We start from the raw sequence: 57671 nt of genomic DNA, 5'->3' as shown, positions 1-57671 counted from the left end.
AGGACGTCCGGCGGTCGCCGGAAGGGAAAACAGAGCACCTGCCAGACCGCCTGTAACGCCGCCCAGAGGAACGCCGACAGAGAGTCCGTGTCGTCGACGGCCACGTCGTAGACCCGAACCGAGACGCCGTCACCGAGGCGTTGCCGTTGCTCGCGGATGTACTGTGCGATTCCACCGGTCGGCTTTCCCGCCGGTCCGACCAGCATGATATCTGTTGCCCGCATTGAGTGTTACACCGGCGGGACCGTGGATAGTAATGGAGTAGTTACGCCGCAATCGCCCGCGTCGAGGCGGTTCCGCGAACCGGCGGAGCGTCGCAGTCAGTTAGGTGAGAGTGCGAGTCGCGTCGTTACCACCGCGGTAACGCCGTGTCTCACCCCGTCGCTTCGAGCGGAAGCCCCTCTTGGTCGACGTAGTACAGTCGGTAGTCGCCGTTCGTCTGGACGCGGGAGATGCGCGGCGTGACCTGCTGGTCTATCCGGTCGAAGTCCTCGTTTTGATAGCGGATTCCGTGGTATCCCACCGTCTCGCGTTCGCGGTCGCGTTCGGAGACGACGAGGTAGTATCCGGGATGGTCGGTCCGGTTGTTCCCGCGGTATCTCGTTACGTTCTCAATGCTGTTGAACTCCTCCTGGGACATTCCCCACATCAAGCGGTCCGGAATTCCCGCGCTGAGCGCGTCCGAGAACCGTTCCGGACCGGAACGAACCTTCGCGAACGGGACTTCCTCGGCGCGGTGTTGGAACGTGGCGTTGTAGCCGACGAACTGCGACTCCGGCGTCTCCGAGGAGGGAAGATAGATGTACGGCGACGGATAGAACGCCACGAGCGACCCCGTGAGTACCAAGATGGCGAGAACGGTGCTCGCGACGCGGGCCCCTCCGCTCAGATGCGGCCCGTACTCCGCCGCTAGCTTGTACAGCGCGATGGCTCCGAGGACGCCGACCAACACCATCGCGAATCCCAGGTGGCGGAAGAAGTACGACGAGACGTTTCCGATGAACTGCGCGGCGAAGAACGGCCCGAGGGTGAGCGCGGAAAAGCCGATATAGGTCACCGCAATCCCGGAGTCGTCGGTTCGGTCGCGAACGCCTCCGAACACCTCTCCGAGGATGAGGCCGCTGGCCAGGATGATGTAGAGCATCGAGATGCCGAACAGTTTGGCGAACAGTTCCCAGATGCTGATTCCCAGCGACCCCGCCGACTCGCTTCGGTCTTGCGCGATGTCTCCGGCGCCCTGTCCGGTCTCTGCGAACCCGATGACGGACTCCGTCAGGTTCTGGGCGAAGATGAACGTGTGCTGGTGCTGTACCGCCCACGTGACGAATATCACCCCGAGGACGACCACCTGCCCCGCGAGCAGTCGATACTCGAAGGCGGTCGACGCGTCGTTGCGACGGCGCAGGACGTACCCGACGCCGAATATCGTGAACAACAGAATGAGCACGTCGATGGCCACCTGCGGGTGGTAGAACACGGTGGCCCCGAGAGCGACGGGCGAGAGGAGACTCACGGCCGAGAGCCAGTCAGGAAGCGCGTCGTCCTCGGCGGCGCGGGTGACGTGCTTGAACGTGAGATAGAGGACGAACGGGAAGTAAAGCGTCGTCAGCGTGTAACTGTGGAAGTGAGCGTGGGTACTGATGTTGTTCACAGAGAGCATGAGCATCCCGGTGAACACCGCGAGTCCGACCGCGCGTTCGTCACGCACGACGGCCCACACCGCAAGCGGGATGAACACGAGGGTGACCGTCGACATGGTGAGCATCGCGTACATCAGCCCGTGGCGAATCGATACCCCCATCGTCTGCGAGAGGAAGGCGGCGAGCGAGTGCCCGCCCGGGTAGATCAGGTCTCCGAATCCGAAGTCGGTCTGGACGAGCGCTTTCGTCCATCCGAGGTGGGTCATCGCGTCGCCGGACCCGTGGAAGTACATCCCCTGTAGGAACGGGAGACCGAGGAACGATATCATGGTGAGCCCGGCGAGTCCGACGCCGAGAGCGCGCGTGACTCGCTCGCCGGAAACCGCGGTTCCGAGACCGATTCCGACGGCGACGAGAGCGCCGAGCCAGTACAGAAGCGGCGTCGAGGTGTATATCGATGCGTCGTAGCCGGGCGAGGGGTTCACTCTCGCCCAGAGAACAGCGCCCGCTAACGCGAGATAACCGACGACGAGTGCGAGATGCAGAGCGTCGGTAGTTCCAGTCTGCGACTGCGACCGAGTCGTCCGGGTTGCACTCATCGGTCAGGGGGCGAACAGCGACCGTGTCTGTCCACCCCGGTGGTGCGTTCCCCTGTCGATACGAATTTCACACGTAGCACGAGGAGAACCGCTACTATCGTTATGTTTGATGTAACGCTATCGTACCGCGACCACTCGACGGAGAATACGCCTCCTACGTCGCCGTCGATTGGGATAAACTACCGATTGAGACGCTTTCTCGACCGAATTCGTCCGGTCGAAACAGCGGTTCTCCGACGGTTCCGGTGACTCTCCAACCGATGTGTCCGCCTCTGTCCGCCGTCGCCCGAATTCGACCCCCGATTCTCCACCGACCGCTCCGACCGTCGAACAGAATACCGATAACGGTTCGAATCGTACGGTCGGGGTATGAACTCGTGTACCGGAGTGAGCCGACTCACTCTCTCGCGACGTGACCGCGCGACAACCGAACCGCAGTCGGTCGAGCCATGACCGACGAGACGCCGATGGAAGGCGACGAGTACAGCCACCCCGACGGGACCACTGAAATCGTCTACCTGACAGAAGACGGCCGGGTGCTGACGCTCCGCGAGTACCCGTCGGCGAACGCGTTCAACGAGACGGTCGATGCCGCCGCTTACCGCGGCATCAACGACGACGTGGCGGCGCTTCCGAGCCGAGACGCGTTTCTCGACGCGGAGTTCCCGGAGGACGCAGACGAACCGAGCGAGAACTCTCGAACCGACGAACCCGAAAACTGACCGCGCCCGAGTCGGGACCTCTCGTTCGGGTCGAGGACCCGTCGCGGAGTGTCGAACGTCGAGGAGAACGCACCGACGACGCTCGTTCGTCGAAAAACGTGCTGCGGGTGCGAGTCGCCCGCCCGATTATTCGCCGACCGCGGTCACGTTGAACCAGATGTTGACGGTGCGATACGCCGTCTCCTCGCTGGGGTCGGCTGGCGCGTCGCCGCGGTAGACGTAGTAGACGAGTTGTAGGTCCTCACCCTGCATCGTCGGGGTTATCCGGTGGCCGTACTGCCACGACTGGCCGGCCGCGAGCGTCTGCGACTCCCGCTTTAACTCGTCGCGCTCGACCACGTTGTCGCCCTCTACGCGTTGCAGTTCGGCGACGGCAGTGTACTTCGTCTGCTCTTGCTCGTAGTTCTCCACGAGCAGAACCAACTCGGAGGACGTTCCGTTGGTGAACTGATCGGGGTAGTTTCCGGCGGTGAGCGACCCGTCGTCCTGTTCGGTGAGAAGCGACACCTGCGTGAACTGCGACCCGTCGGCGGGCGCGACGAGACCGAACGTCACCGCGCCGACGGCGAGAACTACCGCACACAGCAGCGCGACGTTCACCGCTCGGTTACCGTTCGACCCGTCGAACGCGGTTCGAGCCTCGATGGCGGCCGTTCGGAGAGGAAGGGCGTAGCGCGTTTTGTCCGGCGTCCGCGCGCGCCGAACCGCGCCGAGAAGCGTCGCCACGGTGGCCGTTCCGGTCGCGATACCGACGATAGCCGTCTGTTGGTAGTCGAAGAGAGCGACGTCGAGCAGTAAGGCGAAGATGGGGACGAACGCGACGCTGAGTCCGAACCCGAACGCGAGTCGTTCGAGGAACGGAAGACCCGCCCGCGTCGGTCCGTCGCCGTCGTTACCGCCGACGTACCAGCTTCTGTTGCGGTTCATCGGCGACGGATCCGAGACCGACCGAGTCGACGCCGAAGCCGGGAAAAGCAGCGTCGAGACGGCGTATCCCGGGAGGAACAACACGAGGAACGCGCCGGCGACTACCTGTATCGGACCCCCGATGCCCGACGTAACCACGAACGCGACTGCGGCGACGGCGGCGAGCGTCAGTATCGTGTCCGCCGCGAGTTCTTTTCGACTCACGGTTCTCTCTCCTGTCGAACGGCTTCGAGCGACGGTGCTCGTCGAGTGGTCGAGTGGCGAGTCACTACCTGCCCTCTGTCTCGTAGTCTCTTTGTTACGTTCAGAATAAACTACCTCTCGACCGGCTCCGGCGTCGCGTCCACGTCTCCGCCGTCGGGCGTCCCTCGGCCGTTCGGCAGTCGATTCCGCCGTCGTCCGGCGTCTCCGCTCGTCCGGCAGTCTCCGACTGCGACCGAAACGAGATGCCGTGCCTGCCGACGCGGGGTTCGCCTCGGCCGTCTGACTCTTCGGGGACGACCCCTTCGCACGCGCGGAACGTTCCCTATAACAAAACCCGCGTCCCCGAATATCCATCCGATGGACGCGACATCCGAGTACGCTCCCAAAGTGAGCGTCGTCATCCCGACGTACGGACGACCTGACTACCTCCCCGACGCCGCAGAGAGCGTCGCGGCGCAGACGTACTCGAACGTCGAACTCGTCGTCGTCGACGACCACTCGCCCGAACCGGCCGAACCGGCCCTCGAAGACGCGTCGTTGGACGGCCTCTCGTGGCGATGTCTCCGCCACGAGGAGAACCAAGGGGCCAACGCCGCCCGGCGGACCGGAATCGACGCCACCGACGGCGAAATCGTGGCGTTCCTCGACGACGACGACTACTGGACTGAGACGGTGCTCGAACGGGTCGTCGAGGCGTTCCGGACGGGCGGGCCGGACGTCGGCGTCGTCTCCACCGGGGTTCGCGTCGTCGACGCCGAGGGTGAACAGATCGGACAGACCATCCCCGAGTTCGGCGGCGACGTGACCGAGGCACTGCTCCGCGGTCACCTACAGGCGGCGACGTTCTCTCGATTCGCGGTCCGCCGCGACGTGTTCGAGGCGGCGGGATATCCCGACGAACGACTGCCCAGTCTGCAGGACCGCGAGTGGCATATCCGCCTCTCGCAACACACCCGATACGCCTCCGTGCCGGAGGCGTTGGTCGTCAGGCGAGTCACCGACCACGACCAGATTACGGACGATTTCGAGAAACTGCGAGACGAGTCGGTCCCCCTCATCGTCGGGAAGCACGGGTCGCTCGCGGCGTCGTACGGCGACGACTGTCACCGAGAGTTCCTCGCTCACTTCGACCGGACGCTCGGGTTCTCGGCGCTCAGAAACGGTTACTACCGCGATTCGGTGCGACTCCTCGTCCGCTCGATTCGCCGGGACCCGACGCAGGTGTCCACGTACGGCTACCTCGCGTTGGCTCTCGGCGGCCCGTTCACGTACGGGTCCGCGCGCCGCGCCAAACGCTGGCTCTCTGGTCGCGTCTCGGCCTGAGCGTCTCCTGTCGGGCCGTGCTGTCGTCCTTTTCTCGCCCTTTTCGCTTCGAGAAGTCAGGATTTCACCCCGGGAGCGCCGCGTTCAGTCGTAGTTCGACTGAAGCCACTGCTCGACCGTCGTCAGTCCGGACACCGCGCCGATGTGGTCTTGCTCTTGGGTCTCGAAGTGCTCTTCCGTGATTCTGCGGACGGTGTCTTCGTCGAAGAACTCGCGGTCCGCCGCGTCGTCCATCAGTCCGACGAGACGCTCTCGCAGGTCGTCGTCGGAGATAGACCAGACGCTCTGCATCCGGCGGCCGCCGTAGGCCGTCGTGCCGCGGAGGCGCTGAATCGACGTGCTCACGACGAACCCGGTCGCGTGCTGCCACAGGGGCCGTTCCGGCGGCATCTTCGTCCGTTCGTACGGGATGTCTTCCATCCCGTGTCCGATTTCGCGCGTGAGGTCGAGTTTCCCTTGGGCCGTCCCGTACGGAATCTTCCCTTTCGTTCCGGGAACCCACTTCACCCGGTCTTCGAGGGGCATCTTCGTCACCGAACGGAGGAACTCCCCGTGGGCGAACGGGACGCGCGTCCCGGCGCGACTGCGGACGAGTTTGTTGCTCGCGAAGTCGCCGCGGGGGAAGTAGTTGCGGTAGTACGCGTCCATCACCGTCTCGGCGTAGCCGTCCTGTCCGCTCTTTCCGACCTCCTCGCGGTACGTCTTCTCTAAGTCGACGTCGCCGGAGAGAATCTCCGAGACGGTCTCTTTGTCGGTCTGGTGTTTCGCCTGATAGAGGGCGTCCTCGCGGGAGTCGCTCAGTTCGATGGAGGCGCGTCCGATGCCGTCGCCCATCATCCCGCCCTGTCCGCAGGCCTCAATGAGCAGGTCGGACGGGTCCGAGACGGAGAACACCGAGGTCAGGTTGAGGAACGTGTTCCACCCGAGCATTCCGTCCACGATGGTCACCGCGTCCTCGAAGTTCTCGACGAACGAGTCGGGCGTGAGGTCGACCTCCTCGTTGCTCAGTCCGAGCGTCCCCGCCACTTCCCGCGCGAGTTCGAGGTTGCCGCCGCCCGCGGGGTTGGCGTCGTAGGTGTACGTCGTCATGTCCGGGACGTGTTGGCCCAGTTCTGCCGCCATCGTCCGACTGTCGAGGCCGCCGGAGAGCCACAGACCGACCGAACTCCCCTCCATCGTCGCCGCCGAGTCGCGCATCGCGCTCCGGTACGCGGCGGCGAGGTTTCGGCTGAACGACGCCTTCGGCCGGGTGTCGAACTCGAAGTTCCAGTAGCGCTGCACCTGCGGGTCGCCGCCCTCGTACTCCAGCGTGCTCCCGCTATCGAGGAACGTCGCCTCCTCTACCAGCGTCTTGTCGCCCCAGACGTGGCCGATGACGAGCAGGTCGCCGACGGCGCGTTCGTCCACGGTCGGGTCAGAGAGCGTCTCTGCGACTTCGTTGAGGTTCGACCCGAAGACGAAGTCGTCGCCGTCCTCGGCGTAGTATATCGACCGCGTCCCGAGTTTGTCCGTCGCGACGACGAGTCGGTCGCCGTCGGTGCAGGCGAGAGCGAACGGGCCGTCCACCTCCGGAAGCGTGTCGGAGGGGTTTTCGAAGGCGCGTTCGAACAGGTCCCCGGCGTCCCAGTCGAGCGTCGAGAGGTTCGAAACCGCCCCGTAGACGATTCCTGTCAGTCCGTCTTCGTCGTACGTCTCCCACCCGCCGGGGTCTTTCTGACTCAGGTGTTCGACGCCGAGGCTGTAGTCGCCGCGAGAGAGCGTCACGGTCTCGCTCTCCGCCTTCGTCGGGGTCTCCCCGAGGAGGCGGCGGAGCGTCGATTCAGAGTAGTTTCCGCCGATGAGTCCGGTCATAGTTGAGAACCGCGCGTACCGCGTGCGCGTTGTCGTTTCGTCTCCGCACGTGATATTCGTTATAGTGAAACTAAGGGTCGTACGGGACTGCTGCGGGGAGTATAGCGTTCGACCGACCGCCCTCGACCTGTCGCGTCGGCGTCCAGGCCTCCGAATCCGGGCGCTGTCGCCGTCCGCACCCATTATCACTCTAATAACAATGTCCACGGAGCGGGTTTTCTCGCGTGACACACAGCATGTACTCTCTCTCGCAACTGAAACGGGGGCTGGATTCGCCCCATCTCCTCGTCCGCGAAGCCAACCGCGTCGTTCACACCCGCGGTAACCGACGCCACAACGACGGTATCGACGTCTTCGCCGAGGACTGGGACAACCTCCTCATCCTCGATGCGTGCCGGTACGACATGTTCCGCGACCAACACGACCTACCGGGCCGACTGGAGTCTCGCGTCTCGAAGGGAGCCCACACCAGCGAGTTCCTCGAGGCGAACGTCGCCGGCCGCGACCTGCGCGATACGGTGTACGTCACCGCGAGTCCGATGTACTACAGAAAGCGCGAGGAACTGGACGCGCAGTTTCACGACGTCGTCAACGTCTGGAAGGAAGGCGGGTGGCACGACGAGTACCGCACGGTGATGCCCGAGACTGTCGTCGAGTACGCCGAGGAGGCGGCCGAACGCTACCCCGACAAGCGCCTCTTGGTCCACTTTCTGCAACCGCACTACCCGTTCGTCGGCGAGACTGGCCGGACGCACTTCGACTTAGACGACCTGGCGTTCGAGTGGGATGCCGCCTTCGAGGACAAGTTCGGATTCTCCGACGAGATTCTCTGGCGCGCGTTCCGCGAGAACCTCGACGTGGCGCTTCCGCACGTCGAACGACTCATGCACGCGCTTTCGGGCAAGACCGTCGTCTCGGCGGACCACGGGCAGATGATAGGCGACCGTTCGTGGCCGATTCCGAGTCGCGAGTACGGCCACCCGCCGGGAATCTACACGACGGAACTGACGAAGGTGCCGTGGCTCGTCTTCGAGAACGGGCCGCGCAAGACGATTCACCACGGTGCGGCGGGCGACGAGGTGGAGACGCCGGATCCGGAATCCGTGGCGTCGCCGGACGATGCCTCCGCGGACGACGGCGAGAGCGAAGAGGACGCGGACGAACTCGTCGAAGACCGGTTAGAGAGTCTCGGCTATCTGTAGCGCGGCGCGGCCAAAAAAGATCTCGAAAATTCGGTTCGGGCGGACTACCCGTCGTTGTCCTCGAACGAGAGCGACGCCTTCCCGTTGACGTTCATCGATTCGATGTCGCCCGAGAAGCGGTAGCGGTCGATACCCTCGTCGACGACGCCGACGACGGTGTTTTCGGTGATGTCGTCTTCCAGGTCGTCCCACGAGGTGACCGCGACGCTGTTTTCGGCGTCTCGCTTCAGGTCGCCGGTCACGGTTATCTCGTAGCCCGAGACTCGCTTCGCCTCGGACCCGTCCACCGTGATGACGTTCGGGAGTCCCGTCTCCGTCCCGTCGTCCGCGGTGGAGTCGTCGGACGTGCCGTCGTCCGTACTTCCGTCGTTCGACGTCTTGGTGACGAGTTCGGAGGAGTCGACGAGTTCACCGTCCAGGTAGAGTTCCGCACTCCCTTGGTTGAACGAGAACGCGGTCACTTCGCCGGTGAACTGCACGCCGTCGTCGTCGTTCGTCACCCATCCCTCGAGGACGTTCCCGTCGAGAGAGTCGTACGACGAGAGGGAAGTGCCGATTTCGGGGTCGTCGGAGATGTCGCCCGAGACTTCGAGGTGGTAGTTCGTCGGGGTGCCGTCGGGGGCTATCCGGAGCGTGTGGCTGGTGGTGCTCGTGCCATCGTCGGTGGTGCCATCGTCCGTACTCCCGTCGCCGGTGCTTCCGTCCGACGTACTGCCGTCCGACGTTCCGTCATCGGTGGTGCCGTCGTCAGTGCTTCCGTCCGACGTACTGCCGTCCGACGTCCCGTCATCGGTGCTCCCGTCGGAGGTGTTCTCGTCCGCCGTCTCGGAAACGAGTGCCGCGGGGTCGACGGATTCGCCGTCGAGGTAGAGTGCCGCGCCGCCCTCGGTGAACGAGAACGCGGTGACCTCACCGGAGAACTGCACGGCGTCGATGTCGGACGACACCCATCCGTCGAGGACGCCGCCGTCCATCGAGTCGTACTTCGTCAGCGACGTACCGAGTCCCGGGTGGTCCACGATGTCGCCCGAGACTTCGAGGTGGTAGTTCGTCGACGTTCCGTCGGGCACTATCTGGAGCGTGTGGTCGCACTCGCTGTCTGCGACGAGCGTCGAGGGGTCGACGACGTCCGTCCCGTTGACGGTGACGTCGGCTTCCCCTTCGAGGAACGTGACGGGGCCGAGGGCGTCCGAAAACGAGTACTCGTCCGCGCTTCCTTCGGTCGTGACCCACCCGGAGACGGTTCCCGAGTCGATTTCGTCCCACGATTCGACGTCGCCGTTCTCTTCGACGCTTCCGGCGGCCGAGAACTCGTAGTTCGTCTTCGTCCCCGTCCCCGTGACGGTCAGGTTGTTCGGGAGCGACGACCCGGACGTGTAGTCCGACTGATTAGTCGTCCCGTCGCCGACGGAGAACTCGTCGTCCGGGACCGGGCAGGTGTCGGAGTTCGTGATGCCCGAGGTGGAGACGCTCGACCCGTCGAAGATGGTCGCCTGACCGTTGACGTTGATGTTCGTGTTCTCGATCGCGCTGTTGTCCGAGTTCCGGAGATAGACGCCGTCGCGACTCCCCGTCATCTGGAGACAGCTGTTTCGGACGAGCGACCCGTCGCGGTTGTCGATGCGAATCGCCGGTGCCGAACCCGAGGACGACCCGGTGACGCTCACGCCGTCGAGCGTGACGCCCCACGGTCGCTCGCCGGTGTTTCCGAGGCGCGGGTCTCGGGGGTCGTCTATACGGATCGCCGCGATTCCGTCGGCGTCCATCTGGAACCGGCTGTTGCGGATAGCCATCTCGCCCGCAGACCCGTCCACCCAAATCGCCGCCGTCGTCCTCGACGGGGCGGATTTGTAGATGAAGTCGCAGTCCTCGATGAAGCCGCCGTTGTCGCCTCTGCGGCCCGTCTCCCACGTGATGCAGTGGGGGTTGATGTGCTCGCCGCCGTTGTCCTCGTTCGCGTTATCCGTGTCGAGGAAGAACCGGCAGCCCGTGACGTGGCAACCGTCGCCGCCGATGCGGAGCGACGTCTGGTTGTTGTTGACGAAAAGCGAGTCTTCGACTTTCACGTCGCCGCGTGCGGCGCGAGCGTAGATTGCGTTCGTCCCGGTGTTCTCGATGTGGGAGTTCCGAACGACCAACTCGCCGACGTGGTTCCGGCCGAGCCAGATGCAGCCTTCGTTGGCGTCACCGCCGAGGTGGCCGTGCGAAGTGATGTCGGTCGGGCCCTTTCGGACGAGTCCGTCGACGACCACTCGACCGCTCGAACTGGTGGCCTCCGGACTCAGGTTGTCCACCGCACCGTTGCCCTGCGTCGGATTGAAGCCGACGTAGTGGACGTCCTGCAGGCGGACGTAGCCTTCCGCACGCAGGATCATCCCGAGACTGCCCCTCTTGTCGAAGCCGTAGTCGATAGCGAAGTTCTCGACGAGGACGCCGCGCCCGTCGTTTGCCTTCAGGAGGAACTTCGAGGCACCCCTGTCGGAGACGAACCGAACGTCGGTCGGGTCGTCGCCCAGACCGCGAATTCCCCAGTTGTCCACCCCTCTCTCGGCGACGGTATCCTTCCAGTAGTACTCGCCCGGCGGGAACTCGACGAGCACGTTCCCCTCGTCGATGGTTCGGCTTATCTCGGAGTCGATCGGTTCGTTGCCGTTCGGGTCGAGACCCAGGTCGTCGACGGCGTTCACCACGCGGTCGAACGAGATACCGTATCGCTCGGTCGCGGCGGCGGCCGACCCCGCCATCGCACCCGTCCCGGTCAGCCCGACTGCGGCCGCGGCAACCCCCATCCGTAGCGCGTCTCGGCGTTTAAGAAGCGATTTATTTCCGTCTAACTGCTGATTTCGGTCTTCCCCGTTCCCCTTCTCGGCGTGAGCCGTGTCTTCTGCCATTCCGGCTGACCAACATCCCCTCTATAATATATGCTTTTCGTAAATTAGTCGCTAAAACTGTATATATGGTGCCCAGTAAAACAAAAGATACACGAATATCACTTTTTCCTGAATGTACCGTAATCCAACTATAGTTCCATGTGGGCGTCTGAAAACCCCGAAAATGCTCGATAGAGGGCTTTTAATAGCATATTAACTCTCGGGACGTCGGATTATCACTCCGTGAAAATATCCGAGCGAAATCAGTTCGCGCCGACAGATTCCATCGATTTCGTGCAGACGCTCTCGCGCGTGATGTTCTTCGTGACCAACTTGTCTGTCTTGCCGGTCAACCAGTTTCCGGAGCCGGTGACGTTGATGTCCTGGAACGAACTCCCGGGCGAACCGACGAGTTTGACGATTCCCTCGTCGTCGGGGACCGCGAGACAACAGTTCGCGAGCACCGAGTTCGGCCGACCGACTATCTCGATGAGCGGTTTCGGCCCCGTCTGAATGTCTCCCTCGACGACGATGTTTTTCATCGTGACGTTCCACGGCTTCGCCGCCGTGTTGCCGAGACGCGGGTCCTTCGGGCTGTCCGCGCGAATCGCTCTGGCGTTCGGGATGTTGAGGGAGAATCGGCAGTCTCGAACCTCGAACGCGCCCGCGGACCCGTCGGCCCATATCGCAGAGAGGACGCGCTCTCTCGGCGCCGCGTCGTAGTTGAACGTGCACCCCTCGATGGTTCCGCCGGTCAAGCCGAGGTTGCCCGTCTCCCAGACGATGCAGTTCGGGTTTATCAGCGACCCCTTGTTGTTCTTCGGAGTCTTGTTGGTGTTGACCTCGAACGTGCAGTTCTTGACGAGCGCCCCCTTTCCACCGATACGGAGGGAGGCCTGGTTGTTGTTGACGAATCGACAGTTACGGACCTCGACGGCGCCGGGCGTGCGAGAACAGTAGATGGCGTTCGTCCCGGTGTTCTTCAACAAGCTGTTTCTGATGACGAGTTTCCCGACGTGTTTCCCGCCCAGCCAGATGCTCCCCTCGTTTGCGGTTCCGTCGAGGTGGCCGTGCGAGACGATATCGGTCGGCCCCGTCCGCACGAACGTGTCTACGATTGCCGTCCCGTCTTTCGTCAGTATCTGCGGGCTGAGGTTGTCTACGGCCCCGTTTTGGTCGGTGGGGTTGAACCCGATATGTTCGACGTTCTGAACGCGGAGGTTGTCGTCCAAGCGGAGGACGTTCCCGATGGACCCCGCGCCGCTACCGTGGTCGAACGTGACGTTCTCCATCAGGAAGCCGTTGCCCCCGTTCTCGACGACGATGAACTTACGAGCCTTCTTCGAGGGCGTCGAGAAGATTACTTTCCGTCTGTTCTTCCCGGTTCCGCGGATTCCGAGCGTGTTGGCCTTCTTGACTTTGTGCTGGTTCTCGAAACGGTAGCGTCCGGGCGGGAACTCCAACAGGGTCGAACTCCGCTTGAGGAAGCCGAGGAACGCGTCGTCGATCGGTTCCTTTCCGTTCGGGTCCATCCCGAGATCGTCGACGGCGTCGAGGACGGTGTCGAAGTTGAATCCGTACGGCCCCGTTTCGGTCGGGGACTGCCCCTCCGGGCTTTCCTCCGGCCCGGTCGGGGTTTCGGTGGGCGGTGAATCGGTAGGTGTATCCTGGCCGCCACAGCCTGCCAACACCCCGGCAGTCGCTGTCGCACCGAAGAGTTTGAGATACTGGCGGCGATTCATTCTGATTGATACCTTACCCACTTGCAGGTATGGTTATTTTCTCTGTAAATCACCATCTCGGATATGGACCTCATCGAACCGTTTCCCCGTCGGGGGTAGTAATCAATATATCACCCCATATACATCAAGCCACCGCGTCGTCCGGTCTCACAGCCAGTAACGGTCGACATAAATCCGCCGTGACGAGCGACCTGCCGTTCAGATTCCATCCGTATCGGACACTCCGACTGCGTTCGACTCGTCTACTGAACCCCGTTCGGTACCGCTACCGGACTCCGACCCCGTCGTCGCGGAGAGATACTCCGAGAGGGCGTACGCCATCCACCCCTGACACCCGCGCATCAGCGTGTACTGCTTCGTGTACAGCCGGCGTTTCTGGTAGTAAAACTGGCCCTGTCCGCCGTAGAGGTTCGCCAGCGTCCAGTCGATGATGCGGCGCGCGAACGCGGTGTGTCCCGACTTCGAGAAGACGACGATGCCCTGTGCCGCGGCGTGGATATCTCTCGGGTACCGAGCGGAGTCGCTCCTGTTCGGCGCGCCGTCGGGTTCGAAAAGCACCTCGCGGTAGAACCGAAGCGCCTCGTCTACCGTGTCGGCGTAGCGTTCCTCGCCGGTGACCTCGTGATACCGCAGATACGACTCGACGATGAGGCCGTTGTGGTAGCTACTCGCCGAACGGTCGGAGGCCGACGCCGGGACGCGGTCGTTCCACCCGCCGGAATCGGTCTGTCGTTCGGCGATGTAGTCCAGAAGTGCCGCGGCGCGTTCTCGGTACGCCTCCTCGCCGAACCGGTCGTAGAGGTCCAAGAGGAGGTGCGCGCCGACCGCACCGCCGCCGAGCGAGTAGTACTCGCCGTCGTACCCCGGCCGGTAGACGATTCGCGCTCCGTCGTCTTTCTGTTTGAACCGCAGGTCCTCGAGAAGGAACTCCGCGGCCGACCGGGCCGCCTCGGCGTACCGGTCGTCTCGGCTGGCGAACCGACAGAGGGCCTTCACGGCGTAGGCGGTGGAAACGACGTTGGGCGTGTCGGCGCCGTCGAACTCGCCTCGCTGTTGGACCGGACGACGACGGCCCCCGCAGAAGCCGCTGTACCCCTCGTCTCGGTTTTCCAGGAGCCAATCCGCGAGGTAGTCCGCCTCGTCCGCGTACAGACCGTCGCTGGTGGACCGGTGGGTGGTCCGGTTCGCCATCGCGAACAGCGCGGTTCCCTCGAAGCTTTGGGTCTCTTCGACGAGGAACAGCGGTCGGAGGTTCACGGGCGCGCGTTCGATGCCTTCTCGGACGGCGACGTCGGCCCACTCGCTCTCGATGGGGAGCGCCCGCAGAAGCCCACTTCTCGTCCCGTCGAAGCGGTCCGGACCGGTGTAGTCGCGGGCTCTCGCGTACGCGAGTGTATCCTCGAGTAATCCGACGACGAACTCCCGGTCGTCGGCGCTGCGCCGCGCGTCCATAGAGAGTCTGTGCCCCCGTTCGCGCCGACGCTGTCGACGCTCTCGGAGCGATTCGGTGAGCGATTGCACGATATCTGATGACGTGTTCATGTATGAGGGTGTCCTCGCCGAGCGACTCGCTCGACGTCGTCTTCGCATGCAGAGACTGAGTATCGGGACTTTGTTATACAGCGTATGACCGGCGACTCGGCGTCTCGGAAGCCCCGCCGTCGCTCTCTTTGCGCCCGCCGTCGCCCGCCGCCCGACCGGAGGCCTCCGTGCGGTTATGGGCGCTGTAATCGACGCTCTCCGGTTCGACCCGCCCTCTTTCGGTTCTGACCCGGACGCCTCGGTGCCGTCCCGTCTCGGCGCGCCGCCGCGAATTTGTTTCGACTTAATAGAATAATAACAAAATCTGATAGTGGTGTCGGAGCGAACGATGGACGAGGATACGCCGCCGTCGCGCCGGTCTCTGCCCACCTCTCGTCGGGCCGTTCTCGGGACGAGTGCCGTCGCGTTCGCGGGACTTCCCGGATGTCTCGGGGGGCGCGACGAGACGGACCCCACTCCCGTCGTGGACCGGCCCACCGAAGAGGAGACGGACGACCCGCCGACAGACCGGTGTGAGACGCCCGAGATGCGCGACTCCGACGACCCTCTCGTCGTCGAGTTCGACAGTCGCGAGGCGCTTGGCTGTCGAGGGACGCGCCTCGACGGCTTCGAGGACCTCTCGCGGTGGGAGACGTACGACGGGTCTACCGGTGCCGACCTCTCGACGGTGTCTCGCGGGACGCAGTCCGCGCGTCTCGTCGCGTCGGAAGACCAGTCGCTCGCGTGGATCTATCGCCGGTTCGAGGACGGTCTCGACCTGAGCGACCGGGACCTCTCGCTCGCGGTTCACCCCGGCGCGGACGACACTCGATCGGTGGAGATTCGCCTGCAACTGCTCGCGCCGGACCGAGACAACCGCGTCGAGATGTGGCACGGCATCGACGACGTCGGCGGGTGGGTTCGACTCGACTTCGGCCCCACGGAGTTCGTGGGCGACCCCGACCTCACCGACGTCCGAGAGATTCGAATCAAGTCGCTCCCGCAAGAGGGGCGGACGCTCTCGTGTAACGTCGACGAACTGCGGACGACGCCGAAAGTATCCGACCCCGTCGCCGTCGTCACCTTCGACGGCATCCACGAGACGCAGTACCGAAACGCGTTCCAGATCATGGATCGGTACGGGTTCTCGGGGTCCGTCGGGGTGACTCCCGAACTCGTCGGCGGAACCGACAGCCTCAGCGTCGGCAGACTCTCCGAGATGCGAGACGCCGGGTGGGACGTCGTGAGCAACCCCGCCCGGAACCGCCCGCTTTCGGAGTACACGCGCGAGGAACAGGAGGCGGCGATTCGGACCGCAAAGCAGTGGCTCGTGGACAAGGGGTTCGAGGAGGGCGCGCGGTTCGTCCACTGGCCGGAGGGACGACTGGACGAGACGACGCTCGACGTCGGTGCGAAGTATCACTATCTCGGCTTTCTCGGCGGGGGGTCGCCGACCGGACGTATCACCGGCCCCCAGACGGTCACTCGCGTCGACGGCGACGACGTAGAGCGGACGTTCCGAACGCTCGAACTGGCCGAGCGAAGCGGTCAGTCCGTCGTCATCGAGTACCACACCGTCGGATACGCCTACGACAACAGAGCCTCCATCGAGCAGTTCAACCGGACGATGCGGCGACTCGACAGACTCGGATTCCAGGTCGTGACTCCGTCCGAACTCTGGGAGATGCAGTCGCCGGAGGTGTGACGCCGACTCGCGGCGGCGAACCGCCGCGTCCGTTCACGTCGCGCCGTTCGTTCTGTTTATCCTACTTATAACAAACTGACAGTCTGTCAAAGAAGTAACTGATGGACGACAACAGGTCCCCTGCGTCACGGCTCCTCTCGCGTCGTTCGGTCCTCGGAAGCGCCGCATTCGCGTTGGCTGGTCTCGCCGGTTGTACCGGAGCGAGCAGCGAACCGACGCCGGAGCCGATCGTGGACCAACCGGCAAGACAGGAGACGAACGAGACGGCAACCGACCGGTGTGAGACGCCCGAGATTCGCGACTCCGACGACCCCCTCGTCGTCGAGTTCGACAGTCGCGAGGCGCTTGGCTGTCGAGGGACGCGCCTCGATGGCTTCGAGGACCTCTCGCGGTGGGAGACGTACGACGGGTCCATCGGTGCCGACCTCTCGACGGTGAACAAGGGGGTGCAGTCCGCGCGTCTCGTCGCGACGAAAGACCAACCGCGTGCGTGGATCTGCCGTCGGTTCGAGGACGGTCTCGACCTGAGCGACCGGGACCTCTCGCTCGCGGTTCACCCCGGCGAGGACGACACTCGAGCCACGCAGTTCCGCGTGCAGTTGCTCGCGCCGGACCGAGACAACCGCGTCGAGATGTGGCATCCGGTCGGCGGCGTCCGCGGATGGGTGCGACTCGACTTCGGCCCCACGGAGTTCGTGGGCGACCCCGACCTCACCGACGTCCGAGAGGTGCGCATCCAGACGTGGGTCGGCGGCGGGACGGCCGTCTCCTGCAACGTCGACGAACTGCGGACGACGCCGAAACTGTCTGAACCCACCGTGGTCCTCACCTTCGACGACATCCACACGACGCAGTACGAGAACGCCTTCCCGATTATGCAGAAGTACGGCTTCCCGGGGGTCGCGGGGGTGATTCCGTGGCTCACCGACGAACCCGTCCGACTCGGCGCGGACCGACTCGCCGAGATGCGAGACGCCGGGTGGGACGTCGTCAGCCACCCGCAGGGCGAGAAGGCCCTGCCGGCGTACTCGGTGGAGAAACAAGAGGAGATGCTGCGAACGTCGAAGCAGTGGCTCGTCGACAACGGCTTCGAGGACGGCGCGCGGTTCATCCTCTGGCCGTTAGGCCGGGCCGACGAAGCCACCCTCGATCTGGGCGCGAAGTACCACTACATGGGCTTTCTCGGCGGGAGATGCCCGAGCGGACGCATCACCGGTCCTCAGACGATCAGCCGAGTCAACGGCGACGACGTGGAGACGACGCTCCAGATGCTGGAGATGGCGAAGCGTTCTCGCCAGTCCGTGGCCATCATGTACCACACCATCGGCGCGGGTGGGAACCGGATAACGACGGCGGAGTTCGAGCGGACGATGCGACGAATCGACGAACTCGGGTTCCGCGTGGCGACCGCGTCCGACCTCTGGGAGGAGCAGTCGCCCCGCGCCTGATTCGACCCACGTCGCGGACGCGCGGGTTCGTTCAGCCTCCGTTAGAACCCGAATAACCGACTCGCGCCGCTCCGCGAACGCGCTCTCGGTGGACTACGGGGTAGTTTGTGCAGCTTAACAAATATCCTCGACGTGCGAGAGTGGGACGACGAACTAATCCATGACCGAGATGACCCCCCGCGAGACGTGCGAGACCGCCCTCTCTTGGGCGAAGGACCGCAAGTACGCCGGGTACGACCCCTACGACGGACTGAACAGCCCGATTCTCTCTCCGTTCGCGACGAACTGGCTCACCCGACTCGTCGCCATGCACGGCGTGAACAAATCTCCCGTCAACATCCGTCCCCTCCTCGGCATCGACGCCGAACGAAATCCGAAGGGTATGGGGCTGTTCGCCTCGGCGCATCTCAGACTGTACTCGGTCACCGGGGACGAGTCGCACCTCCGCGAAGCGGAGAGACTCCTGAAGTGGCTGATGGAGAACACGTCGCCGACGACGGACCAGTCTGCGTGGGGGTACAACTTCGACTGGCAGAACGCCCGCCGCTTTTTCCTCCCCGCGTACCACCCCTCCATCGTCGTGACGGTGTTCTGCGGCCGCGCGTTCCTCGAACACCACGAACTGACCGGAGAGGAGTGGTCGCTCGACGTCGCCCGCGACGCCGCGGAGTTCATCCGCTCGGAGATAAACGTCGAATCCGTCGAGGGGTTCGACGCGTACACATACACTCCCTACGACTCCTTCGTCGTCATCAACGCGAACGCGTTGGCCGCCGCGTTCTTCCTTCGACTCTCCACGTTCACCGACGACGCCGACCTGCGCGAACGGGCACTCGACCTCTTCGAGTTCGTCCTCTTCGCCCAAGACGAGAGCGGAGCGTGGTACTACTCGATGCCCGCCTCGGACTCGCATCTCAGTCACGACAACTTCCACACCGGCTTCGTCTTAGAGAGCCTGCAGGAACTCGTCGAGTCCGACTACGCCACAGAGGACGCGCGCGAGGCGTACGACAGGGGAATGGAGTTTTACTGTCGGCACCTCTTCGAGGCCGACGGCGCGCCGAAGTTCGAACACGACCAATCGCACCCGTACGACGCCCACGCCGCCGCGCAAGCGCTCATCACGCTGACGAAGTCTGACGACCCGGCGGCCGACGGCGTCGCGACGCGCCTGTACGAGTGGACGATGGAACATCTCTACGACCCGTCGGGCTACTTCTACCGCCGCGTCGGCCGAGTGCTCACCGACAAGACGCCGTACATCCGCTGGAGTCAAGGCTGGATGTGCGTCGCGCTCTCGACGCTCGTCGTCGAAGACTCCGAGTTGGCGGTCGAACGCGACGCCCGCCCGCCGACGGAACTGGCCGACGACGCGCGCTGACGGCGTCGCTCGACGCCTAGGTTTTTGTGCGACGGCGAGGCGATTGTCCGTATCCGATGTCCCGCCGTCGCCGTTCGACCGCCCCGAACCCGCTGTTTTCGCCCGCTACCCTCGGGGTCGACCTCCCGGCGGCGGTCGAATCCCGGTGCGACGGCGACGAACTCCGACGGACTGCGGACCGCGTCTCAGAAGCGGTCGAGCGACCGACTCGGAGGGGTGCGGTCGAGGAGATTCGCCGTCTCCTCGGGTACGAGGAGGTCGCCGACGCGTCCGACTGCGACCGACCCGTCACGTTCGAGAGCGTCGCTCCCGACGAACTCGCGCCGCACGGACGCGACGAACCGACGCGACGCCTCGTCTCGCGTCTCGTCTCCGACGACGGCCCCGACTGGGGCGTCTCGACGGACGGCCGATACTGGCGACTCTACGGGGGGACGCCCGACGAAGAGCGGTATCACGAGGTGGACGTCTCCGCCCGCGCGGACGCCGCCCCGGACGCCCTCGAACCGTTCGTGGCCCTGTTCTCCCGCGGGGCGTTCGCGCGGGCGGACGGCGAGACGGACGAGAGCGACGCGAGTTTCGCCGCCGCCCTCCTCTCTGCGGACGAGGAGCGTCGAAGCGCGGTCCGCGAACGACTCGGCGACCGAACCGCGACTGCCGTCTTCACCGCGTCGGACTCCGACCCCGTCGCGCCCGCGGCGGCGTTCGTCGCTCGCCTCGCGTTCGACCTGTTCGTCGCCGACCGGACGGGACGGTCCGCGCTCGTCGAAACGGGAGAACTCGCCGCCGCCCGGCGGGCACTCCGAAACGCCGTCGCGGAGACGGAGGAAACGCCGCCGGGAGAGGTACTCGCCCGTCCGCACGTCGAGACGTTCCGTCGGTGGATGCGGGCCGCCGCGCGGGCGGACCCGACTGACGCGTTCGACCTGCCGGAACGCCTCTCGGTACTCTCGGCGTCCCGCGACGAACTCGTCCGGATAGCGGACGCCACGGACCCCGTCCGGGTGGCCGAACTCCTCGCGGTGGTTCCGGCTGGCGGTTCGGTCGTCGGCGTCGACTACCGGTCGGTCGACGCGCGTCACCTCGGCGCGGTTTACGAACGCCTCCTCGCGCGCGGTGCGTTCACCGACGACTCGTCTGCTGGCGGTTCGTCCCCCTCGGCCGCCGGTCGGCGAAAGGACGAGGGGTCGTTCTACACGCCGGACTCCGTCGTCTCGTACGTCGTCGGTCGAACGGTCCGCCCACTCGCGGCCGAGGCGCGCGGCGAACTCGACTCTTCCGCGAACGCCGCGAAACTCGAAGAACGCGTCCGCGAGGCGCGGATTCTCGACCCGGCGATGGGGACCGGACACTTCCTCGTCGCCGCGACCGACCGTCTCGCCGACGCGGTTCGAGAAACGGCGAGAGAACGGGGCGAACCGGTCGAATCGGGCGCGCAGGTTCGCGCCCGAATCGCCTCCGACTGCGTCTACGGCGTGGACCGAGACTCGCGGGCGACCGATATCGCGAAACTGACGCTCTGGGCGGAGACGCTCGGCGAAGGTGACGGTCGGTCGGTTCGTCCCCCTCTCTCGGGCCGACTGGTCACCGGTGATTCGCTCCTCGATTCGGCGTCGGACCTGTTTCCGTCGGTCTTCGAGACGTCCGGCGACCCCGTCGGATTCGACGCCGTCGTCGGAAACCCGCCGTGGAAGGGAACCGCCGGTCGGTCGGACGTCAGCGCTCGACTCTCCGACGACGTTCGGTCGTCGCTCCGCGAGTCGTTCGAGTCCGCGGGCGGTTCTCAACCGAATCTCGCCGAGGCGTTTCTCGAACGCGGGCGCGAACTCGCCCCGGAGGGGCGTCTCGGATTCGTCGTCCCCGACGCCATTCTCGTCCGCCTCGGCGCCGAACCCCTCCGCCGATATCTCCTCCGCGAGGGCGGGGTCACTCATCTCCTCCGCGTCGGGTCCGTGTTCCCGGACGCGAACGAGGGCGCGGCAATCGTCGTCGGCGCGCCCGAGGGCCGGGACCCGATTCTGTCGTGGTACGGCGACGCCGAGGCGTTCGCCGAGGCGGCGGCGACGGGGGAGTTCGACTACGGATGCCTCCCGCGGTCGGTGATCGAATCCGAGCGCTACGCTCGGTTTCAACTCCTCCGCGACGACGAGGCGGACGCCCTCTTCCGCCGACTCGAACGACTCGACGCCGTTTCCACGCGCGCGTCGGTGGCGCGCGGCGAGGAGTTCGGCAAGCGCGACGACCGAATCGCCGACGCGCCGGACGAGGGTCGCGTCCCCATCGTCTCGGGGGCGGCCGTCCGTCCGTACGGAATCCGCCCCGACGCCGTCCGGTACGTCGACGCCGAGGCGGTGACGAAAGACGTCTACGACCCGCCGAAACTGGTCGCGCGACAGACCGGCGGATTTCTCGTCGCCGCCGTGGACGAGACTGGGACGACGAACCTCAAATCGGTGTACGACGTGCACGTCGACCACGACGACCCCGAGACCGCGTTGCGACACCTCCTCGGCGTGGTCAACTCGACCGTGTACAACTACTACCACTACGTCCGGCGGAACGCCTACCCCGCGCAGTTCCCCCAACAGAACCAGCGAAACTACGAGACGCTTCCCGTCTGGTCGGGCGAGACGGACGCGGAACTGGTCGGGTTGGTCGAATCGCGCGTCGAACTCGCCCGGACGCGACTCGCACTCGATACGGACGCCCGTTCGTACGCCGCGTTCGAGGACGCGGACGTCCCTCTCGACGCCTTCGACCCGACGCCCGCCGCAGACCCGCTTCTGTCGGCCCACCGGGGGACGACGCCCGGACTCCGAATCGACTCGATTCACGTCCGGACGGAGGGGTCGGACGCCGTCGTCTCCGTCTCGTACGAACGCGACGGCGAGACGACGACGCCGCGCGACGCACTCCGATTCGCGGACGTCTCCGATGACGTCCGGACGGTTCTCCGGGCGTGGCTTTCCGCCGTCTCCGACGCGTCGGTGACGGACCGTCGGGCGACCGGACTGCGCCGCGTCGGACGGAGTCCTCGAACGACGCCCGCGGCGCGACTCCGTTCGCTCTGCGTTCCCGACCCGTCGAAACACGCCGAAGCGATGGCTCGGTATCTCGCCGCCCGCGACCGCCACTCGTCTCTGACCGACCGCGCCCGTCGACTCGACGACCGGATCGACCGTCGGGTGGCGGACATCGTCGGCCTGTCCGACGACCAACTGGACGCCGTCCGGTCGGCGATGGAGAGCGTCGGCGGATGGTCGTCGCTCCGTCCGTGACGCCGTCGGTTCCTGTCGTCGGTGCGTCTCGGGGTCCGCCTTCGATCAGTTTCGCCCGGTTCGTTTGGTGGGATGTGGCGAAGCCGTTTCAAATATTTCTCATTGGATATTTGGCCACCACGGAAGAGTAGAGCCGCAGAATCAAAAATCCTATTCGCTCTTACCAAGAGCTGTAGTACAGAATTCTAAAAATCCCAGAAATTCTAAAATTTTTGAGATTTTCACGTGGTTCTCGACTCGATCCGATTGAGCGTTCATACTGGCAGAATGGCGAATTCACGCGGATTCTGTGTCGCGAACGAGGGAGGGGAGTTATTACGAATACTTTTATTTATCCGCTCGCCACAGTACCTAGCGAATATACGTTATATACGGTATATACAGCCCTGCAGTTTATGCACGAGAGCGGACAACTTACGGACCGATGCCTACGAGCGATGCGGATGACTCCCCAGTACGTCCCACGTCCCTCGACAACATCCTCGTCCCACACGACACGAGAAAGGAATCAGTCGCGGCCGCGGGCCACGCTTTCAGAATCGCGCAGATGGCGGGTTCGACGGTGCACGGTCTGTACGCCGTCGAATCGTCGAGCGTACTCAACGGCCCTCCGTCCGACAGCAGCGAGTACACGCACGAGGAGATTGACTCCTTGGTCCGAGAAGAACTCGAACGGCAGGGCGACGCCGCACTCACGCAGATGGCCGACCGTGCGGAATCGCGCGGCGTTCCGTTCGTCCGCGAGATACGGACGGAATCGGTCGCAGAGGCCATTTTAGACTACGCCGACGAACACGATATCGACATGATCGTGATGGGCAAAGGACGACAGAAGATAGACGGCCCGTCGAACATCGGCGGGAACCTCCTTCACGTTCTCCAGTGGACGGACATACCCGTCCTCACGGTCTGTAATCCCGTTCAGCTGTAGCGGTCCTTTTCGGGAGGGCGACAGACCCACCGCCTTGGCCCACCCCCCGCGGCACCCCCCTCGAACCGCCCGTGGACGACTACTCTGTCGTACCACCAGTCGCTTCGCGCCGAAGTCGGGTACCGTCGGCGCGGATGCGTTCGCGTTGCTCCCGCCGTCGTCCGGTCATCGCTCCTCTCCTGACGAGGGGCCGTCTCCCGCCTCGGTGGTGCCGATATCGACGGCGTAGTACTCCGCCCCGTCGGGAACCTCGGTGATGAGCGTGACCGTCTCCTGTTCGCTCGAACCGAGGCGCACCGACTCGCCTCTGACCCGCGCTACCTCTTGCTCGTCGCGGTAGAACGGTATCTCGACGGTGACCCGCCGTTCTTCGCCCTCGTTTTCGAGCACCACCCAGAACTCGACTTCGTCTCCGCCCGTCTCTCCTTCGATTCGGTCCGTCCCGGCGTCCGCGTATCTCGTCTCCGCGTCGATGACGGAAACGCTGTCTGCCGCTCCGGTCTGCGAGTTTCCGACGGCGCGAATCCGACTGCGGGCGGCGCGTATCTCCTCCGTCGCGGCCCCGTCGGTCCGCGTCTCCAACGTTTCGAGGTGGTCGTCGATGGTGTCGAGCGTATCCTCCTCGTCCGCCCGCGTTCGGTCGCTGAACTCCGGTAACTGCGCTTGGACGGCGTCGAGTTCCTCGTCGATATCGCCGTCCGTCTCCTCGCGCGCTCGTTTGAGGTTGTCTCCGATGTCGATAAGCCGGGACACGTTCGCCATCATTACTCCGGGTGTTCGGTGACGCAGGTATCTCTTGTGGCTCTCTGTCACACGTCTCGCGGGGGCGGGTCAACACTCCCTGTTTCGCCGCCCTCCGATTCTCTTCGTCGCGTTTCGGTGCCGTCTCGTCTTCGTATTCGAACGCGAAATCTTACCGGTAGGAGGTTTGAAACGCGCGATAATTCGCGATTCGGCCCCCGCGCATAAGGGAGTTCGACGCGAAGATGCACGTGAACGCCTCATGTCTAGAGAAAACGATATCGACCGACAGAGTCGAATGACACGAGACCACGACACGATTCGCGGGTGGATCGACGAGAACGACCGCGACGCCATCCCGGTCCGCTACTCGGGCGTCGAAGGCGAGTCGAACCAACTCCGAATCGTTCCCGAACAGGACGTCGAAGACACCCACGAGAAACTGACGTGGGAGGACTTCGGTCGCGAACTCGAAGAGTCGGATCGCGTCGTCATCTATCACGGCGACGGCGACTTCGACGTCATCGACCGCGACGAGGCGGAGACGCACGCTACAGTCGAGAGCGAAGGCTTCGAGGAGGCTCTCCTCGAAGGTGAGACGGTGACGAGCGAAGTCACCGAGACGAAAGTCGTCGAGCGAACGATAGTCGAGGAGGCGACGATAGAGAACGAAGTCGTCGACCGACACGTCATCGACGAGAACGTCGTCGAGGCGGAACTCATCGACCGCGACGTCGTCGAGTTCGGACTCATCGTAGACGACCCCGAGACGATAGACTCCGACGACTTCGACGTGAACCGCTACGACGCGAGTGTCCCGCGGAACGAGGACGTCGCCGTCGAAGCCACCCTCGACGAGGAGTGGTTGCTCACGAAGGAACGAACCGAAGAACTGGTCGTCGAGAGCCGAATCGTCGATACGGACGCCGCAGAGACCGACACCGTCGCGTCCGACCAGTTCGAGGCCAACGTCGACACCGAACACGTCCAGCGCTCGGTGCTCGAGAGCGGTCTCTTCGGTTCCGACGTGGGAGCAAACGAGATAATCGAACACGGAGACATCCGCAGCGAGTTCCAAGAGGGCGCAGTCGTCCGAACCCAACTGCCGGTCAAGACGATGGTCGAAGAGGAAATCACCGTCCAGAAACTCCTCACCGGCACGTTCACCGAGGGCGAGACGCTCGAATCGACGAGCGTCCGAGAGACGGAACTCTCGAGTGAAGTCGTCTCCGACTACGAGTTCGAGTCCGACCTCCTCGTCGCCCAAGAGGCCCACGAGGATGCCGACGCGGGCGCGACTGGCGACTCCCGCGAAGGGATAACCGGCTCCGACCGCACGGAGGAAGGCATCACCGGCACGGACGATGGCCTCACCGACGATTCCAGCGCGGGGATGACCGAGTCCGAAGGCTCCGTCGAGGGCATGGTCGGGTCCACCGAAGGCGGGTCCGAACAACGTCCCGACGACAGCGTCAACGCGACGCCGGAACGAGGGCCCTCGGACCGAGACGAGGGGAAGAAGGTGGTCGACCAAGACGGCGAGGACGTCGGGCAAGTCAAGGAAGTGCGGGGCGGCACCCTCTACGTGGAACCCGACCACTCGCTGACCGAGAAAATCGCCGACTCCCTCGGTTGGAGCGACGACGACGACGAGGATATCTACCCCGTCGAAGCCGAGAACGTGACGAGCATCACCGACGACCACGTCTACGTCTCGACGACGCCGGAGTCGGGTTCGCGGACGACGTAAACTTCGCTCAGTCGGTCGATTACTCTCGTTTTTCTTTCGTCGCTCGTCCCCGTGAGCGCTCGCTGTGCCGTCGGGAACGGAGAGCGGAGTGAACGACCCCGCCGATAGCCGTAGTATCCAAGTGCGCCCCGCCACATCTCTCGGGCACCATGTCGGACGACCCCGACGACAGCGATGTCCGGCGCACGACCGAACCGACACTCGCACGAACGGTCATCGAGGACCGAGGTGGATATCCGGCGCACGACCCTCAGAGCGAGGGACAGGGCGACAGCGGACTCCTGCGAATCGGCCTCCGAGACCGAGACGAGGACCTCAAGGAGATAAGCTGGGACGAGTTCGAAGAAGAGTTCGAGGAGAAGGACCTCACGTTGGTGTACGCCGAGGATGACGACGCGGACGTCGGCGGCGACGAACCCCTCCGTCTCGTTCGCACGGACGACGACGAGTAAACGCGTCAGTCGCACCGTACGACCGACCGGTACCCGTCACGTTCGCGCGTCGTCGGCCGTCGGCGAGTTGCTGTACGACTTTGCCGACCGCGATGCCGATAATCTATCCGATGACGAGGATGAGCAACGCGCTGACGAGTCGTGGCAGGAACGCGACCATCTGTGCTATCGTTTATTCTGGGAACTCCGGTACCGCGTCTAACTGTGGTGCTGTTGGCGTCATCTCTTTCCTCGAATGAGCCTTCGCTCACAACCGATTAACTTCGATGCCTCTCTGCCGGGTTGCGTCCTCGTTCGAGCCTCGAACCGCGTGTCACGGAGAAATCTTCGTAACGACGCTTCGCGACGACGCCGACGGCGTCACCGGCCGCCGGGGAGTTCCTCGGCCGGGAGAAACGCCCCGTACGTCGTCGTCCGCATCGCCACCGTCGTCAGTCGGAGCACGAACGAGAAGAGAATCAACAGCGGAACCGTCGAGACGGTGAACGTGGCACTCACGAGCAACACGTTTGCCGGTTGGCCGAGAGAGATTCCCTGTCCGAAGGCGAGGACGGCGAGCGCACTGATGAAAAGCGCCGGCACCCCGGTCAGGAGCATCGCCTGTGTCAGCGTCGCGAGTTCCTCGTGCGTGTACAGCGTCTTGAAGTAGTGTCGGGTGAGGTTCACCTGTTCGAGAACCGCCTCGAGTTCCGTCAGCGCTCGGCTTTCGCTCTCCGACAGGTCGTCGGCGAGAGTCGCCCGGAGGAATCGCACCGTGTGGATGTGCTGTGAGTAGTTGTTGTTCAACACCGGGGCCAGAGAGACGTACATGTCCTTCGTCTGCGTTCTCCTCGCCTCGCGGTCGATTTTCTCGACGACGCGTTCGCTCAGCAGGGAGACCGAATCGACGAGTTCGTCGACGCGTTCGCCCGTGCGGGTGTCGTGGCTCTCCGCTTCGAACGCGGCGTCGAGGGCGCGAGCCCGGTCCCGAAGCACGGTCATGACGAACCGGAGGAACTGCGGCGGTTCGATCGGACTTACCGCTTTCTGGGGGTCCATCTCGTCGAGTCTGCTGCGGAACGTCTCGACGCTGTCCATTCGCGTCTGTATCTCCTCGGGCGTGCCGAGTATCCGCGAGAGGATGAGTTGGTTGATGGATATCGTTATCGTGACGAGCGTGAACAGGCCCGTGTTCGCCGAGGCGAACAGGCTGTTGTTCGCGCTTGCGGACGCCATCGGGAGCAGTCCCGACCACCCCAACGCGAGCAGTATCCCGAACTGAATCGCGGCGAGGACGGCGACGAGGACGTACCGGTTTCCGTCGAGCAGAAACCAGCGTTTAGCCGACGACGCCGCGTTCGCGGACGCGGACGCGGACGAGCGGTTGGCGCGGGGGTCAGATTCAGGCACCGACGACACCGGCGGCGCCCGGAGCGATGATGCCCAGCGTCGAGAGGACGTAGATGATGACGACCGACGTCAACCACGCGATGAACGCGATTCCGCTCGCTTTCAGCCATCCGCCGGGATAGCGCCAGTTGATGACGCCGATGTACGCCACGAGCGCCAGTATCGGCCCGAGAAGCGGTATCCACCCGACGAAGAAGGCGACGATGCTCCACACTATCGACGCGATGAGCGCAGAGACGATCGCGTACGTGAAGTCGCTCTCGTCGACGATGATTCGGGCACCCACGTAAATCGCGGACGCGCCGATGAGCAGGCTGATTACGAAGACTATCAGTGAATCGATCAGTGCCATACTGGAATGTCAGACGGGCCTCGGGTATGTACTGTGCCTTCGTATTCAGGCGTGTCGACCCTCCCCGATCGAACGGACCGAAACGCAGTCCGCCGGTTCCGAATAGTCGCTCACCGGAGAGTTGGTCGAACTGGCTTGCACCGCCCGAAAACGACTGCGGCTGACGCGAGGGGACTACCACCGAGTGATATCCGTTCGTAGCGACCGAAGTGACCGCGATGGCTACCAGTTCCCGTTACAGATATATCCGTGTAATGGAACGTGGCGCGAAGCGTTACCGGCACTCGCCTTTCGCGCTTTCGTCTTCGCTCTCGGGACGACTCTGCCACATCGTTTAACAGTCGGCGGGCGGGATAATGGGCCATGGAGCTACCCGAATTAACGTCCCCGGACGGTGTGCTCACGTACCTCTTGACGACGATTCTGGTGGTTTGTCTCGTCATCGCTCTGTACCTCGTCGCGGTGTACGTCGGTATCGCGCCCGCAGTCTGAGGCGTTGGGGCGATTTCGACGGGGCATCGTCGGCGTTCGCAAGTAGCCGTCGCGACCGATTCCGGGACCGAACCCGTAACACGTTCTCTCAGCCTCTCCCGAAGCTATTTGATACTGTATAACAATCCTCGCGCCTAAAGATTGAGGCATAGCTGGTATCACTGATACCGACACTATGTGAGATACTACAACGATGTGTCCTCCCCCAACCGACTCGGCCCGGAACGTCCACCTGCCTGCGCCCGTTCGCTCTCCGTCCCTCGGGAGCGACGCCTCCCCCTCCGAGCGCAGGCGGTCGGACGTTCCGTTCGCCGCCTCTCCCGTCGCCGCCGTACTCGCCCAGCGAGTACCCGTTCGCGCGAAAACCACCCCTCCCCAGCGTACCATTCCCATGTTCTTCGAAAACACCAGGCAGAAAGCCGAACTCCCGAAGCAGAAAGCCAAATCACTCCGCGCGGCCGAGAGACGCGTCGCCGACTACTGCTCGATACGGGAGACGATGTCCGAGGTGAACCGCCGTCTCGCGTTGGACGACGAGTTCGACGCCGTGACGCCGATGCACGGGTGACCGGTCTCTCGGCGTCGTCGGTCGGTTCGCGAGCGCTGTTTTCCGAGACTGTTTCGCGTAGACCCAACCCTCGCGTCGGATTCGGCTACGGCCGCACGCCGTCCGGATAGAGAGAGTAGAAGAGTTCTCCGTCGACCGAAAACCTCCGGGCCGAGCCGTTAGGCCGTCTCGGTCGTCTCGGCCGCGTCGTCGTCGTCCGATTCGGTGCTCGCGCGGCCGCTTTCGTCGTCGTCGACTCCCTCGGGAGACTCCATGTCGGAACCGCCGGCGGTTCCGTAACCCGCGTCCTCGTCGTCCGAGGACTCCTCGTCGTCTTTCCACTCGGTTATCGACTTCTGGACGCCCTCTCCGTCGGACATCTGTTGCCGCCAGAGGTAGACGGCGGCGGCCGCGATACCGAGCGGAACGATCCACGAGAGCTTCGAAGACGACGAATCCGAGGATTCACTCGACTCGGTCCCCTCGGTCGCCTGCGATTCGTCCTCCGCGCTCTCCGCTTCGGACTCGACGCTCTCCGCATCGGCTACGGGTTGCTCGCGGTCGTATCGGTCGGCTTCCTCTATGGCTTCCACCATCGCTTCCTTCAGCACGTCTTTCAACATCTCTCGCCCGCGTTTTTGCACGACGTCCGTGGCTATCGACTTTCCGCGCGACTTCAGCGAAGAACTCTGTCCACCGCTCGATTCGTCTCCCGACTGCGACGCTCTTCGAGATGCCATCGAACGACGTACGGTCAGGCCGTCAAAGAGGAACGTGCCTGCAAGTTAAGGGTCCGGTCGTCGGGGGGACGTCTCGCGCTAGTCTTCGGTCCAGTACGTCATCTCTTCTTTCCGTGCGTCGCAGTTGGGACACGCTTCGGGCAGTCCGCCGTCCGTTTTCCCTATCTCGCCCATCTCGCCGCAGATGGTGCACCGCCACATCAGTTCGGCCATTCCGAAGTTGTGGCCCGAACGCGCGTGTTCGACGGAGAGTTCCTCTACGCCCTCTCTGACCGTCACGAACACGCCCGCGTTCGTCATCCCTCGAATCGTCCCGACTTCCGTCCCGTCCTCGGTGTACAGGGTCGTCCCGAACGCCAGTTCGTTGACCTCCGCTCTGTCGTCGTCGTTCGGCGTCTCTCCGTAACTACTCATGGCTCTCTGTTGGTGTGTTTGGTACTTAGTCTCACCCCCTCTCGGCGGCGCAGTCGAGTTCGACGTTTCTCGCAGGCACGACGTTTTTGACCCGATAACGAGAATCCCTCCGTTGCTCTCGCGGCCGATACCACCCATCATGAGCGACGATACCAACGTGACGAACGGCACCGAACAGCACCCGACAGAGTCCGTCTGGATGTCGACGACCGATAGAACGTCGTACCCGCCGCTCGACGGCGACAGAGAGGTCGACGTCGCCGTCGTCGGCGGCGGTATCACCGGACTGACCGCGGCGACGAAACTCTCAGAAGAGGGAAAAGACGTCGCCGTCGTCGAATCCGGTCGAATCGTAGAGGGGGTGACGGGGAAGACGACGGCGAAGTTGACGCTCCAGCACGGGCTGATATACGACCACCTCCGCTCGGAGTTCGGCGACACGTTGGCGCGGCAGTACGCCGACGCGAATCAAGACGCCATAGAGACGGTCCGAGACCGGGTCGAACGGTACGATATCGACTGCGACTTCGACCGGACCCCGGCCTACACGTACACCGAATCCGCCGAGAAACGCTCCGACATCGCCGACGAAGTCGAGGCCGCCCGAGCCCTCGATATCCCCGCGGAGTTCGTCGAGGAGACGCCCCTCCCCTTCGACGTCGAGGCGGCTATCCGCGTCGACGACCAAGCGCGCTTTCACCCGCGGAAGTACCTCCTCGCTCTCGCGGAGGCCGTCGAAGACGCCGGAAACGACGTCTTCGAACGGACGAAAGCGACGGACGTGGAGTCCGGCGACGGGAACCGAGTGGTCACCGAACGCGGGACGCTGACGGCCGACGCCGTCGTCGTCGCGACGCATTTCCCACTTCTCGACCACCGCCTCTTTTTCTCTCGCCTCTATCCTCACCGCTCGTACGTCGTGACGATTCGAACAGACGACGCGCCGAGTGAGGGGATGTACTACCGCGCGGAGGAACCCGGACGGTCGCTTCGCACCAAAGTCGCCGGAGAGGACGACCTGCTCATCGTCGGCGGCGAGGGACACAAGACGGGGCAGGGAGACGAGAAAGAGCGCTACAGACGCCTCGAACGGTACGCGGGCGAGCAGTTCGAAGTCGAGTCGATGCCGTACCGGTGGTCGACGCAGGATTTCTCGACGCCGGACAAGGTCCCGTTCGTCGGACGCCTCGGCCCCACGACCGACGGTATCTACGTCGGCACGGGGTACGGCGGATGGGGGATGACGAACGGGACGGCGGCGGGCGAACTCCTCGCGGACCTCGCGCTCGGCCGGTCGAACCCCTACGAGTCGGTGTTCGACCCGACGCGACTCTCGAAGTCGAGCGCCGGGAAGGCACTCAAAGAGAACACCGAGGTGGCAAAGGAGTTCGTCGGGGGGTGGGCAAAGAGCCTGTTCGGGTCCGACACGGTCACGCCGCCCGCGGGCGAGTCGCGAATCGTCCGCCACGACGGCAAACCGTACGGCCTCTATCGCGACGAGGACGGCGAACTCCACGCCGTCTCCGCCGTCTGCACGCACATGGACTGCATCGTCGACTGGAACGACGCGGAGAAGTCGTGGGACTGTCCCTGTCACGGGTCGCGGTTCGGAGTCGACGGGTCGGTCATCGACGGCCCCGCAGTCGAGGACCTGCCTCGTCCCGGGTCCGACGACTGACCGGAGGCGGCCGGACGATTTTTTCTCTCCCCGAGCGAACGACCGGACATGGCCGAGGACCGATCGATAGAAACCGTCGAAGAGGGAGACGACTACTACCACGTCCGTTATGCAGACCCCGACGAGTTCGATACGATTCGGACACCCGACTGGGCCGCAAACGCCGCGGAGTCCGTCGTCGAAGGGAGCGAAGTTCGAACCGGTCACAAAGACGGCGGCGGCGACGACGACTGGGAGACCCAGAGCGTCCTCGTCCCGGTGGACGAGGTAGACGACGAAGACGAGGCGAAGAGCGCCGCCGAAGACATCGTCGAGAAGATAAAGGAGTAGAGCGACGCGGTGTGAGAGTTATCTCGACTCCGTCACCGGTCGACGCTTCCGAGGACGATGTCGAGGCTTCCCAGCGTCGCGACGAGGTCCGGCAGATACTCGCCGTTCGACATCTCGGGCAACGCAGAGAGGTTGTGGAAGCACGGACTGCGTATCTTGAACCGGTCGGGCTTGTCCGTGCCGTCCGACCGGATGTAGACGCCTAACTCTCCTTTCGCGATTTCGACCGCGCGGTAAATCTCCCTGTCGGCCTCCGGGCGGAGGGTTCGCGGGACGTTGCTCTGGATGTTGCGCTCTTCTTCGGGCCAGTCTTCGAGCAGGTCGACGCACTGTTCGATTATCTTCGCGGACTCCTCGACTTCGCGCATTCGCACGAGGACGCGAGCGAAGTTGTCGCAGGTGTCTTCGGTGACGACGTCCCAGTCGAGTTCGTCGTAGTAGCCGTAGGGGTCGTCGCGGCGCAGGTCGTAGTCGACGCCGGACCCGCGGGCGACCGGTCCGGTCACGCCGTAATCCTTCGCGACGTCCGACGGGAGGACGCCCGTCCCGACGGTGCGCTTTTGGAATATCTCGTTGTTCGTCATCAGGTCGTGGTACTCTTCGAGCGTCGGCGGGATGTCGTCCATGAAGTCCCGAATCTTCTCGAAGAACTCCTGTCGCGGTTCGGGGATGTCCCAGACGACCCCGCCGATACGGAAGTAGTAGAACATCATGCGCTGACCGGTGAGGTCCTCTAAGATGTTCTGCACCTTCTCGCGGTCCCGCATCGCGTACTGGAAGATGGCGGTGAAGTCGCCGTAGACGTCCAGCGCGAACGTTCCGAGCGCGAGGAAGTGTCCGAGCATCCGCCCGAGTTCGACCGACATCGTGCGGAGCAGTTGCGCGTACTCCGGCACCTCGACGTCCGCGAGGTCCTCTATCGCTCGTGCGACGGCCCACTCGTTCGGCATGTTCGCCGTGTAGTCCCAGCGGTCCGCGTACGGGATTATCTGGTGTCGGTACGTCCCCTGTTGGGCCATCTGTTCCTCACAGCGGTGGAGGTAGCCGATGTCGGGTTCGACGTCCACGACCTGTTCGCCGTCCAGAACCGTCTTCAGGTGGAGGACGCCGTGCGTCGCCGGGTGGTGCGGCCCGACGTTGATGAACAGCGTGTCGTCGTCTTCTGTCTGCGTCTCTGACTGAAACAGCGACGCGTTCTCTCGGAGCGAGACGACCTGCGGTCGGTCCTGGTCGTAATCGAGCGAAAGCGGGTGTCCCGTCCACGTGTCGGGGAGGAGGATGCGCCGCATGTCGGGGTGGCCGTCGTACTCGATGCCGACGAGGTCGTACGCCTCTCGTTCGTGCCAGTTCGCGGTCTCGAAGACGGGCGATGCGGTCTGACTCCGCGGGCCGTCCTTCGCCGCCGGAACGACGATGCTGACCTCTCGCCGCCGGTCGTCGTAGCTCGTGAGGTGGTAGATAGACTCGTAGCGGTCCTCGTACTCTTGAGCGGAGAGACACGAGAGGTGGTCGAATCCGGCCTCGTCGCGAAGTTTGAACAGGACTTCCTGTACGTCGTCTGCACGCACGACGTACGCGGGGGCGTTGACGTGGTCGTCCCGGCCGACGGTGTACTGTTCGAGAAGCGCGTCGACGTCGTCGCTGCTGGCGACGGTCTCATCTTCTGTCGTCTGGGTGGGTCGTTGTGAGCTCATGGCGGGATCTTCCTCGTCGGACCGCACGCGTCCGACGGTGATGCCGGGACGGTCGCCAGTCGACGCCTCGCGTCGCTGGTTCCCGGCGTACGTTTGTTGGTGTGTGAACGATACTCTTGAACCTTCGGCCGACGGAGTCATATCGGACGCCGTCGGGCGCAGTGAGGGCATCTCCTCTCCGTGTGCGGTTCGTGCGGGCCAGAAGCGTTTATCCGGTAGGGACCGAACGACCGCCCGAGAGGTACGTTCCCACGCTATGACTTCATCACAGAGTACGCGGGCGACTCACGACGACTCCGAGAGACTGTTCGAACCGACGATCACCGCCATCCTCGAACGGAGTCGGGTGAGAGGTGGGGTGAAGGGACTCGCCGCCGGGGGCGTCGCCACCGTCGTGATGTCTTGCTTCCGTATCTCCGTCTCGAAGTCGCCCCCGCCGACGTCGTGGTTCTGGGCGAAGTACGTAAGCGGGGGCGAACCCGAGGACCACGTCGTCCCGGGCGCAATGCTTCACCTGTTCTACGGCATCGTCTCCGGGGGGGTGTTCGGCGCACTCGTCTCCGCGCCGACCGACTCCTCGGCGGAGACGGAGAAGCGAACGACGGCGCTCGGCCTCGTCTACGGCGTCCTCCTCTCCGTGTTCGGGGTCGTGACGCTGATACGGCGGGTCCTTCGCTTGGACCTCGACGACGACGAACGGTTCGTCTTCCACCTGAGCCACGTCGTGTACGGACTCGTCCTCGGCGCGTGGTTCGGGTCCGAACGATAACCTCGACTTCCCCTTCACCTCGCGCCTCGCAAACCCGCTCTTGATGGGGACGCGACGGTGTTCGGAACCGCTCTTCTCATCCTCCCGAGCCTATTCGCCTCGTAGACAGTGTGGTCCGTTGGGAATAACGCATATACCGGAGCCGTGCGTTGGTCTCGAAAACTACCATGAGTCTCGTGACAGTCCGCATCCCTGCTTGCGATTTAGCGCTCGAACACGCGTTCGAGGTGGTACCGAACCTCAGGTTCGAGATGATACAGTCGGTCGCCGCGGACCGGGCCGTCTCGATGTCGTACGTCCGGGTGTGGGGCGCACCCAGAGAGGAGATAGAGGCGGCGTTCGACGCCGACGAGAGCGTCGGCGACTTCGAGGCCGTCTCCCAACGCGCCGAGAGTTGGCTCTACGAGATAGAGTGGGACTCCCCGCGCCTGTCCGTCCTCAGAGAGATAATCTTCCAGCGCGACGGCCAGATAATATCCGCCTGCGGGCAGGACGACGAGTGGGTCCTCCGCCTGTTGGTTCTCGACCGAGACGACATCTCGAAAGTCGTCGACGACACGACTGACCACGGTTTCTCCGTCGACGTGGCCCGCATCACGAAGATGGACTCACAGACTCCGAGTCCCGGTGAACTCACCGAAGAGCAGTACGAGACGCTCCTCATGGCCGTCGAGAAAGGCTACTTCGAGATTCCGCGGCGGACGACGATGGAGGAACTCGCAGAGGAGTTCGGTATCAGCCACCAAGCGCTCTCGGAGCGACTTCGACGCGGCCACCGGATGCTCATCGAATCCGCCCTGGAGGGCCAGACGCTCAGTTTCGACTGAGGACTTCGACGACCGGTTCTCGAAATCGAACACCGACCGGGCCGACTCGGCGACGTGATACCGGCGCGTCATCTCCATCGAGAAATGAACGTCACCTCTTCGTCCGCGTCGGTTTCGGCGGCGTGCCGGTCTGGTGGTTACCTCGTACATATCGAAAAAAGATACTGTGGGTTACAGACATAATACTGTAACACGAGTTCGGGTGCTCTGAGAAAACCGGCGTCCCGTCGCCGGCGCGGCGGCCCGACGACGGGTGGAGCGTAAAATGGCACACGAAACGGGTCGTTGCGGCGTCGGCGAATCCGACCCATCCGTCTCGGCTCAGTGGCTCAACTCCGTCGATTCGGTTCTCGAACGCCCCGTTCTTTCGTCGACTCGTCCGGTGGCGTCGTCTCCGGAGACGTGGCTGGCCTGAACTGATGTATGTTACCACCCACCACAGCGTTCGGGCTCGGTTGGCTTTACTTTGACGGCCGGAATCTACCCGCGAGTCGGGACTTCGAGCGTCGGAACACTGTCGCCAAGGTTCACAGCCCGCCGATACGGTGCCGTGAGACGGCGCCTTGCAGCCGAACGGACCCTTACTCGTCTTCGTCTCGACTGATAACCCTGGCCGAGACGTACGTCAGAAGCGCCAGCATGGCGAGGGGGAAGAGCGTGAGAAAGTGGCTCACGACGGTGAGAAACAGATTCTCCTCCCACGGCATGTACACCAAGAAGACGCCGACGAAAAAGAGCAAAATCCCCATGGGGATGATGTTCACCACGAGGTCGAGAAGCGTCTCTCGGTCGATTCCCGTTGCTCCGAGTGAAACCATACACACCCATCGGGAGAGGTGCGGGAAAGTAATTTCGGCCACCCGGGGTCGCGCGTCACCCCGCCCCGCGGACGCGTTCGTACTGCCGCAGGTGTGATTCCGCTATGAAGAACGCGAACCCAGAACCGGTTGGACACATATCGAAGTAATATACTATTTACATATTCTCGCTTCGACGCGAAATATGACCCTATTCTTCGTTATATACTCTACTATCAACGATGTTTTAGGCTATATCGACGGCTTCGCTACTCGAAGTAAATTGTTCCATCGGAGAGGGATATCGACAAGATTCGGTGGTTTGTGGATTCTGAGCGGTTGTGACCGCGGTAGTCTCAGCTATTTTACACCGTGAGTCCAACTACATATCTGTCGCCGACAGCGCGATTTCATCGAGTATCCGCTCGGCGGAAGCGTAATTTTACCACCCTCTATCGTAGGGGGAGTGACCGTCCGTGCCCCTAGTGATCGAGCGACGCCGGTCTCTCTCTCGTCACGGCGGGCACCGCGCGCCCCAGACCGGCGAGTTGTTCTCGCGGGCTAACTCTCCCGTTTCGCTCATTTCGAGTTCGCTTTCCGACCCTGCGACGTCGTCTCCGTCACACTCGTTCCCGTGTCCGTTGTTACCCGCGTCGGTCCACGTGCTGTGCTTGTCCGTCGCGGCTTGGTTCGGTTCCGCCGCCACGATGCCTGTCGCCCCGACTGTGAGAGCGAACAACGCTAACAACGCTATCGATATCCGTGCTATCTTCATAGGTCTGTGTTCTCCACCGGTCGAATCCCCGCCTCTCCGCAGCGAGAATTTGACACTGAACTGACTACTCACGCCGTTCGTATTATATCTATTGGGTACCCTCAGCGGGTGAGACCGGGACAGAACCGCCGACGAAGAGGTTTAAATCCGCACCCGTTCATCTTCGACTGTGACCGGCATCTCGACTGTTTCCGTGGAGCCACAAGTGACTCCGTGCGGAGGGGCCGACCGTGAGTGAAGACGACCTCACCATCGTGGGAAAAGCCCCTCCGGAGCCTCTGGAACTCGAACGGGCGAACGACCGCGGTTTCGACGACGTCGAACTGTATCTCGAACGGTCTCACCTCGAGGACGTGAACGAAACCCTCGAAATCGTCGCCGATGCGCGCGTCGACGTCGTCTCCGTTCACACCCCACACGTTCCGATCGACGACCCGGAGTGGATGGTGCGGGCCGACGAGTTGTCGAACGCTCTCGACGCGTACCTGGTCGTACACTCGAATCGAGTCATCCACATGCACATCCCCGAACTCGAGCGACTGGCGTTCGAGTCAGAGTACGGTTACGAGAACAACCCGGGGATCAGCCCGCGACACGTAGAGAGCGTAATCATCGATCAGGGACACGAACTCGTCCTCGACACGGCGCACCTCTACATGGCAGACGAGGACTACGTTTCGACTATCGACCGACTGCTCACGGAGTTCGGCGACCGTATCAGCGTCATCCACCTCTGCGACTCGACTCTCACCAGAGACGGACTCGAGTTCGGAGGTGGAGCGATGGATATGGAGAGCGTCACTCGACTCGTCACCGAGAAGTTCGACGGTCTCCTCGTGTTAGAAGTGATGCCGTCCGCTCAAGAGGCGGCGAGAGAGTTCGTGAGCGAGCGCTAACACCTCACACTCTCCGGTAACTGACGGCTCGGGGTGGAATCCCGACACCGGGCCTCCCTAAGAGTCCAATGGACGGAATCGGTACTACTACCCGGTACTGAGACCAACGCGTCGTTCATGTCTCGAACGGAGCGCAGAACGTGAGCGAACAGACTCGCTTTCGACCGGTCGTCCGAGGTGCGCTCCGACGCGCACGCAGTGCGTTCGGAGAACTGTCGAACGAAGACCGAACGGCCGTACCTACCGAGGATTCCGATTTCACGACCGACTTCGACCGCTCGCTCACCGAACGGTTCGAACAGTTCTTCGCCGAACGGGACGAACGGTATTCCGTCCTCACGGAAGAGCAGGCGACGACGACCGCCTCCGACGCCGATTACCTCGTCATCGTCGACGAAATCGACGGCACGGCCAATCTGGCGAACGGAATCGGTGAACTACCGTTCGGTCCGGTCATCGCTATCTGCGACGATATCGACCCGACGTTCGGCGATGTCGTCGCGATGGGGTATCTCGTCCTCCCGACGGGCGATCTGTACGAGGCGTACCGAGACGAGGGTGCGTTCCTTACGAGACGGTGGGCCGAGGAACCGGATGGACGGCGCACGCGCCTCCAAACAACGGCTGTCACGATGTCGGATCAGACTCCGCCCGGCGTACTCGTCGACCAGTATATGCTCGCTGAGCGGTCTGACCTCGCGTCCGCGCTCTGGGGGTTGGGATATCCCGGTGACTTCCGCAGTCTCGGCCACCACTCGGCGCTCGTCGCGCGCGGAGCGTACGACGTCGCCGTCTCGGGCGACTACTGCCTCCTCCACGAGGGGAAACGGTCGACGGCCGAAGAACTCGCCGGAGCGTTTCGCCTCGTCGCGGAGGCGGGTGGCACCGTCACTGACTGGAACGGCCGCTCCCTTCGCTCTCGACGCATAGGCTTCACCGAGGGGAAACCGCACGACGTCGTAGTCGCGGCGAACCGAGAGTTCGCGACCGAAGTCGCGGAACTCCTCTCGGACTGATCGCAATCTCTGGAGGGGTACGGGAGACGGCGCGTTCGGATACTCTCCCGTCTTCGGCGAAAACTGTGTCCGTCAGGCTACTCCCGCGGGAGCGAGCGAGTCCTCTCGCGTAACTGCTCGTGCGCGCCGTCGATAGTGCCGAAGGAGTACTCCGACCGGTGAAATCGGGTGAGGATTCTCCGGAGCAGTTCGAATCCGTGATCGTTCCGACGGTACAGCGCCCGGTACAGGCGTGGTAGGCGTTCGACCGAGGGCGGCGTGTAGAGGTCGTGCATGTGTATGTTGAACACGACCGGCCGAGGTGGGGCGCGCCGCAACTGACTCGTGTACGGTCGGCCGAATATCCGCGCGTAGGAGAGTCCCGTCGGGACGGGCGCGTACGGAGCGAGAACCGTGAACGGAATCTCGAAGAGGTCGAACTCGCCGAGGTACGTCGGCGTCGTCGGCGCGTCGGTATTGTTGAAGTGTCCGGGTCGCCACGTCGGGAAGACGCTCGCGTCGAACCGATATCCCGCCTCTGCCAGTATCTCGTAGTCGGCGTCTCGAACGTTGCCGTTCGGGAACCGATACCCCGTGGGACGCTCGCCGAAGAAGTGGGTGTACCGCTCGGTACTCGTCTCGACTTCGTCCCGTATCGACGTCCGGTCGCGCGGACGGTGCGTGTGCGAGTGGGGATGAAACCGAACCGGGACGTCGCACCGTCTCAGCGATTCGACCGCCTCGGGCCGGGCGTCGAACAGTTCCGTCTGGACGAAGCAGGTGAGCGGCGTCGACGTGGATTCGAGGACCGAGACCAGTCGGTCGACTCGCGAAACGGCCTGGTAGGTGTTCGTCTCGAGCGCGGTCCCGAAATCGCACTCGAAGTCGAGCGTCAGGTAGACCTGTTTCGGACGCGGCCACTCCATCGACCGCCTCGTCGAGTGGTCGTTCATCGCTTCGGTTCCCGAGCGCGTTCGATCGCTCATCGGCCCTCCGGAGTGTTCGACGGGCGGTGTGAACGGCGGTTTCGGCGGTTTCGGCGGCAGGATAACGTTGTCACGGTCACGGATAGTGCGCTTTGAGCGAGTGGAGAATTATCGCTGTGAAACACGCGAGGAGCCCGCCGAGCGTTGTGAACGAGGCGACGGTCGCCAGTTCGAGCGGGAAGTCGTTCGTCAGTAGATACGTCGACACCGTCCAGTACCCGAGACCGAGTCCGACGAAAGCGCTCGCGAACCCGGGGAACCCGAGCACCAACAGGGGCCGTTCTCGTTCTACCGTGCGCAGGATGTTACTCACGAGGATGGTGCCGTGTTTGATCGGATTGTGAGTGCTCGCGTTTTCGATATCGTACCGGACCGTCGTCCCCACCTCCTCTATGTCGTACTTTCGGTTGTGAGCGTGGTGGAGGATGTCGGTGCTCGCGCTCATCTGCTCGCCGAGACTATTCGTCTCTGCGAGCGTTCGAATCGCTTGCTTGTCGTACGCTCGGAATCCGTTCTGCGTATCTCGAATCCACGCGTCGGAGCGGACGACGCCCATACTGAGGTTAGTGAGGACGTTGATGGTCGTGAGACCCAATCGGCGGTACAGCGGTACGTCGCTGTTGGCGCCCTCGCCGAATCGGTCCCCGACGACGAGTTCCGCGCCGGTCGCTCGCTGGCGCTCGACGAGTTTGGGGATGTCCGCCGGGTCGTGCTGCCCGTCGCCATCGAGGATTACGAGGTGCCCTGCGTCGCGCTGCTTCGCCTCTTTGAACAGCGTCTGTAACGCCGCGCCGTACCCTCGATTCTGCTCGTGTTCGATGACCACGGCCCCGGCACGCCGCGATATCTCCGCCGTGTCGTCCGCGCTCCCGTCGTCGACGACGACGGTCATGTCTGCGTACTTCCGCGTCTCCGTGACGACGTCGCTTATCCGGTCGCCCTCGTTGTACGCGGGGATGCCGACGAGTACGTTACAGTTCTGGCGTCCGGCCGAACGGCTGAACGCGTCCACGGTGTAGAACTCCCCGTTCGAGGTGCGCTCGGACTGTTTGACGGCATCGTAGTCGACGTACTCGTCGTGTCGTCTGTGGATGACGACCCCCGGAAACCCGAGGTCTCGCGCCGTCTTCGACAGTTGGTCCTCGCCGACGTCGTCGACGGAGTCCGTACCGGGAGCGGGGACGACGATGGCGGCCGCCTCTCTGGCGATCTCGATCGAGTCGGGTTCGGAGTCCCCGGCGTAGGTGACGAGTAGCGAGTAGCCTCGCCGGTTCGCGCGAAGCGCGATTCGCGCGATCGCGTCGTGGTTGTCGTCGGTCGCGACGATTCCGATAGCGGGCTTATCTCGGTTCAGTACGTTGACTTCAACTGGCGTGTTTGGTTCCATCTTCCGTATCCCCCGTCTCCGTTGTTCCCGGGATGTCTCGCTGGTACGTCCCTGTCCGCCCCTCGACAGAACGATCTACGCCGAGTTCGAGCGTGGGCGGCATCTCAGATCATCTGTTCTTTCCACGTATCCGGCGTCTGCTCGGTCACGATTTCGAGGTCGAGGTGATACTCGAACTCTTTCGGACCTTCGCTTTGAACCCACTCGACCATCTCTTCGAGTCCGTCGCGGAGGGTGTATCGCGGCTCGTAGTCGAGGAGTTCGCGCGCTTTGTCCGCCGAACAGTTGGCCAGTTGGACCTCCTGCGGTCGGCCCTCCACGTAGATCGGATCCAAGTCGAAGTCGATGATGTCGGCGATGACCTCCGCCAGCGTGTTGATCGTGATGAACTCGTCGTCCGGACCGATGTTGATCGTCTCGCCGACGACAGCGTCCTCGTGCGCGAGTTTCTTTAGCGGGCGGACGTCGTCTTGGATGAACGTGAAGCAACGCTTCTGTTCGCCGTCTCCGTAGATGATCGGCTGGTTCCCCTGCAACATCCGGTTTATGAAGATAGCCGCGACGTTCCGGAACGGGTCGTTGTACTTCTGTCTCGGGCCGATGATGTTGTGCGGAACCGCGATAACGTACTCGAACCCGTGGACGTCGGCCAGTAGTTTCGTCAGATCCTCCGCGGCGACTTTGCTTATCGCGTACGGGTCCTGCGGGCGAGGCTCCATGTCTTCGGTGAACGGTGTCTCGTTTTCTCCGTATCGAGACATACTCGAACAGTAGACGAAACGGTCGATGTCGCAGTCGGCCGCCGCGGCTAACGTCCCGGACGTCGCCTGATAGAGGTGATCGTTTATCAACGCCGGCGAGAAGACGCTGAGTCCCTCGTGTGCGAGTGCGGCCGTGTGATAGACTATGTCCGCGTCGCCCATCGCTTCCTTCATCGCGTCCACGTCCTGGCACTCGACGTGGTGGAACTCCGCCTCGCCGGGGACGTTGCTCTCGTATCCGCCGATCAGATTATCGTTTCCGGCCACCTCGTACCCTTCTTCGATGAACGCGTCGGCTAGGTGGCTTCCGAGAAAGCCCGCGATACCGGTAATGAAGACTCGCTTGCCCATGGGCTAAGAGAAAAGTGATAGCTATTAAATCATTCCAAATGACATCTTGTCTGTAATATACAGACACCGTACTTTCACCATTAGAATACAAACTGCCGAAAGTGTAAAATATAGCGTAGAAATCACGGATTTATTTTCTGATTCGAGAGAGACGTCTACAGTGATGTCAGATAATATAAAACAAAAATCCCTAATAGGTGTTATGGCCGTTGTAACCGAGACGGGAATCAACCGGTCTCTCTGGAGAAATCTCATTTATCTGGCCGTATCGAACGACTGGGCCTCGCATACAATTACAATTCTAGTATTGTAATGCTATTCGAGCGCTGACGAAGATGCGAGTCACAAACAAGCAATAACTAACGTGACAACGAAACGCCCGCAGCGATTCATAGATGTTGTTAGGATTACATTAATGCGGAGCGGGAAGCGGCCGTCAGTTCCTCGGATTTCCCGTCAGTACGGCCGTCAGGCGGAAGAAAACGCGTAATCAGCGGCGGTCGAGGGTCGACTGGAAACCGGAACTCGAAGAGAACTTTCCTCGAGGTGACGGTACACAGACCCGGCGGCACCGATTCGGGCGACCTGAAAAACCCCGTCAAAAGCACTAAACCGCCCGAAGGCGCGGAGTACCGTCCCAATCTGCGTCTACCCGAAGAACTCGTACGAGCGGAACCCGCCGTCTCGGGCGTGGTCGGCCACGCCGTAATAGGTCGAACGGAGTAGGTCACCGCGTCGCCTGGCAATCCAGATGAGCGAAAACTGCACGACGGTCAGCGCGAACATCAGATAGAAGATACCACGGGTGAGACCGGTCAGTCGCATCGACGCGAACTGTAATCGGTTTCGCATCCAGTGGTAGGTCATGAACGGACTCCTATCGCCGGTCATCCCTTCCTTGTGGTGAATCGTCGACCGGGGGTCGACGAACATCCGCTTTCCCTGCTTTCGGGCCTGCACGGCGACGTCGACGTCGTCCATGCCCAGGAAGTACCCCTCGTGGAGCACGTCGTTGGTTTCGACGAACTCTCCGTCGAGGAGGAGCAACGACGAGGGGACGTAGTTCGTCTCGTACGGGGTTTCGGCCTCTACCTCCCGCACCGGCGTGACGCGTCCGCCGAGGTAGGGGTAGAACTTCCCGCCGGCGCGGAGTATCTCGTCGCTTCCGGCGCGGTACTCGACGCCGCCGACGCCGACGACGTCCTCGTTTTTCTCCGCCGTCTCGACGAGAGGAGTCAGGAAATCCGGTTCGACGACGGTGTCGTTGTTCAAGAGGAGGACGTAGTCCACGCCCCGGGAGAGAGCGCAGGCGATTCCGGGGTTGTTTCCGCCCGCGAATCCCCTGTTCTCGTCGTTCAAGACGAACGTACACCAGTCGAACTCCTCGACCAACCGTTCCCGCGACCCGTCGGCCGACCCGTTGTCGACGACGATGGTCTCGAAGTTCGGATACGCGACAGACCGTATCGATTCGAGACACTCGGCCGTGTCCTCGTAGTTCTCCCACGTGAGGACGACGATTCCGACGAGGGGGTACTCCTCCTCTTTGGTCCGGTCTCGCGATAGTAATCGTCCCATCGATTGGTACTGGTGATGTCCAGGCGGTCAAAATACGTTCCGGTGGTCGGGACTCTCGCTGTCTCGCCGAGGCGCGGCGCGACCTTACGACTCGACGCGAGTGGAGGCCCGGCCGCGGTCAGCGGGTCTCTCGGATTCGACACCGGTCACAGATACCCCAGGTCCGCGAGTTGGTCCTCCGTCCGAGAGTCGAGATGAGAGGGGTCCCCCACGCGCTTGTCGTCGGTCAAGAACGACCGGAGTTCGGCTTCGACGTCCGGGTCGTCGATCTGTCGGTCGGATTCGAGGTCGAGGACGACCGTCTCGGACTCGTGCGGCGAGTCGATGAGCAGATGAGAACCTCGGACGACCGCCTGTTGGTCGTAGCCGTAGGCGATCTCTTCTGAGAGCACCACTCTGTCTTCGGGAGGACGATCGAGGGGAACTCCGTCGTACTCCCCCACCGAGTCGCGGGCGCCGAGTTCCGCCAGAACCGTCGGAACGACGTCGGTCGTCGAGACGACTCCGTCGGTGTTGTGCTCCCAGCCACCGGCGAGTATCAGCGGAACGAACAGCACCTCTGGAACGAGTGCGTGACCGTGCCCAGTCCCGTAAGCGCCGCGCGGGTCGTGGAAATGCCGTCGTTCGAGTTCGACTCGCTCCCAGAACTCCTCACCGTGGTCGCCGGTGACGACGACGAGCGTGTCGTCGAGGTCCCCACGCGCCGAGAGCGCCTCGAACAGTCGACGGAGTTCCGCGTCGACGGACCGGAGGACGGTGTCGTAGAGCCGAATCCGCTCTCGTCGGTACGTCTCGAACTCTTCGCGTGGTTCGGTCGTCGTGGTGAAGTCCCAGCGTTCGACGTTCGGGACGTCCTCGACTTCGCCGAACGGCGACTCCTCTGGTCGGTGAAGGGGGGAGTGTAAATCGCCCAACTGGAGATATCCGAACCGGCTCTCGCCGGTCGAATCCCACCAGTCGAGGAATCTGTCTATCAGTTCGTCGGCGGGCGCATCGTGGTGGACCGCGGTTCGCTCGAACCGCCCGCGAACGGGGAGTTCGGCGGTGACGATTGCGCTGTCGAAGTACGTCTCGTAGCCGTCTTTCGCGAGTAACTCCGGGAGCGTGTAGACGTCTTCGCGAACCGTCGCTGGAGGGTTTTTGACGCTCTGATTGCGGAGCTCTTGATCGTAGGCGGCACCGTGATTGTGAGCGTAGAGCCCGCTCAGTAGCGACGGAACCGACGAGTACGTCCAGGGCGCGGCCGCGACGCAGTTCGGAGAGTACCCCGACAGACTGTCGAGAAACGGCGTCGTCTCTCGATCGTACCCCGCCCGAGAGAGGTGGTCGTTGCGCAAGCAGTCGACGACGACGAATAGCACGTCCCGGTCGTCCAACTGCTGGGCCGGAACATCGCGTAACCGCCGCTCGAATCGCAGGCGGTTCTGTACCGGTTGGACGACGTCGTACCTCGCGGTCCGATACAGCGGACGGAGACGTTCGCGAAGCAGGTCGTACGTTTCCTCGCCGAAGGAACTCTTCACCGATCGGAGGAGGTCGTCTATTCGCATAGACACACAAGTGAGATCACCGTTCGATCACTCTCGAGGGGCTGCCCTCGCGGTAATGTCGTCGACTGTCTCGTAGGCTTGCTGGACGATATCTTTGATCCAGATGTACTCGTACGTGCTCACGCGACCGAGGTTGTGCATGTTCTCGTACTCGCTAACTCGCCCGTTGATGAGTTCGAACTTCTCGAGTTCCTCTTCGACGGGGAGCGGATACGCGCGCGGGGCGCGTCGCGCTTCCAGCGAGAGGACCTCCGCTTCGATGTCGTGGTCGTCGAAAAACGAGAGCAAGTAGTCCTCGAACCACTCGTCCGACCGAGACCACATGTCTTCGTCGAGAAAACAGGGGAACTCGATGGTGAGAATGTACTCGTCTTCGGGTATCTCCTGCGGCGTGAAATCGTAATCCGTGACGCGCGTGAACTCGTACTCGTTCGGGAAGTACGCCCAGTTCACGTGCGGGGGAAACAGCCGTTCGGATGCTTCGACGTGCGCTCCCAGAATGACCATGCTGCGGTAGTTGAGCGACACGTCGACGTCGTCGACGAGGATGCTCGGGTCGATAGTACTGACGAATAGGTCGTCTTCGATACGCCGGCCGCTCTCGGTTTCGAGCGCTCGAATCTCGTTTCCGTTGGTGTCGAGGCCGGTCACCCCGTCGCGGACGACGTCGCAGTCCGAAATCATCTCGTGCAGAATCGTCGTGTACTTCTTTTGCGGGTAGAAGGCACCGCCGTCGAAGAACGAGTCTTCCTCGTCGGGGAAACTGATCTTGAAGTCGAACCAGTCTCCCGTGATTCGGTCGGGTTCGATTCCCCAGTGTTTCCGCGTGTAACCCTCGTAATATCGTTCGTAGAGAGTCGGTCCGACCTGTTTCAGCATGAACTGATCGAAGTAGTCCGCGTCTGTCTTCCCCACGGCTTCGTCCAGTTCTGCTCTGATCTGCTCGTGGTCTTCCCACAAGTCGATGTTCGAACGTGTGACGGGGTAGTCGTGGGGTTCGTCGAGGTCGTTCGTCGGGTAACTCTTCGCGTAGAAGTTGTGATGTTTCAAATCGGTGAACTCGGAGAATAGTTCCCCGACTATCGCTTCTTCTTCTTCGTCGAAGAAGAGGAGGTGCGGCGCGGAGTCGCTGTGATATCCGGTGTCGAACTCGATTTCGCGCAGCAGACCACCGATCTCTCCTTTTTCGACGATAGTGACGTCGTATCCGCGTTGGCTCAGAAGATATCCGGTGGTACATCCCGCGACTCCTGCGCCGATAATTGTGACACCCATGGAACAGGAATCGGTAGAGTGGTATTTTAAATTTGCGTATGCGAGAGTGTGACACAAACGTGACGCTGACAACCCCCACGTTTGATCTACCGGTTCGTTCGAGGCGAGTACCGTCTTCTAGCCGAACTGAGGGCGTCTGCGGTGCTGGAAGCATTCGCACCCGACCGTTTATGCGGAACAAGCGGAATGATGGGAGTATGGCTACAACTCGGCGCCAGCGGTTCGTCAACGGACAGATCGCTTGGATGTTAGCATCGGTTCTCGGCCTCGCAGCTATCGATGCACTCAGCTTCGAGTTGTTCTTTCTCCTCTCACTTATCGGGTTCATGCTGCTGACACTGTTGACGGCCCCGGTCAACATCACCCCCCGGTGGCGAGCACGTCTGAAGTGGCCCATCGTCGTCGGGTTCGTCGCTTTCGCGTACCTCGTGATCAGAAACGCGCTCACGGTCATTCCGACTGTGTTCTGAACGGGGTTGACCGTCCTCGGCGCTGGCTGGCGTCACCGAGGTATTTTTACCAGTCCGGCGTAATCCTCCGGGCATGTCGTTTCGGGAGCGAGTGTGGCCGTATCTACCCGAGTCGGTTCGTTATCTCTCGTTGGACCTTCTGGGCGTCCTCGCCGCCGTCTTCGTGGCGGCGTTGGCGGTGACGGTTCCCGTCGTCAGCGAGACGCCGCTTCGAGCCGTCGTCACGTTTCCGTTTCTCCTTTTCGTCCCCGGCTACTCGTTCGTCGCGGCTGTCTTCCCGGCGGCCGAGACGCGGGACGAAGTGGAGGCCTCTCACCGGCAGCTATCGAACGTAGAGCGGGTCACTCTCTCTCTGGGAAGTAGCGTTGCTATCGTCCCGCTGTTCGGGTTCGCGCTCAACTTCACGCCGTGGGGTTTCCGGCTCGTTCCGATGCTGGCGGCACTGGGGCTATTTAGCGTCGTCTGCGTCGGTCTCGCGGCGACTCGACGGTCGAAACTCCCCGAAGAGAGGAGGTTCTCACCGCCCGTCAGCCGTTGGTATCGCGGCTTCAGAAACGAGTTCGTCCCGCACAGGACGCAGACGGATGCGGCGTTGAACGTGGCGCTCGCGGCGATGGTCTTGCTCGCGGTGGCGAGCGTCGGGTACGTACTGGTAGACCAGCAGAACGGCGAACGGTACACTGAGCTGTACCTTCTCACCGAGAACGACGACGGCAGACTCGTCACCGACGGTTACCCGACAGAACTCACCGCGACCCAGAGTCGGTCTCTCGTGGTCGGCGTCCGGAACCACGAACACGAGCAGATGAGTTACACCGTCGTGACGAAGTTACAGCGAGTCCGCTCCGGGGGTGGTTCGACCACCGTCGTCGAAGAAGAGCGGTTAGACCGCTTCGGAGTCGCGCTGGCGTCGAACGAATCGACGCGCCAGAGGCGCGTGTTGACGCCGTCGCTCACCGGCGACAGACTCCGTCTGACCGTCTCTCTGTACCGCGGTGACGGGGCAGAGAACCCGGAGACGGGCGAGGCGTACCGCCGAACGCATCTCTGGGTGAACGTGACTGCACCGAGTTAGTGGCGCTCGAAGATAGGGACGACAGAGACGGCAGCGCGACCGTCAGTCCGAGTTCGTCCGCGTCTCGGTCTCCCACGTGACGATATTTCGGTTTCGGACGACGTTTCCGAGGGCGACGAGGAGGCTGTAGTTCAACACGAGAAAGTAGTACGGGACGTACGCTACTCGGGGTGTGGAAAGGTCCGAGCGGTTCAGTGCCCATCCCACCGTCGCGAGAAGATAGAACCCCGCCTGGCCGGCGAGCAAAAGGAGGTACAACGGGTTGTCTCCCAAGGCGACCAACAGGAGGTTACTGAGGCCGACCACCGCGAGGAGCAACGGAGAGAACCAACGCAGGACCCAGTGCGAGGCGAGTTCGAAGCTGAAGAACGGATAGCGGACCGGATTCAACAGGTCGACGTAGTCGAAGAACGTGTGCCACGAGCGAGTGGCGATACGGATTCGGCGAGACATCTCCGACTCGACGTTCTCTCCCGTGTTCTCCCACGCTCGCGCCTCGGAGGTGTACTCGACGCGCTCCCCGCGTTGGACGATAGCCAGCGGTTCGGCGAAGTCGCTAATCTGATCCGGGGGAAGCGGCACATACGAGGAGCGCTTGACGGCGTATATCGATCCGTTCGCGCCGGCGGCCGAACTCACCGTGGGTTCTAAGCGCCTGATCAGTTTCTCGAACGTCCTGTAGGCCGACTCGGCTTCGACTCCGTACTTGTCGTAGCAGAGTTCCCCGACGACGCACCCGACGTTCGGACCGAACTTCTCGATTAGCCGTTTGATGGCGTCCTCCTCGTACATGCTGTCTGCGTCGGAGAACACGACGATATCGCTGTCCAACCTCTCGGTCACCTTGTTCTGGCAGGCCGTCTTCCCGACCCTCCCCTCGATGCGTTCCAGACGTACCCCTTCGTCCTCGTACGAGCGGACGATTTGATCCGTGTCGTCCGAGGACGCGTCGGAGAAGACGACGATTTCTAACTTCTCCTCGGGGTAGTCGAGTTCGAACGAGTTCTTGATTTTCTGCTCTATGATCTCCTCTTCGTTGTAGGCGGCGATGACGAGTGAGACGGACGGCCACCGGCCGTCCGTCACCTCGTTTGTCACCGAACGGTCGAGGATGGATCCGAGAACGAATAGGACCCCCGGATAGAGGAAGTACACGTGGAGCAAAACGAGAGCCGCCACCCAGAAAACGAGTTTGAGCAGTACAGACATGTTCTCTCTATCGGTGACCGCAGGACGGATCCGTGGCGTGGTCGAACGGCGGTAACACTACGCTGGCTTCGGCGCTGAGTACCCGAGACATTCTACTTCACAGGTCATGGAAATACTCCTTATAGATACCGGACGGTCGAACTCTCGAAGTTCGGTAACCGTCTTCCGTACCAGGTACGCGGTGCTAGTCACGCGAACGCTCTGTACGCCGAATGTTTCGTGGTGGGACACGACTTAGCGTCGATAGTAGTTCGGGCACCACGTGAGCGGTCATCTCTTCGCGCGGATTTTGCAATCGGCGTGACGACCGCACCACTCGACCCGCGAACGTCGGCGAGCTAGAAAATATATAAATATGTCCGCCAGAGATGTCCACGCATGCTCCCGAAGGCTACTCGTGATACCGCTCTCAGAGTAGCGCTTCTCGCCACTCACGTCGTCGTCGTGGCGGGGTTGTGGCTCACGCTGCGGATCGGACGTCCGCGGTTCGTCGGTCTCGGTCTCTACGTCCTGGTCGCAGTCTTGTTCGTCGATATCCTCCTCCTCCTCCTCGTGAGAGCGTCGGACGAACCGACGTCGGCGTCGTTGACGAGGGTACTCGATCCCCGAGTCCCGGCCATCGTGCTGTTGGCGAGTATCGCGATACTCGCTCTGCTCGGACCCGGAGCCGAGTTCTACCTCGGCATCTCCGTCGTGTTCGTGGTCGTTCTCCTCCGCTCGGTCGTACTGGAACGGGACCGATTCCTGAGCGGTGTCGACCTCGCTCTCCTGTTGGGCGCGTCGGTGTCGGTGCTCTGCTCGCAGGTCTTCACGGTGGCGTACTACGTGAGCACGGCCGACACCGTCAACCACACCTCCACGGCCATCGTGCTGCGCGACGCCGGGTTCCTCGGGTCGATAGAGGGCACGCGGTACTTCGCTTTCGCCGCGTTTCACGTCCTCTCGAGCGTCGGAATGGCGTTCACCGGACTCGAACCCCGACTGCTCACCGGGGCTCTCGTCATCGCGATGTTCCAGATCGTGCTCCTGTCCGCGTATCTATTTTTCCGGTATCTGACGTCATCTCGCTCGTTCGCCGTCGTCGGGGCCGTACTGATGGCCATCAACATCGCGTACATCCACTACGGCTCCGTCGCGCACTACCAGTCGATGAGCTTCACGTTCTTCTGTCTGTTCTTGTTCCTCCTGTTTAGGGGCTCTTGGAGCGGTCGGGACCTCCTCGTGACCGTCCCTCTCCTCGTCGCGTGGATTCTCACCCACCACGTCAGCATCCTGATGGCGATCATCCTGACTGCGATGCCCGTGGCGTACCTGTCGATTCGGGCCCGGCACGACCCGGAAATGGCGTACCGAAGTAACACGATGCTGCTTTTCGCCACGCTCTGTCTGATGTTCGGCGTCTACTGGGCCGTCGTCACGACGAAATTCAGCGAAATCCTCGTGTGGGTGTTCTTCAGTAGCGCCTCGGCAGACGGTATTCCAGCGGTCTCCTACATCGCTCAGTCGTACGCTTCGGTTCCGGAACTCCTCGAGCGTTCGCTTCCGTTCTTCGTCGACAGCCTCCACTACGCGTTCCTCATGGCGGTGGGCGGCGTCGGCGCGTGGGTGCTTCTCCGTTCGAGGCAGTTGTCCGACCCGCGCTGGAAGGTAGTCGTTCTCGGGGCGGTACCGGCCACGCTACTGTACTTTCCCAACCCCGCGTGGGTTCCGTTAGAAGGGCTGGCCGAGTTCAACCGGTGGCGGCTGATGGTCCTCCCGTTCGTCGTCCTCCTCCCGGCAGTCGGTATTAGACACGTCATCAAGAGCGGAAGGACGGGCAGTCTTCGGACGGCGGCCGTGGTCGGTTTCGCTCTCGTTCTCGTCTTCACCACGGTTGCGAGCGGTCTCACGCATCCGGGACTCACCGACCTCGCGGGCATCCAGAAGGGACCCCAGGAGTATCTCTCCGGAGAGGAGATGGCTACGACCGAGTTCGTGTACGGGCACATGGCGGAGCAGCAACGGGCGACCAGTCGGTCGGACATGTACGTCTACCTCCGACAGTACACGTGGGCGCTCGACAAGGGGTTCGACGAGAGCCAGTTCGACCGCCTCGAAGCCAGTCACCGGAGCAAACGGATACTGTCCGGCTCCGACCTCACCGTCATGTCAGTCGATGCGTTCCGAAAGCAGGGGATCAAAGTCGACGTCACCGAGATCCAATCCGGGTTATACAGCGGGGACGTCAAAGTGACCGAAACGGTCTCTGCCGACGACTACCGATGGAACCGACACGCCGGTGACGTGGTCTACTCCAACGGAGACGTCGTCGTCCAACGGAGTTCGTCCGGCAGTAAAAACAGCTCTGTAGCGTAAGCGGCCGACTTAGCGGAACCGGCACGGACCTTACCGCCCGGTCTCGGCGTCGATGGAACGGCGTGACGTCAAAACAATTAAGAATCGAACCAAAGAGGTGTATCCATGAAGGTCTTGTTCCTCCCGGACTTCACCGACGGGAATCCGTATCAGAGACGGCTCTCGGAGGGGTTGTCCGCCGAGGACGTGGACGTCACGCTGGCGAGCGGGTACCCGCTCTCGACGCTTCGGACCGCCCTCAAGACCCGACCAGATATCGTTCACGTACATTGGATCGCTCCGTTTCTCGTCGGGGATAGCATCCTCGCGAGTCTTCTGAAGTCGGTCGTCTTCGTTCTCTCGACGCTCCTCGCGAAGTTGCTCGGGGTCCGAGTCGTCTGGACCGTCCACAACCTACTCGAACACGAACGCCGTCGCCCGCGGTTCGAACTGTTTTGGCGACGCCTCTACGCTCGCTTGGCCGACGAAATCATCGTTCACTGCGAGGCAGCCCGCGACTCGGTCGTCGAACAGTACCGACTGCCGACGGACTCCCGAGTACACGTCATTCCGCACGGACACTACTGCTCGGCTCACGAGAATACGGTGAGTCGTGGCGAGGCGCGCGAGCGTCTCGGAGTAGAGCGCGATTCGACCGTCTTCCTTTACTTGGGACAGATCCGTCCCTACAAACAGATTCCCCGTCTCGTCGACACCGTCCGGTCGCTCGAATCGCCGGACGTCAGACTCCTCGTCGCGGGGAAGCCGACGGACGAGTCCCTCGCGCGAGCCATCGAAGCCAGCGCCGAGGGAGACTCTCGAATCGCGACCGAACTCTCCTATATCCCCGAGGAGGAGGTCCAGACCTACTTCAACGCGGCGGACGCGGTCGTACTCCCCTACCGGGACATCCTCACGTCGGGGAGCGCGGTCCTCAGCATGTCTTTCGGGAAACCGGTTGTCGGACCGCGTACGGGCTGTCTCCCGGAACTACTGCGCACACAACCGGAGTTACTCTACGACCCAGACAGCGAATCGCTCGACGCTGCGTTGGTGCGAGCGCTCGACGCCGACCTCGACCTCATCGGTGACCGAAACTACGAGCGCGTGACGGAACTCGACTGGGGGGGAATCGCCGCTCGGACGCGAGACGCGTATCAACGGACGCGAACGTGAGAACCGTGACCGCACAGGGAATTCGACCCAAACGTGTTAATATCATGACCACTGTGGCTTGACCATGGAGAAGACGATAGTCATCGGACTCGACGGCGGGAACTGGCCGCTGATCCGAGACTGGATGGCCGAGGGACGACTCCCGAACCTACAGACGCTCCACGACGAGGGGGCGTCCGGCGTCTCGCGGAGCCACCTGCCGCCGGTCACCTGTCCGAACTGGAAGTGTTACGCCTCCGGGAAGAACCCGGGGCAACTGGGCGTCTACTGGTGGGAGCGAATCGACACGGAGAACCGGACGATGCATCTCCCCGATTCCACCGACTTCCGGAGCTCCGAAATCTGGGACTACGTCAACGACGCCGGCGGGCGGGCTGGCGTGGTCAACCTGCCGATGTCGTACCCACCCCGAGAGATAGACGGCGTCATGGTGGCCGGCGGGCCGCGGTCGCGGGAACGGCGCTACACGAAACCGGAGGAACTCCAGAGCGAACTGGAAGACCGGTTCGACTACCGGGTCCACCCCGAGAACGTCCTCACGTCGAACGAGGACTCCGAACGGGAGGTCGAGATGGTCCACGACCTCCTCCGGACGAGGCTCCGCACCGCCCGGGCTCTCTTCGAGGAACGTGACCTCAGTTTCCTACACGTCACGCTGTTTCACCTGAACGTCCTCCAACACTACTTCTGGGACGGGCCGGAGACGCGCCGCGCGTGGGAGATAGTCGACGAGGAACTGGAACCGTTCGTCGAGGGCGACTACAACCTCGTCCTCATGTCGGACCACGGCTGTACCGGGATTCACACGGTCTTCTACGTGAACCGCTGGCTGGAGGAGCGCGGCTACCTCCAGACCAAATCGAGTCTCTCGTCTCGGCTGTTCGACGTCGGCATCACTCAGGAACGCGTGGCGTCGATGGTGCGGTCGATGGGTCTCGAATCCTACGTGAGGCCGTTCATCCCCCGGACGATCATCGAACGGTTCCCCAGCGATGAGGGCGTCGTCCGCGAGGAGAAACTGGAGATGGTGGACTGGGAAGAGACCAAAGCGATCGGTAGCGGTCAGGGACTGGTCTACATAGTCGCCGACGACCCCGAGGAACGCGAGCGGATATTCGAGTCGCTGAAGCGGGATTTAGAGGCCGAGACGGCGCTGGACGGCGGACCGCTCGTTCGCGCCGTCTACAGACCGGACGAGGTGTACAGCGGCGAGTATCTCGACCGAGCGCCCGACCTCGTGTTCGACCAGACGCCCGGCGTCCACACCGGCGAAGCGATGGGAGAGGGTCCGGTCCGGACCGAACCGTCGAACTGGCGCGGCGAGAACGTCCCCGAGGGGATGGTCCTGTTCCACGGTACGGACGTGCGACCGACCGAACTCGACCCGATTCGGATAACCGACATCGCGCCGACCGTCCTGCACTGGTTGGGCCTCGACGTCCCGTCGGACATGGACGGGTCCGTCGTCACGGAGGCGTTCGAAGAGGGGAGCGACCCGGCGACGCGTTCGGTGAGAACTCGACGCCCGCTCGACGCCTCTACGGAGCGGCGACAGTCGAGCGACGACGGACTGAGCGACGAGGCGCAGAACCGGCTCGAAGATATCGGCTATCTAGAATAATGGCTGACGGAGCCGAGAGCGCCGGTCCGACGCCTCGGCCACCGTGCAACAGTTTCGCGGTCGTTTCCGGTAGCGCCCGCCGCACTCAGACACCGTGTCGCGAATCGGGCGCGTCGAGAGACGCTCGGAGGAGCGGCCGTTAGACTCCGCCGTAGCCTAACTCCCCGTATTTCTGCTGTCCGTAGTCGTCAGACGTCGGCGTGGGCGTCGGTGTCGGCGTCGGTGTCGGCGTGGGTGTCGGCGTCGGAGTCGGAGTCGGCGTCGGCGTGGCCGTCGACGTCTCACCGTTCGTAACGCTCACCGTGTACGCTCCCGTCCCACCGTTGATGTCGACGATCTCTGCGAAGTAGGTCCCCGAGGTGTCGGCGTTCGCGGTGACGGCACCCGGAGTGGCGCTTCCCGCGTACACCATATCGAGGAAGCTCCCTTCGCTGTCGTACAGAAGCGCTCCGACGATTCCGTCACCGCTCTCGCGAGAGAGGTGAAGTGCGAGTTCGTCGCCCGCGCTGGCGTCGAAGGCGAACCAGTCCGCGTCGCCCGCCGTCAGTTCCGCCGTCGTCTCCGTCCCGAGCGAAATCTTCGTCGCGTTCGCCCGGGAGTCGTTCGGTTCGGCTTCGGTCGCCGAACTCAACGAGTCGACCGACCCGGCCGAACTCACCGCGACGGCCTCCCGAGCGACGAGTGCGACGCCCCCGTACCCGAACGCTTCGACCGCTTCCGTCACCACTGGCTCGGCCGACGACTCCTTGCCGGTACACCCCGCGAGGCCGGTGACGACTGTCCCTGCGAGTGCTAGATAGGACCGACGGCCGACCCGAATACTGCCTTCCCCCTCCCCGTCTGTGCTGTCTTGCTCTTCCATGTTCCCGAACAGGAATGGTAGTATGATGCGTCTTTCAGCAATTCCTATAGTATGTCAAGCAGAAGTTCACGATACTGATAGGGTACGGAGAGCCCTCGGCGTATCTCGCCGTCCGCAGCGTTCGACAGAACAGAGGTGGGGGCGCGTCGGTCGGACCGGCTACAGGCTCTCGTCGATGTGGTCGGCCGCCTTGAGCGCGAGCGCCGCGATGGTTAGCGTCGGGTTCATCGCGCCGCCGGTCACGAAGACGCTACCCGACGCGATGTACAGATTCCGTAGGTCGTGCGTCCGAAGCGTCGGTCGGACGACGCTCTCTGCGGGGTCGTCACCCATTCGCGTCGTCCCCATCTTGTGCGAGGCGGGTCTCGGAGACGAGAGATCGCTCTCGTGTGTGATCTCTGCGTCCATCTCGTCCATGACTCGGTGTTGTATCTCCCGGGCGTGTTCCATCGTCTCGCGGGCGTGCGAACCGATGTTCCACGAGACGTTCGGGGCCGGATTTCCGAACTGGTCGGTGCGGGACTCGTCGAGAACGACTCTGTTCTTTTCGCGCGGGAGCAGTTCCGGATTCGCAAACAGGCCGACCCGCTGGTTCGGGACGTCGTCTCGCATCTCTTCGAGCGCTTCGTCTCCCCACGAGTCGCCCGTAAAGAGGTCGGTAAGGTCTCCGCGAGTGCTCTCGTCCCCGCCTCTGAGTGCGCGGGTAGCGGCGGTCATCGGGTTGACGTTCTCGAAGACGAACTTGATGCTCCCGGGCGACGGGTCGTCGTGGTCGTAGAACTGGTGCGTCTCACTCGTGTGATAGCCGATGGGATTTTGATTCGTCGGCTGGTCCAGCACGCCCCCTATCGACACGATAGGCTGGTCCATGAAGTATCGACCGACAGCGCCGCTGGAGTTCGCCAGTCCGTCCGGATAGGCGTCGGACTTCGAGAGCAGAAGTAGCCGCGGAATCTCGACCGCGCCACAGGCCAGCACGAATCGATCGGCGGTCTGTCGACGTCGCGTTCCGTCCGGGGTGGCGTAGACGGCAGCCTCGACGTGTTCGCCGGTATCGTCGTGTTCGAGTCGTTGGACGGGCACTCGGTCGATGACGCGCGCTCCCTCCGACTCCGCCTTCCGGACGTGGACGTCGGCGCTGTACTTCGCGCCGGACGGGCAGACGGGAATACACGTACTGTAGCCGACGCACCCGCTGCGACCGTCGTACGCCTCGGAGTTGCGGGCCTGCGGAATCGAATGCATCGTGATGCCGAGTTCGTCGCAGGCTTCGGCGAACAGCGAGTCCGAGTAACTCGGAGGGAACGCCTCCATCGGGAACGGTTCGTCCCGCGGCGGTTCGAACGGGTTGTCTTCACTGCCGGCGACTCCCAGTTCCCGTTCTGCTCGGGCGTAGTACGGTCGAAGGTCGTCGTAACCGATGGGCCAATCGGACGCGAGACCGTACCGCGTGTTCATCTCGAAGTCCTTCTCGTGCAGTCGAGGCACGATTCCGAGCCAGTGAAGCGTCGTCCCGCCGACGCCTTTCACGCGCGTCTTGTTGAGTCCGTAGAACGTCTCGCCCGAGGAGGTGTACCGGTCGCGCTCACCGCCGACGTCCCACACGTCCTCGATACTTCCCTCCGGTCGAATCGTCTCCTCCATCTGCTGGAGGCGGTCCGACCGTTCGAATCGCGGTCCCGCTTCGAGGATGACCACGTCGTGACCCCGACTCGCCAGGGAGTAGGCGACCAGCGCACCGGCGGGTCCGGAACCGACGACGCAGACGTCGGGATTCTCGGACGGCGTTCGGTCCTGCCCGTCAGTCGCCTGCGTCATCGTTCCACCGACGCGGACTCGGAGGGCGGGTTCTGGTACGATTCGTATCCCCCGGGGTGACCCACGGGGTTGTCGATGCCGACCAGAGTGCTTCCGCGGGGAGAGGTGTAGAGTCCGTACAGTAGTTGGTTGACCACGTAGTAACGGATCCGCTCGGAGAGCACTCCCTCCGGGTCGGAGCCGGTCCGGTCGACGCCCATCGACCGGAGCAGTGCGTCTCGCTGCGTCTCCGAGAG

49 protein-coding genes (2 of these 49 running past the window's edge) are annotated in these 57671 nt (G+C 63.0%); 23 read left to right on the top strand and 26 right to left on the bottom strand.

Annotated elements, in window-relative coordinates; genetic code table 11:
- Both BM167_RS13430 and BM167_RS13425 read right to left on the bottom strand, forming a co-directional pair.
- Positions 1 to 224: the beginning of a glycosyltransferase family 4 protein gene (locus BM167_RS13430; protein WP_092893235.1), read on the bottom strand. Its footprint begins 832 nt before the window's first position; 224 of the gene's 1056 nt are visible here — the first part of the coding sequence; it begins with the start codon at positions 222 to 224; its stop codon lies beyond the left edge, outside the window.
- A gap of 149 nt (positions 225 to 373) precedes the next feature.
- Positions 374 to 2239 (bottom strand): hypothetical protein, encoded by a 1866-nt coding sequence (locus BM167_RS13425; RefSeq protein ID WP_092893234.1) that lies wholly within the window; start codon positions 2237 to 2239, stop codon positions 374 to 376.
- 449 nt (positions 2240 to 2688) lie between these two features.
- On the opposite strand from BM167_RS13425, the gene BM167_RS13420 reads away from it, so the two are divergent.
- Positions 2689 to 2961 carry a hypothetical protein gene (locus BM167_RS13420; protein ID WP_092893233.1) on the top strand — a complete coding sequence of 91 codons (273 nt, stop codon included), beginning with the start codon at positions 2689 to 2691 and terminating at the stop codon, positions 2959 to 2961.
- Positions 2962 to 3087: 126 nt separating this feature from the next.
- On the opposite strand, the gene BM167_RS13415 is transcribed toward BM167_RS13420, so the two are convergent.
- Entirely contained in the window at positions 3088 to 4092 is a 1005-nt protein-coding gene (locus tag BM167_RS13415) for a DUF1616 domain-containing protein (RefSeq protein ID WP_177213374.1), read from the bottom strand.
- 357 nt (positions 4093 to 4449) lie between these two features.
- Between BM167_RS13415 and BM167_RS13410 the strand changes: the two genes are divergently transcribed.
- Positions 4450 to 5415, top strand: a complete 966-nt coding sequence (locus BM167_RS13410) for a glycosyltransferase family 2 protein (RefSeq protein ID WP_092893231.1) — start codon at positions 4450 to 4452, stop codon at positions 5413 to 5415.
- Positions 5416 to 5499: 84 nt separating this feature from the next.
- Here the strand turns inward: BM167_RS13410 and BM167_RS13405 are convergent, their stop codons facing one another.
- A complete protein-coding gene (locus BM167_RS13405; RefSeq protein WP_177213373.1) occupies positions 5500 to 7266 on the bottom strand; it encodes an asparagine synthase-related protein in 1767 nt (588 codons plus the stop codon).
- A gap of 236 nt (positions 7267 to 7502) precedes the next feature.
- On the opposite strand from BM167_RS13405, the gene BM167_RS13400 reads away from it, so the two are divergent.
- Positions 7503 to 8468 carry a hypothetical protein gene (locus BM167_RS13400; RefSeq protein WP_092893229.1) on the top strand — a complete coding sequence of 322 codons (966 nt, stop codon included), beginning with the start codon at positions 7503 to 7505 and terminating at the stop codon, positions 8466 to 8468.
- 44 nt (positions 8469 to 8512) lie between these two features.
- On the opposite strand, the gene BM167_RS13395 is transcribed toward BM167_RS13400, so the two are convergent.
- The 3 genes from BM167_RS13395 to BM167_RS13385 all read right to left on the bottom strand — a co-directional run bounded on the left by BM167_RS13395 (position 8513) and on the right by BM167_RS13385 (position 14622).
- Positions 8513 to 11359 (bottom strand): autotransporter outer membrane beta-barrel domain-containing protein, encoded by a 2847-nt coding sequence (locus BM167_RS13395; protein ID WP_092893228.1) that lies wholly within the window; start codon positions 11357 to 11359, stop codon positions 8513 to 8515.
- 242 nt (positions 11360 to 11601) lie between these two features.
- On the bottom strand, positions 11602 to 13080 hold the full coding sequence (locus BM167_RS13390; protein ID WP_092893227.1) for a right-handed parallel beta-helix repeat-containing protein: 1479 nt from the start codon (positions 13078 to 13080) through the stop codon (positions 11602 to 11604).
- Between the two features lie 198 nt (positions 13081 to 13278).
- The gene (locus BM167_RS13385) at positions 13279 to 14622 is read right to left on the bottom strand and encodes a YyaL domain-containing protein (RefSeq protein ID WP_218153801.1); all 1344 of its coding nucleotides are present in this window, start codon (positions 14620 to 14622) and stop codon (positions 13279 to 13281) included.
- A gap of 328 nt (positions 14623 to 14950) precedes the next feature.
- Between BM167_RS13385 and BM167_RS13380 the strand changes: the two genes are divergently transcribed.
- From BM167_RS13380 to BM167_RS13360, 5 genes are all read left to right on the top strand, one after another.
- Positions 14951 to 16306: a polysaccharide deacetylase family protein gene (locus BM167_RS13380; protein WP_143095514.1), complete on the top strand. Its 1356-nt coding sequence runs from the start codon at positions 14951 to 14953 to the stop codon at positions 16304 to 16306.
- A 230-nt stretch (positions 16307 to 16536) separates the two neighbouring features.
- Positions 16537 to 17754 carry a polysaccharide deacetylase family protein gene (locus tag BM167_RS13375; RefSeq protein WP_143095513.1) on the top strand — a complete coding sequence of 406 codons (1218 nt, stop codon included), beginning with the start codon at positions 16537 to 16539 and terminating at the stop codon, positions 17752 to 17754.
- A gap of 160 nt (positions 17755 to 17914) precedes the next feature.
- Positions 17915 to 19135, top strand: coding sequence for a glycoside hydrolase family protein (locus tag BM167_RS13370; RefSeq protein ID WP_092893223.1), 1221 nt, complete (start codon positions 17915 to 17917; stop codon positions 19133 to 19135).
- Between the two features lie 56 nt (positions 19136 to 19191).
- Positions 19192 to 22413, top strand: coding sequence for an N-6 DNA methylase family protein (locus tag BM167_RS13365; protein WP_092893222.1), 3222 nt, complete (start codon positions 19192 to 19194; stop codon positions 22411 to 22413).
- A 424-nt stretch (positions 22414 to 22837) separates the two neighbouring features.
- Positions 22838 to 23344 carry a universal stress protein gene (locus tag BM167_RS13360; protein WP_092893221.1) on the top strand — a complete coding sequence of 169 codons (507 nt, stop codon included), beginning with the start codon at positions 22838 to 22840 and terminating at the stop codon, positions 23342 to 23344.
- Between the two features lie 165 nt (positions 23345 to 23509).
- On the opposite strand, the gene BM167_RS13355 is transcribed toward BM167_RS13360, so the two are convergent.
- Positions 23510 to 24109 (bottom strand): DUF7553 family protein, encoded by a 600-nt coding sequence (locus BM167_RS13355; protein WP_092893220.1) that lies wholly within the window; start codon positions 24107 to 24109, stop codon positions 23510 to 23512.
- Between the two features lie 274 nt (positions 24110 to 24383).
- Between BM167_RS13355 and BM167_RS18805 the strand changes: the two genes are divergently transcribed.
- Positions 24384 to 25835 (top strand): hypothetical protein, encoded by a 1452-nt coding sequence (locus BM167_RS18805; RefSeq protein WP_143095512.1) that lies wholly within the window; start codon positions 24384 to 24386, stop codon positions 25833 to 25835.
- A gap of 149 nt (positions 25836 to 25984) precedes the next feature.
- Positions 25985 to 26287, top strand: a complete 303-nt coding sequence (locus BM167_RS13345; RefSeq protein ID WP_092893218.1) for a hypothetical protein — start codon at positions 25985 to 25987, stop codon at positions 26285 to 26287.
- A 103-nt stretch (positions 26288 to 26390) separates the two neighbouring features.
- Here the strand turns inward: BM167_RS13345 and BM167_RS18970 are convergent, their stop codons facing one another.
- The 3 genes from BM167_RS18970 to BM167_RS13335 form a co-directional block, all read right to left on the bottom strand.
- Entirely contained in the window at positions 26391 to 26456 is a 66-nt protein-coding gene (locus BM167_RS18970) for a mechanosensitive ion channel family protein (RefSeq protein WP_394327244.1), read from the bottom strand.
- A 191-nt stretch (positions 26457 to 26647) separates the two neighbouring features.
- A complete protein-coding gene (locus BM167_RS13340; protein ID WP_092893217.1) occupies positions 26648 to 27676 on the bottom strand; it encodes a DUF7972 family membrane protein in 1029 nt (342 codons plus the stop codon).
- On the bottom strand, positions 27669 to 28022 hold the full coding sequence (locus BM167_RS13335) for a hypothetical protein (protein ID WP_092893252.1): 354 nt from the start codon (positions 28020 to 28022) through the stop codon (positions 27669 to 27671). The genes BM167_RS13340 and BM167_RS13335 overlap by 8 nt, the downstream gene beginning before the upstream one ends.
- A 369-nt stretch (positions 28023 to 28391) precedes the next feature.
- On the opposite strand from BM167_RS13335, the gene BM167_RS18900 reads away from it, so the two are divergent.
- On the top strand, positions 28392 to 28520 hold the full coding sequence (locus tag BM167_RS18900) for a hypothetical protein (protein WP_281244636.1): 129 nt from the start codon (positions 28392 to 28394) through the stop codon (positions 28518 to 28520).
- A gap of 391 nt (positions 28521 to 28911) precedes the next feature.
- Entirely contained in the window at positions 28912 to 29088 is a 177-nt protein-coding gene (locus tag BM167_RS18570) for a hypothetical protein (protein ID WP_177213372.1), read from the top strand.
- 158 nt (positions 29089 to 29246) lie between these two features.
- On the opposite strand, the gene BM167_RS13330 is transcribed toward BM167_RS18570, so the two are convergent.
- The gene (locus BM167_RS13330; protein ID WP_092893216.1) at positions 29247 to 29807 is read right to left on the bottom strand and encodes a hypothetical protein; all 561 of its coding nucleotides are present in this window, start codon (positions 29805 to 29807) and stop codon (positions 29247 to 29249) included.
- A gap of 78 nt (positions 29808 to 29885) precedes the next feature.
- Entirely contained in the window at positions 29886 to 30221 is a 336-nt protein-coding gene (locus BM167_RS13325; RefSeq protein ID WP_092893215.1) for a DUF7130 family rubredoxin-like protein, read from the bottom strand.
- Between the two features lie 139 nt (positions 30222 to 30360).
- Between BM167_RS13325 and BM167_RS13320 the strand changes: the two genes are divergently transcribed.
- Together BM167_RS13320 and BM167_RS13315 are read left to right on the top strand one after the other, a co-directional pair.
- Positions 30361 to 31899: an FAD-dependent oxidoreductase gene (locus BM167_RS13320; protein ID WP_092893214.1), complete on the top strand. Its 1539-nt coding sequence runs from the start codon at positions 30361 to 30363 to the stop codon at positions 31897 to 31899.
- A gap of 48 nt (positions 31900 to 31947) precedes the next feature.
- Positions 31948 to 32229, top strand: coding sequence for a hypothetical protein (locus BM167_RS13315; RefSeq protein ID WP_092893213.1), 282 nt, complete (start codon positions 31948 to 31950; stop codon positions 32227 to 32229).
- A 32-nt stretch (positions 32230 to 32261) separates the two neighbouring features.
- Here BM167_RS13315 and BM167_RS13310 read toward each other — a convergent pair whose 3' ends face one another.
- Positions 32262 to 33923 carry an NADH-quinone oxidoreductase subunit D gene (locus BM167_RS13310; protein ID WP_092893251.1) on the bottom strand — a complete coding sequence of 554 codons (1662 nt, stop codon included), beginning with the start codon at positions 33921 to 33923 and terminating at the stop codon, positions 32262 to 32264.
- Positions 33924 to 34179: 256 nt separating this feature from the next.
- On the opposite strand from BM167_RS13310, the gene BM167_RS13305 reads away from it, so the two are divergent.
- Both BM167_RS13305 and BM167_RS13300 read left to right on the top strand, forming a co-directional pair.
- On the top strand, positions 34180 to 34692 hold the full coding sequence (locus BM167_RS13305; RefSeq protein ID WP_092893212.1) for a hypothetical protein: 513 nt from the start codon (positions 34180 to 34182) through the stop codon (positions 34690 to 34692).
- A gap of 167 nt (positions 34693 to 34859) precedes the next feature.
- On the top strand, positions 34860 to 35519 hold the full coding sequence (locus BM167_RS13300; RefSeq protein ID WP_092893211.1) for a helix-turn-helix domain-containing protein: 660 nt from the start codon (positions 34860 to 34862) through the stop codon (positions 35517 to 35519).
- Between the two features lie 581 nt (positions 35520 to 36100).
- Here BM167_RS13300 and BM167_RS13295 read toward each other — a convergent pair.
- Both BM167_RS13295 and BM167_RS13290 read right to left on the bottom strand, forming a co-directional pair.
- Positions 36101 to 36337: a DUF6684 family protein gene (locus tag BM167_RS13295; protein ID WP_092893210.1), complete on the bottom strand. Its 237-nt coding sequence runs from the start codon at positions 36335 to 36337 to the stop codon at positions 36101 to 36103.
- A gap of 493 nt (positions 36338 to 36830) precedes the next feature.
- Positions 36831 to 37091 carry a hypothetical protein gene (locus BM167_RS13290; protein WP_092893209.1) on the bottom strand — a complete coding sequence of 87 codons (261 nt, stop codon included), beginning with the start codon at positions 37089 to 37091 and terminating at the stop codon, positions 36831 to 36833.
- Between the two features lie 230 nt (positions 37092 to 37321).
- Between BM167_RS13290 and BM167_RS13285 the strand changes: the two genes are divergently transcribed.
- Both BM167_RS13285 and BM167_RS13280 read left to right on the top strand, forming a co-directional pair.
- Positions 37322 to 37987, top strand: coding sequence for a sugar phosphate isomerase/epimerase family protein (locus BM167_RS13285; RefSeq protein ID WP_092893208.1), 666 nt, complete (start codon positions 37322 to 37324; stop codon positions 37985 to 37987).
- A 140-nt stretch (positions 37988 to 38127) separates the two neighbouring features.
- Complete coding sequence (locus tag BM167_RS13280) at positions 38128 to 39003, top strand: inositol monophosphatase family protein (RefSeq protein WP_092893207.1); 876 nt, start codon at positions 38128 to 38130, stop codon at positions 39001 to 39003.
- A 77-nt stretch (positions 39004 to 39080) separates the two neighbouring features.
- Here BM167_RS13280 and BM167_RS13275 read toward each other — a convergent pair whose 3' ends face one another.
- The 6 genes from BM167_RS13275 to BM167_RS13250 all read right to left on the bottom strand — a co-directional run bounded on the left by BM167_RS13275 (position 39081) and on the right by BM167_RS13250 (position 46870).
- Complete coding sequence (locus tag BM167_RS13275; RefSeq protein WP_143095510.1) at positions 39081 to 39968, bottom strand: polysaccharide deacetylase family protein; 888 nt, start codon at positions 39966 to 39968, stop codon at positions 39081 to 39083.
- Between the two features lie 76 nt (positions 39969 to 40044).
- Entirely contained in the window at positions 40045 to 41355 is a 1311-nt protein-coding gene (locus BM167_RS13270) for a glycosyltransferase family 2 protein (RefSeq protein WP_092893206.1), read from the bottom strand.
- A 104-nt stretch (positions 41356 to 41459) separates the two neighbouring features.
- Entirely contained in the window at positions 41460 to 42467 is a 1008-nt protein-coding gene (locus BM167_RS13265; protein ID WP_092893205.1) for an NAD-dependent epimerase/dehydratase family protein, read from the bottom strand.
- A 648-nt stretch (positions 42468 to 43115) separates the two neighbouring features.
- Complete coding sequence (locus BM167_RS13260) at positions 43116 to 44045, bottom strand: glycosyltransferase family 2 protein (protein WP_092893204.1); 930 nt, start codon at positions 44043 to 44045, stop codon at positions 43116 to 43118.
- Positions 44046 to 44191: 146 nt separating this feature from the next.
- A complete protein-coding gene (locus BM167_RS13255; RefSeq protein ID WP_092893203.1) occupies positions 44192 to 45595 on the bottom strand; it encodes a sulfatase-like hydrolase/transferase in 1404 nt (467 codons plus the stop codon).
- A 27-nt stretch (positions 45596 to 45622) separates the two neighbouring features.
- Positions 45623 to 46870, bottom strand: a complete 1248-nt coding sequence (locus BM167_RS13250; protein ID WP_092893202.1) for a protoporphyrinogen/coproporphyrinogen oxidase — start codon at positions 46868 to 46870, stop codon at positions 45623 to 45625.
- A 197-nt stretch (positions 46871 to 47067) separates the two neighbouring features.
- Here BM167_RS13250 and BM167_RS13245 point away from each other — a divergent pair, with 197 nt between their 5' ends.
- Together BM167_RS13245 and BM167_RS13240 are read left to right on the top strand one after the other, a co-directional pair.
- Complete coding sequence (locus BM167_RS13245) at positions 47068 to 47340, top strand: DUF8044 family membrane protein (RefSeq protein ID WP_092893201.1); 273 nt, start codon at positions 47068 to 47070, stop codon at positions 47338 to 47340.
- A gap of 73 nt (positions 47341 to 47413) precedes the next feature.
- On the top strand, positions 47414 to 48415 hold the full coding sequence (locus BM167_RS13240; protein ID WP_092893200.1) for a DUF1616 domain-containing protein: 1002 nt from the start codon (positions 47414 to 47416) through the stop codon (positions 48413 to 48415).
- 42 nt (positions 48416 to 48457) lie between these two features.
- Here the strand turns inward: BM167_RS13240 and BM167_RS13235 are convergent, their stop codons facing one another.
- Entirely contained in the window at positions 48458 to 49624 is a 1167-nt protein-coding gene (locus tag BM167_RS13235) for a glycosyltransferase family 2 protein (RefSeq protein ID WP_092893199.1), read from the bottom strand.
- Between the two features lie 378 nt (positions 49625 to 50002).
- On the opposite strand from BM167_RS13235, the gene BM167_RS13230 reads away from it, so the two are divergent.
- From BM167_RS13230 to BM167_RS13220, 3 genes are all read left to right on the top strand, one after another.
- Entirely contained in the window at positions 50003 to 51979 is a 1977-nt protein-coding gene (locus tag BM167_RS13230; protein WP_092893198.1) for a hypothetical protein, read from the top strand.
- A gap of 105 nt (positions 51980 to 52084) precedes the next feature.
- On the top strand, positions 52085 to 53134 hold the full coding sequence (locus tag BM167_RS13225) for a glycosyltransferase (RefSeq protein ID WP_092893197.1): 1050 nt from the start codon (positions 52085 to 52087) through the stop codon (positions 53132 to 53134).
- A gap of 64 nt (positions 53135 to 53198) precedes the next feature.
- Positions 53199 to 54755, top strand: a complete 1557-nt coding sequence (locus BM167_RS13220; RefSeq protein WP_092893196.1) for an alkaline phosphatase family protein — start codon at positions 53199 to 53201, stop codon at positions 54753 to 54755.
- 139 nt (positions 54756 to 54894) lie between these two features.
- On the opposite strand, the gene BM167_RS18565 is transcribed toward BM167_RS13220, so the two are convergent.
- The 3 genes from BM167_RS18565 to BM167_RS13200 all read right to left on the bottom strand — a co-directional run.
- Complete coding sequence (locus BM167_RS18565; protein WP_177213371.1) at positions 54895 to 55617, bottom strand: carbohydrate-binding protein; 723 nt, start codon at positions 55615 to 55617, stop codon at positions 54895 to 54897.
- 159 nt (positions 55618 to 55776) lie between these two features.
- Positions 55777 to 57435 carry a GMC family oxidoreductase gene (locus tag BM167_RS13205; RefSeq protein WP_092893194.1) on the bottom strand — a complete coding sequence of 553 codons (1659 nt, stop codon included), beginning with the start codon at positions 57433 to 57435 and terminating at the stop codon, positions 55777 to 55779.
- Positions 57432 to 57671: the 3' portion of a gluconate 2-dehydrogenase subunit 3 family protein gene (locus BM167_RS13200; protein ID WP_245781365.1), read on the bottom strand. 192 nt of this gene lie beyond the right edge of the window; 240 of the gene's 432 nt are visible here — the last part of the coding sequence; the start codon falls outside the window, past its right edge; its stop codon occupies positions 57432 to 57434. The genes BM167_RS13205 and BM167_RS13200 overlap by 4 nt, the downstream gene beginning before the upstream one ends.

The sequence above is a fragment of the Halopelagius inordinatus genome (assembly GCF_900113245.1).
In the GTDB taxonomy this organism is placed as follows: Archaea; Halobacteriota; Halobacteria; order Halobacteriales; family Haloferacaceae; genus Halopelagius; species Halopelagius inordinatus.
Note: the sequence above shows the minus strand (reverse complement) of the source record. Positions and strands in the feature narration are given on the sequence as shown.

Coding starts and splice junctions, on each gene's coding strand:
- BM167_RS13310 (WP_092893251.1), bottom strand. CDS start 33,923: ATGAGCTCACAACGACCCACCCAGACGACAGAAGATGAGACCGTCGCC.
- BM167_RS13360 (WP_092893221.1), top strand. CDS start 22,838: ATGCCTACGAGCGATGCGGATGACTCCCCAGTACGTCCCACGTCCCTC.
- BM167_RS13265 (WP_092893205.1), bottom strand. CDS start 42,467: ATGGGCAAGCGAGTCTTCATTACCGGTATCGCGGGCTTTCTCGGAAGC.
- BM167_RS13390 (WP_092893227.1), bottom strand. CDS start 13,080: ATGAATCGCCGCCAGTATCTCAAACTCTTCGGTGCGACAGCGACTGCC.
- BM167_RS18900 (WP_281244636.1), top strand. CDS start 28,392: ATGGAGCTACCCGAATTAACGTCCCCGGACGGTGTGCTCACGTACCTC.
- BM167_RS13405 (WP_177213373.1), bottom strand. CDS start 7,266: ATGACCGGACTCATCGGCGGAAACTACTCTGAATCGACGCTCCGCCGC.
- BM167_RS18805 (WP_143095512.1), top strand. CDS start 24,384: ATGACACGAGACCACGACACGATTCGCGGGTGGATCGACGAGAACGAC.
- BM167_RS13275 (WP_143095510.1), bottom strand. CDS start 39,968: ATGAGCGATCGAACGCGCTCGGGAACCGAAGCGATGAACGACCACTCG.
- BM167_RS13225 (WP_092893197.1), top strand. CDS start 52,085: ATGAAGGTCTTGTTCCTCCCGGACTTCACCGACGGGAATCCGTATCAG.
- BM167_RS13420 (WP_092893233.1), top strand. CDS start 2,689: ATGACCGACGAGACGCCGATGGAAGGCGACGAGTACAGCCACCCCGAC.
- BM167_RS13315 (WP_092893213.1), top strand. CDS start 31,948: ATGGCCGAGGACCGATCGATAGAAACCGTCGAAGAGGGAGACGACTAC.
- BM167_RS13330 (WP_092893216.1), bottom strand. CDS start 29,807: ATGGCATCTCGAAGAGCGTCGCAGTCGGGAGACGAATCGAGCGGTGGA.
- BM167_RS13300 (WP_092893211.1), top strand. CDS start 34,860: ATGAGTCTCGTGACAGTCCGCATCCCTGCTTGCGATTTAGCGCTCGAA.
- BM167_RS13380 (WP_143095514.1), top strand. CDS start 14,951: ATGGACGAGGATACGCCGCCGTCGCGCCGGTCTCTGCCCACCTCTCGT.
- BM167_RS13255 (WP_092893203.1), bottom strand. CDS start 45,595: ATGCGAATAGACGACCTCCTCCGATCGGTGAAGAGTTCCTTCGGCGAG.
- BM167_RS13410 (WP_092893231.1), top strand. CDS start 4,450: ATGGACGCGACATCCGAGTACGCTCCCAAAGTGAGCGTCGTCATCCCG.
- BM167_RS13235 (WP_092893199.1), bottom strand. CDS start 49,624: ATGTCTGTACTGCTCAAACTCGTTTTCTGGGTGGCGGCTCTCGTTTTG.
- BM167_RS13345 (WP_092893218.1), top strand. CDS start 25,985: ATGTCGGACGACCCCGACGACAGCGATGTCCGGCGCACGACCGAACCG.
- BM167_RS13320 (WP_092893214.1), top strand. CDS start 30,361: ATGAGCGACGATACCAACGTGACGAACGGCACCGAACAGCACCCGACA.
- BM167_RS13230 (WP_092893198.1), top strand. CDS start 50,003: ATGCTCCCGAAGGCTACTCGTGATACCGCTCTCAGAGTAGCGCTTCTC.
- BM167_RS13205 (WP_092893194.1), bottom strand. CDS start 57,435: ATGACGCAGGCGACTGACGGGCAGGACCGAACGCCGTCCGAGAATCCC.
- BM167_RS13290 (WP_092893209.1), bottom strand. CDS start 37,091: ATGAAGATAGCACGGATATCGATAGCGTTGTTAGCGTTGTTCGCTCTC.
- BM167_RS13425 (WP_092893234.1), bottom strand. CDS start 2,239: ATGAGTGCAACCCGGACGACTCGGTCGCAGTCGCAGACTGGAACTACC.
- BM167_RS13395 (WP_092893228.1), bottom strand. CDS start 11,359: ATGGCAGAAGACACGGCTCACGCCGAGAAGGGGAACGGGGAAGACCGA.
- BM167_RS13270 (WP_092893206.1), bottom strand. CDS start 41,355: ATGGAACCAAACACGCCAGTTGAAGTCAACGTACTGAACCGAGATAAG.
- BM167_RS18565 (WP_177213371.1), bottom strand. CDS start 55,617: ATGGAAGAGCAAGACAGCACAGACGGGGAGGGGGAAGGCAGTATTCGG.
- BM167_RS13370 (WP_092893223.1), top strand. CDS start 17,915: ATGACCGAGATGACCCCCCGCGAGACGTGCGAGACCGCCCTCTCTTGG.
- BM167_RS18570 (WP_177213372.1), top strand. CDS start 28,912: ATGTTCTTCGAAAACACCAGGCAGAAAGCCGAACTCCCGAAGCAGAAA.
- BM167_RS13250 (WP_092893202.1), bottom strand. CDS start 46,870: ATGGGTGTCACAATTATCGGCGCAGGAGTCGCGGGATGTACCACCGGA.
- BM167_RS13295 (WP_092893210.1), bottom strand. CDS start 36,337: ATGGTTTCACTCGGAGCAACGGGAATCGACCGAGAGACGCTTCTCGAC.
- BM167_RS13385 (WP_218153801.1), bottom strand. CDS start 14,622: ATGAACACGTCATCAGATATCGTGCAATCGCTCACCGAATCGCTCCGA.
- BM167_RS13220 (WP_092893196.1), top strand. CDS start 53,199: ATGGAGAAGACGATAGTCATCGGACTCGACGGCGGGAACTGGCCGCTG.
- BM167_RS13305 (WP_092893212.1), top strand. CDS start 34,180: ATGACTTCATCACAGAGTACGCGGGCGACTCACGACGACTCCGAGAGA.
- BM167_RS13355 (WP_092893220.1), bottom strand. CDS start 24,109: ATGATGGCGAACGTGTCCCGGCTTATCGACATCGGAGACAACCTCAAA.
- BM167_RS13400 (WP_092893229.1), top strand. CDS start 7,503: ATGTACTCTCTCTCGCAACTGAAACGGGGGCTGGATTCGCCCCATCTC.
- BM167_RS13365 (WP_092893222.1), top strand. CDS start 19,192: ATGTCCCGCCGTCGCCGTTCGACCGCCCCGAACCCGCTGTTTTCGCCC.
- BM167_RS13245 (WP_092893201.1), top strand. CDS start 47,068: ATGGCTACAACTCGGCGCCAGCGGTTCGTCAACGGACAGATCGCTTGG.
- BM167_RS13260 (WP_092893204.1), bottom strand. CDS start 44,045: ATGGGACGATTACTATCGCGAGACCGGACCAAAGAGGAGGAGTACCCC.
- BM167_RS13240 (WP_092893200.1), top strand. CDS start 47,414: ATGTCGTTTCGGGAGCGAGTGTGGCCGTATCTACCCGAGTCGGTTCGT.
- BM167_RS13325 (WP_092893215.1), bottom strand. CDS start 30,221: ATGAGTAGTTACGGAGAGACGCCGAACGACGACGACAGAGCGGAGGTC.